Annotated in this window: 58 protein-coding genes, 1 pseudogene and 2 other annotated features (2 of these 61 only partly in view); of the genes and pseudogenes, 53 read left to right on the top strand and 6 right to left on the bottom strand. The window is 55.3% G+C overall.

Annotated features, from left to right (window positions below; all coding sequences use genetic code 11):
- The 18 genes from pdxR to aroQ all read left to right on the top strand — a co-directional run.
- Window positions 1–715: the 3' end of a MocR-like pyridoxine biosynthesis transcription factor PdxR gene (pdxR, locus tag G5B42_RS00275; RefSeq protein WP_181338440.1), read on the top strand. The gene continues 749 nt to the left of window position 1, outside the view; the window shows 715 of its 1,464 coding nt (coding positions 750–1,464); its start codon lies off the left edge, out of view; it ends in the stop codon at window positions 713–715.
- Complete coding sequence (locus tag G5B42_RS00280; protein ID WP_181338441.1) at window positions 702–1,943, top strand: pyridoxal phosphate-dependent aminotransferase; 1,242 nt, start codon at window positions 702–704, stop codon at window positions 1,941–1,943. Before pdxR ends, G5B42_RS00280 begins: the two co-directional genes overlap by 14 nt.
- Window positions 1,944–2,149: 206 nt before the next feature.
- Window positions 2,150–2,767, top strand: coding sequence for a TetR/AcrR family transcriptional regulator (locus tag G5B42_RS00285; protein WP_181338442.1), 618 nt, complete (start codon window positions 2,150–2,152; stop codon window positions 2,765–2,767).
- 77 nt (window positions 2,768–2,844) lie between these two features.
- Window positions 2,845–4,221, top strand: coding sequence for a TolC family protein (locus G5B42_RS00290; RefSeq protein WP_181338443.1), 1,377 nt, complete (start codon window positions 2,845–2,847; stop codon window positions 4,219–4,221).
- The gene (locus tag G5B42_RS00295; protein ID WP_181338444.1) at window positions 4,214–5,464 is read left to right on the top strand and encodes an efflux RND transporter periplasmic adaptor subunit; all 1,251 of its coding nucleotides are present in this window, start codon (window positions 4,214–4,216) and stop codon (window positions 5,462–5,464) included. The genes G5B42_RS00290 and G5B42_RS00295 overlap by 8 nt, the downstream gene beginning before the upstream one ends.
- Window positions 5,465–8,575 (top strand): efflux RND transporter permease subunit, encoded by a 3,111-nt coding sequence (locus G5B42_RS00300; RefSeq protein ID WP_181338445.1) that lies wholly within the window; start codon window positions 5,465–5,467, stop codon window positions 8,573–8,575.
- 154 nt (window positions 8,576–8,729) lie between these two features.
- Window positions 8,730–9,395 carry a hypothetical protein gene (locus tag G5B42_RS00305; protein ID WP_181338446.1) on the top strand — a complete coding sequence of 222 codons (666 nt, stop codon included), beginning with the start codon at window positions 8,730–8,732 and terminating at the stop codon, window positions 9,393–9,395.
- 65 nt (window positions 9,396–9,460) lie between these two features.
- On the top strand, window positions 9,461–10,510 hold the full coding sequence (locus G5B42_RS00310; protein ID WP_181338447.1) for a Gfo/Idh/MocA family protein: 1,050 nt from the start codon (window positions 9,461–9,463) through the stop codon (window positions 10,508–10,510).
- A gap of 97 nt (window positions 10,511–10,607) precedes the next feature.
- Window positions 10,608–12,407 (top strand): oligoendopeptidase F, encoded by a 1,800-nt coding sequence (gene pepF / locus G5B42_RS00315; protein WP_181338448.1) that lies wholly within the window; start codon window positions 10,608–10,610, stop codon window positions 12,405–12,407.
- A 324-nt stretch (window positions 12,408–12,731) separates the two neighbouring features.
- Window positions 12,732–14,333: a ribonuclease J gene (locus G5B42_RS00320; RefSeq protein ID WP_181338449.1), complete on the top strand. Its 1,602-nt coding sequence runs from the start codon at window positions 12,732–12,734 to the stop codon at window positions 14,331–14,333.
- Window positions 14,334–14,413: 80 nt separating this feature from the next.
- Window positions 14,414–15,235, top strand: a complete 822-nt coding sequence (locus tag G5B42_RS00325) for a shikimate dehydrogenase family protein (protein ID WP_181338450.1) — start codon at window positions 14,414–14,416, stop codon at window positions 15,233–15,235.
- Window positions 15,195–15,293, top strand: coding sequence for a hypothetical protein (locus G5B42_RS12310; RefSeq protein WP_407926891.1), 99 nt, complete (start codon window positions 15,195–15,197; stop codon window positions 15,291–15,293). Before G5B42_RS00325 ends, G5B42_RS12310 begins: the two co-directional genes overlap by 41 nt.
- Window positions 15,294–15,430: 137 nt before the next feature.
- Window positions 15,431–17,158 (top strand): LysM peptidoglycan-binding domain-containing protein, encoded by a 1,728-nt coding sequence (locus G5B42_RS00330; protein WP_181338451.1) that lies wholly within the window; start codon window positions 15,431–15,433, stop codon window positions 17,156–17,158.
- 17 nt (window positions 17,159–17,175) lie between these two features.
- Complete coding sequence (locus G5B42_RS00335) at window positions 17,176–17,460, top strand: late competence development ComFB family protein (RefSeq protein ID WP_181338452.1); 285 nt, start codon at window positions 17,176–17,178, stop codon at window positions 17,458–17,460.
- Window positions 17,461–17,489: 29 nt separating this feature from the next.
- Window positions 17,490–18,698 carry a chorismate synthase gene (gene aroC, locus G5B42_RS00340; protein ID WP_181338453.1) on the top strand — a complete coding sequence of 403 codons (1,209 nt, stop codon included), beginning with the start codon at window positions 17,490–17,492 and terminating at the stop codon, window positions 18,696–18,698.
- Window positions 18,676–19,218, top strand: a complete 543-nt coding sequence (locus G5B42_RS00345) for a shikimate kinase (RefSeq protein ID WP_181338454.1) — start codon at window positions 18,676–18,678, stop codon at window positions 19,216–19,218. The genes aroC and G5B42_RS00345 overlap by 23 nt, the downstream gene beginning before the upstream one ends.
- 34 nt (window positions 19,219–19,252) lie before the next feature.
- Window positions 19,253–20,344 carry a 3-dehydroquinate synthase gene (gene aroB, locus G5B42_RS00350; RefSeq protein ID WP_231133093.1) on the top strand — a complete coding sequence of 364 codons (1,092 nt, stop codon included), beginning with the start codon at window positions 19,253–19,255 and terminating at the stop codon, window positions 20,342–20,344.
- A 13-nt stretch (window positions 20,345–20,357) separates the two neighbouring features.
- Complete coding sequence (gene aroQ, locus G5B42_RS00355; protein ID WP_181338455.1) at window positions 20,358–20,810, top strand: type II 3-dehydroquinate dehydratase; 453 nt, start codon at window positions 20,358–20,360, stop codon at window positions 20,808–20,810.
- Between the two features lie 60 nt (window positions 20,811–20,870).
- Here aroQ and G5B42_RS00360 read toward each other — a convergent pair whose 3' ends face one another.
- From G5B42_RS00360 to G5B42_RS00370, 4 genes are all read right to left on the bottom strand, one after another.
- Entirely contained in the window at window positions 20,871–21,299 is a 429-nt protein-coding gene (locus G5B42_RS00360; RefSeq protein WP_331273991.1) for a GNAT family N-acetyltransferase, read from the bottom strand.
- Window positions 21,300–21,704: 405 nt separating this feature from the next.
- Complete coding sequence (locus G5B42_RS12035) at window positions 21,705–21,839, bottom strand: hypothetical protein (protein WP_269206117.1); 135 nt, start codon at window positions 21,837–21,839, stop codon at window positions 21,705–21,707.
- Between the two features lie 19 nt (window positions 21,840–21,858).
- Window positions 21,859–22,920 (bottom strand): sodium ion-translocating decarboxylase subunit beta, encoded by a 1,062-nt coding sequence (locus G5B42_RS00365; RefSeq protein ID WP_181338547.1) that lies wholly within the window; start codon window positions 22,918–22,920, stop codon window positions 21,859–21,861.
- 376 nt (window positions 22,921–23,296) lie between these two features.
- Window positions 23,297–23,620: a phasin family protein gene (locus tag G5B42_RS00370; protein WP_181338456.1), complete on the bottom strand. Its 324-nt coding sequence runs from the start codon at window positions 23,618–23,620 to the stop codon at window positions 23,297–23,299.
- A 144-nt stretch (window positions 23,621–23,764) separates the two neighbouring features.
- Between G5B42_RS00370 and G5B42_RS00375 the strand changes: the two genes are divergently transcribed.
- The 6 genes from G5B42_RS00375 to rsmI all read left to right on the top strand — a co-directional run bounded on the left by G5B42_RS00375 (window position 23,765) and on the right by rsmI (window position 30,752).
- Entirely contained in the window at window positions 23,765–24,253 is a 489-nt protein-coding gene (locus G5B42_RS00375) for a hypothetical protein (protein WP_181338457.1), read from the top strand.
- A gap of 193 nt (window positions 24,254–24,446) precedes the next feature.
- On the top strand, window positions 24,447–25,463 hold the full coding sequence (locus G5B42_RS00380) for a GGDEF domain-containing protein (protein WP_181338458.1): 1,017 nt from the start codon (window positions 24,447–24,449) through the stop codon (window positions 25,461–25,463).
- A 94-nt stretch (window positions 25,464–25,557) separates the two neighbouring features.
- Window positions 25,558–25,783: a binding site (T-box leader), on the top strand.
- Window positions 25,784–25,819: 36 nt separating this feature from the next.
- On the top strand, window positions 25,820–27,052 hold the full coding sequence (tyrS, locus tag G5B42_RS00385; protein WP_407926890.1) for a tyrosine--tRNA ligase: 1,233 nt from the start codon (window positions 25,820–25,822) through the stop codon (window positions 27,050–27,052).
- Between the two features lie 85 nt (window positions 27,053–27,137).
- Complete coding sequence (locus G5B42_RS00390) at window positions 27,138–29,249, top strand: hypothetical protein (RefSeq protein WP_181338460.1); 2,112 nt, start codon at window positions 27,138–27,140, stop codon at window positions 29,247–29,249.
- 85 nt (window positions 29,250–29,334) lie between these two features.
- A complete protein-coding gene (locus G5B42_RS00395) occupies window positions 29,335–29,823 on the top strand; it encodes a CBO0543 family protein (protein ID WP_181338461.1) in 489 nt (162 codons plus the stop codon).
- Between the two features lie 35 nt (window positions 29,824–29,858).
- The gene (gene rsmI / locus G5B42_RS00400; protein ID WP_181338462.1) at window positions 29,859–30,752 is read left to right on the top strand and encodes a 16S rRNA (cytidine(1402)-2'-O)-methyltransferase; all 894 of its coding nucleotides are present in this window, start codon (window positions 29,859–29,861) and stop codon (window positions 30,750–30,752) included.
- 66 nt (window positions 30,753–30,818) lie between these two features.
- Here rsmI and G5B42_RS00405 read toward each other — a convergent pair whose 3' ends face one another.
- A complete protein-coding gene (locus tag G5B42_RS00405) occupies window positions 30,819–31,070 on the bottom strand; it encodes an AbrB/MazE/SpoVT family DNA-binding domain-containing protein (protein WP_331273999.1) in 252 nt (83 codons plus the stop codon).
- 175 nt (window positions 31,071–31,245) lie between these two features.
- Window positions 31,246–31,490, top strand: a binding site (T-box leader).
- A 58-nt stretch (window positions 31,491–31,548) separates the two neighbouring features.
- On the opposite strand from G5B42_RS00405, the gene metG reads away from it, so the two are divergent.
- The 29 genes and pseudogenes from metG (at window position 31,549) to G5B42_RS12320 (ending at window position 57,165) form a co-directional block, all read left to right on the top strand.
- Window positions 31,549–33,489: a methionine--tRNA ligase gene (gene metG / locus G5B42_RS00410; RefSeq protein ID WP_181338463.1), complete on the top strand. Its 1,941-nt coding sequence runs from the start codon at window positions 31,549–31,551 to the stop codon at window positions 33,487–33,489.
- On the top strand, window positions 33,486–34,256 hold the full coding sequence (locus tag G5B42_RS00415) for a TatD family hydrolase (protein ID WP_181338464.1): 771 nt from the start codon (window positions 33,486–33,488) through the stop codon (window positions 34,254–34,256). Before metG ends, G5B42_RS00415 begins: the two co-directional genes overlap by 4 nt.
- A gap of 102 nt (window positions 34,257–34,358) precedes the next feature.
- Window positions 34,359–34,952, top strand: a complete 594-nt coding sequence (locus tag G5B42_RS00420) for a TatD family nuclease-associated radical SAM protein (RefSeq protein WP_181338465.1) — start codon at window positions 34,359–34,361, stop codon at window positions 34,950–34,952.
- A gap of 127 nt (window positions 34,953–35,079) precedes the next feature.
- The gene (locus G5B42_RS12040; RefSeq protein WP_331273992.1) at window positions 35,080–36,120 is read left to right on the top strand and encodes a ubiquitin-like domain-containing protein; all 1,041 of its coding nucleotides are present in this window, start codon (window positions 35,080–35,082) and stop codon (window positions 36,118–36,120) included.
- A 122-nt stretch (window positions 36,121–36,242) separates the two neighbouring features.
- Complete coding sequence (locus G5B42_RS00430; protein WP_181338467.1) at window positions 36,243–37,181, top strand: response regulator; 939 nt, start codon at window positions 36,243–36,245, stop codon at window positions 37,179–37,181.
- Window positions 37,182–37,411: 230 nt separating this feature from the next.
- Complete coding sequence (gene rsmA / locus G5B42_RS00435) at window positions 37,412–38,248, top strand: 16S rRNA (adenine(1518)-N(6)/adenine(1519)-N(6))-dimethyltransferase RsmA (protein WP_181338468.1); 837 nt, start codon at window positions 37,412–37,414, stop codon at window positions 38,246–38,248.
- Between the two features lie 25 nt (window positions 38,249–38,273).
- Window positions 38,274–38,744 (top strand): ribonuclease H-like YkuK family protein, encoded by a 471-nt coding sequence (locus G5B42_RS00440; protein WP_181338549.1) that lies wholly within the window; start codon window positions 38,274–38,276, stop codon window positions 38,742–38,744.
- A gap of 68 nt (window positions 38,745–38,812) precedes the next feature.
- Window positions 38,813–39,886, top strand: coding sequence for a recombinase RecA (recA, locus tag G5B42_RS00445; RefSeq protein ID WP_181338469.1), 1,074 nt, complete (start codon window positions 38,813–38,815; stop codon window positions 39,884–39,886).
- The gene (locus G5B42_RS00450) at window positions 39,883–40,347 is read left to right on the top strand and encodes a regulatory protein RecX (protein WP_181338470.1); all 465 of its coding nucleotides are present in this window, start codon (window positions 39,883–39,885) and stop codon (window positions 40,345–40,347) included. The genes recA and G5B42_RS00450 overlap by 4 nt, the downstream gene beginning before the upstream one ends.
- A gap of 110 nt (window positions 40,348–40,457) precedes the next feature.
- The gene (gene rny, locus G5B42_RS00455; protein WP_181338550.1) at window positions 40,458–41,987 is read left to right on the top strand and encodes a ribonuclease Y; all 1,530 of its coding nucleotides are present in this window, start codon (window positions 40,458–40,460) and stop codon (window positions 41,985–41,987) included.
- Window positions 41,988–42,050: 63 nt separating this feature from the next.
- On the top strand, window positions 42,051–42,584 hold the full coding sequence (locus G5B42_RS00460; protein WP_181338471.1) for a hypothetical protein: 534 nt from the start codon (window positions 42,051–42,053) through the stop codon (window positions 42,582–42,584).
- 37 nt (window positions 42,585–42,621) lie between these two features.
- Complete coding sequence (locus G5B42_RS00465) at window positions 42,622–43,410, top strand: TIGR00282 family metallophosphoesterase (RefSeq protein WP_181338472.1); 789 nt, start codon at window positions 42,622–42,624, stop codon at window positions 43,408–43,410.
- Window positions 43,411–43,500: 90 nt separating this feature from the next.
- Window positions 43,501–43,761 (top strand): stage V sporulation protein S, encoded by a 261-nt coding sequence (locus G5B42_RS00470; RefSeq protein WP_181338473.1) that lies wholly within the window; start codon window positions 43,501–43,503, stop codon window positions 43,759–43,761.
- A gap of 87 nt (window positions 43,762–43,848) precedes the next feature.
- A complete protein-coding gene (locus G5B42_RS00475) occupies window positions 43,849–44,799 on the top strand; it encodes a dipeptidase (RefSeq protein ID WP_181338474.1) in 951 nt (316 codons plus the stop codon).
- Window positions 44,800–45,006: 207 nt separating this feature from the next.
- On the top strand, window positions 45,007–45,576 hold the full coding sequence (locus G5B42_RS00480; RefSeq protein ID WP_181338475.1) for a GNAT family N-acetyltransferase: 570 nt from the start codon (window positions 45,007–45,009) through the stop codon (window positions 45,574–45,576).
- A 22-nt stretch (window positions 45,577–45,598) separates the two neighbouring features.
- Window positions 45,599–46,414, top strand: a complete 816-nt coding sequence (spo0A, locus tag G5B42_RS00485; RefSeq protein WP_331273993.1) for a sporulation transcription factor Spo0A — start codon at window positions 45,599–45,601, stop codon at window positions 46,412–46,414.
- A gap of 155 nt (window positions 46,415–46,569) precedes the next feature.
- Window positions 46,570–47,613, top strand: a complete 1,044-nt coding sequence (gene rlmN, locus G5B42_RS00490) for a 23S rRNA (adenine(2503)-C(2))-methyltransferase RlmN (RefSeq protein ID WP_231133095.1) — start codon at window positions 46,570–46,572, stop codon at window positions 47,611–47,613.
- A 213-nt stretch (window positions 47,614–47,826) separates the two neighbouring features.
- Window positions 47,827–48,103: pseudogene (locus G5B42_RS12315) on the top strand (FHA domain-containing protein).
- A gap of 21 nt (window positions 48,104–48,124) precedes the next feature.
- Window positions 48,125–48,829: a Stp1/IreP family PP2C-type Ser/Thr phosphatase gene (locus tag G5B42_RS00505; protein WP_331273994.1), complete on the top strand. Its 705-nt coding sequence runs from the start codon at window positions 48,125–48,127 to the stop codon at window positions 48,827–48,829.
- Between the two features lie 201 nt (window positions 48,830–49,030).
- Window positions 49,031–50,731: a Stk1 family PASTA domain-containing Ser/Thr kinase gene (gene pknB, locus G5B42_RS00510; RefSeq protein ID WP_181338480.1), complete on the top strand. Its 1,701-nt coding sequence runs from the start codon at window positions 49,031–49,033 to the stop codon at window positions 50,729–50,731.
- Between the two features lie 36 nt (window positions 50,732–50,767).
- A complete protein-coding gene (gene rsgA / locus G5B42_RS00515) occupies window positions 50,768–51,700 on the top strand; it encodes a ribosome small subunit-dependent GTPase A (protein WP_181338481.1) in 933 nt (310 codons plus the stop codon).
- Window positions 51,684–52,358: a ribulose-phosphate 3-epimerase gene (gene rpe / locus G5B42_RS00520; RefSeq protein ID WP_181338482.1), complete on the top strand. Its 675-nt coding sequence runs from the start codon at window positions 51,684–51,686 to the stop codon at window positions 52,356–52,358. Before rsgA ends, rpe begins: the two co-directional genes overlap by 17 nt.
- An 18-nt stretch (window positions 52,359–52,376) precedes the next feature.
- Window positions 52,377–52,853 (top strand): chemotaxis protein CheX, encoded by a 477-nt coding sequence (locus G5B42_RS00525; RefSeq protein ID WP_181338483.1) that lies wholly within the window; start codon window positions 52,377–52,379, stop codon window positions 52,851–52,853.
- Between the two features lie 104 nt (window positions 52,854–52,957).
- The gene (locus tag G5B42_RS00530) at window positions 52,958–53,212 is read left to right on the top strand and encodes an IreB family regulatory phosphoprotein (protein ID WP_181338484.1); all 255 of its coding nucleotides are present in this window, start codon (window positions 52,958–52,960) and stop codon (window positions 53,210–53,212) included.
- Window positions 53,213–54,493, top strand: coding sequence for a UDP-N-acetylglucosamine 1-carboxyvinyltransferase (murA, locus tag G5B42_RS00535; protein ID WP_181338485.1), 1,281 nt, complete (start codon window positions 53,213–53,215; stop codon window positions 54,491–54,493).
- Between the two features lie 127 nt (window positions 54,494–54,620).
- Window positions 54,621–55,079, top strand: coding sequence for a DUF441 domain-containing protein (locus tag G5B42_RS00540; RefSeq protein ID WP_181338486.1), 459 nt, complete (start codon window positions 54,621–54,623; stop codon window positions 55,077–55,079).
- On the top strand, window positions 55,076–55,354 hold the full coding sequence (locus G5B42_RS00545; protein ID WP_181338487.1) for a DUF2619 domain-containing protein: 279 nt from the start codon (window positions 55,076–55,078) through the stop codon (window positions 55,352–55,354). The genes G5B42_RS00540 and G5B42_RS00545 overlap by 4 nt, the downstream gene beginning before the upstream one ends.
- 29 nt (window positions 55,355–55,383) lie before the next feature.
- Window positions 55,384–56,673, top strand: coding sequence for a sporulation integral membrane protein YlbJ (gene ylbJ, locus G5B42_RS00550; RefSeq protein ID WP_181338488.1), 1,290 nt, complete (start codon window positions 55,384–55,386; stop codon window positions 56,671–56,673).
- A 141-nt stretch (window positions 56,674–56,814) separates the two neighbouring features.
- Window positions 56,815–57,165 (top strand): small, acid-soluble spore protein, alpha/beta type, encoded by a 351-nt coding sequence (locus G5B42_RS12320; protein WP_181338489.1) that lies wholly within the window; start codon window positions 56,815–56,817, stop codon window positions 57,163–57,165.
- A 26-nt stretch (window positions 57,166–57,191) separates the two neighbouring features.
- On the opposite strand, the gene G5B42_RS00560 is transcribed toward G5B42_RS12320, so the two are convergent.
- On the bottom strand, window positions 57,192–57,292 hold the final stretch of the coding sequence (locus G5B42_RS00560; protein WP_181338490.1) for a hypothetical protein. 2,140 nt of this gene lie beyond the right edge of the window; the window shows 101 of its 2,241 coding nt (coding positions 2,141–2,241); the start codon falls outside the window, past its right edge — the gene reads right to left on this strand; the stop codon is at window positions 57,192–57,194.

Raw genomic sequence — 57,292 nt, forward strand, 5'->3', positions numbered from 1 at the left:
ACCGGTGAAAGCGGGTTTTCTGATTCCTTCCTACCACAACCCGACCGGGTTGGTGATGCCCCCGGCCAAACGCCAGGCGGTACTGGAGGTCTTTGCCCGCCACCGGGTCCCGATTATCGAGGATGGTTTTAATGAAGAACTCCGCTACTCCGGGGCCCACGTGGCGCCCCTGCTGGCGCTGGCCGGGAAGGGGAACAATGTGGTTTACATCGGCAGTTTTTCGAAGATTCTTTTTCCCGGGTTGCGCTTGGGGTGGGTGGTGGCCGACCGGGCACTCATCGCTACCCTGGAGAGCATTAAAAGGAGTATGAATATCCACACCAGTTTTTTAGACCAAGCGCTGCTCTATGAGTACCTGCAAAACGGTTCTTTCGAAAAATACTTGCGCCGGGCCCGGAAGGTTTACCGCCAGCGGCATGAAGCGGCGATCCGGCTGGCTTCGGCTTTGATTCCCCACCGGCGGATCTGGGGGGAGGGCGGACTGCATATCTTTGTCGAATTGGCGCCCCAGATCAACGCCCGTGCGGTTTTGGCCGCCTGTTACCGGCGGGGGGTCCTGTTTATGCCGGGGGATCTTTTTTATACCGACGGTGGCGGGGCCAACACCCTGCGGTTGGGGATCGGCCGGGTGACCGAAGAAGAAATGGCGCAAGGATTCAAAATTATTGGAGAGGTAGTTTCCATGTTGGAGGGGGAGAAAAGTGCGTCAATTTAAGAAATCGAGCAAACTTGATCATGTCTGTTATGATATCCGTGGTCCGGTGATGGATGAAGCGAAGCGTTTGGAAGCGGCCGGTTATGATATTTTGAAGTTGAACATCGGCAACCCGGCGCCCTTCGGGTTCGACGCTCCGGAAGCGGTAATCCGGGAGGTCCGGGCGAACTTGCACCGGGCCCAGGGGTATACGGATTCCAAGGGGATTCTCCCGGCGCGCCTGGCCATCCAGGCCTATTGCCGGCAGAAAGGGATCAGGGGCGTAGAGCCGGACGATATTTATATCGGCAATGGGGTCAGCGAGCTGATCGTCAGCGCAATGCAGGGCTTGCTGGATGATGGCGATGAGATTTTGATCCCGGCCCCCGACTATCCGCTCTGGACCGCGGCGGTCAACCTGGCGGGCGGAGTTGCCGTCCACTATCTCTGCGACGAGCAGTCCAATTGGTATCCGGATCTGAAGGATATCAAACGGAAGATCACGCCCCGGACCAAAGGGATCGTGGTGATTAACCCCAACAACCCGACGGGGGCGGTGTATCCCCGGGCGATCCTGGAGCAGATCGTGGAGATGGCGGCGGCCCATGAACTGATCGTCTTTGCCGACGAGATCTACGACCGCATTCTTTACGACGGGGCGGAACATATCGCCCTGGCTTCCCTCTCCGATGACGTGGTTTTTGTGACGATGAACGGCCTTTCCAAGTCGCAACGGATCGCGGGTTACCGGGTGGGGTGGATGGTGGTGAGCGGCAAAAAAGCGGCCGCCAAGGGCTATATCGAAGGCCTCAATATGCTGGCTTCGATGCGGTTGTGCAGTAATGTTCCGGCCCAGTATGCGATCCCTGCCGCTTTAAGCGGGGAGAACAGTATTGCGGACCTGACGAAGCCGGGTGGGCGTCTTTACAACCAGATGGAATTTGCCTGGCGGCGGATCAACGAGATTCCCGGTCTTTCTTGTGTGCGGCCGACGGGGGCCTTTTACCTCTTCCCCAAAGTCGATGTGGCCCGTTTTGGGATCAGCGATGACCAGCAGTTTGTGAAGGACTTTTTGACCGCGGAAAAGGTGCTGCTGGTCCAAGGGACCGGTTTTAACTGGCCCAAGCCCGACCATTTCCGGGTGGTCCTGCTCCCGGAGATTGCCACTTTGAGTTCGGCCCTGGACCGCTTGGAAAAATTCCTAAGCACCTACCGCCAGCAAGGGCAGGTAATGAAAAAGGTGGTCTGACGGCGGAAAGCGGAAAAAGAAAAAGAAGGCGATAAAATTGTACCCCGGAGTAATCCGGGGTTTTTTTTGTGTTGGTGGTCAAAACGGTAACGACTTGCCAAAGATTTTGTGCATTAATACCGGCCGACGGGTATACATATTGACTAAAGTCCGGGAGAGGAGTAAAATTATTCTTGACTGACCGTTCGGTCGAGAGGGGGAAAAAGATGGTAAGGATTGATGAACGTTCCCGGGAGATGGTTCCGGAGACGAAAGACCGGATTCTCGAGGCGGCGCTGGCCGTTTTTGGCGAGAAAGGTTACCATAATGCAACGATGGCGGAGATCGCGGAGGCGGCGGCGGTCGGCAAAGGAACGCTTTACTGGTATTTCCCCAGTAAAGAAAAGCTCTTTTCCGGGATGATCGACCACGGGCTCGGTCTGCTCGAGCGAAACTTGATGGCGATTATCACCGACCGGACGCTGTCCTTTCCCAGTTTGTTCAAGCGGATTGTCGGCTACTATTTGGAGTTTGCGTATACCCACCGCCACTTGGCGCGGATCTTTTTAAACAGCATGCACAGTCTGGATGGTAACGGGGAGATCCAGGACCAGTTTCTTCAGCTCCACAACCGGTTTAACAAGTTGAACAGCGAGTTAATCCAGCGGGGCCGGCAAGAAGGATTTTTACGCCCGGATCTCGAGTTGGAAAGGGTGGAGACGGTGCTGGCCGGGCTGCTTTCGGGCTTTATCGGCCGGTGTATTCTCATCGAGGGTGACCACCAGCTGGCGGAGGAGACCGATTTTATGTACGACTGTTTCCTTAACGGGCTGGGCGCCAGGTAAAAAGGGAACGCCACCGCAAGCGGCCGGTTCGGATGGAAAGCGGCCGGAGTTGGCTGAATTTAAGGAGGTTAATTGGGATGCGCAAGATGCGGAAAACAGGCGGTTTTTATCTCCTTCTTGTTTTACTTTTGGTGATGACATGGCCGGGAGGGACGGCGGCCGCAGTGGAGGGCATTACGCTCCGGGAAGCAATCGAACTGGCTTTGGCCAATCCCAACAATTTAGGGGCGGCCCAACGGGCGGTCGACGAGGCCGCGGCCAAGAAGGCCCAAGCGGCCGCCGGCCGCTGGCCGACCATCTCCTTTAATACGCAGTACACCAAGATAGGGCCGTATACCGTGGAAATGCCCGGGATGTCATTTCCGGTTGGCATGGGCACGGTGGAAACGTCCACCGTGGAAAAAGTGGAGGCTTCGGGCAGTTACTCTACAAGTTTAAGTCTGCAGTTGCCTTTATACATGGGCGGCAAGCTCAACTCTGCGGTTAAACTGGCGGGTTACGGGGTGGAGAGTGCCGGGCTCAGCTATGCCTTGGAGACCGAAAACCTGATTCAACAAGTGATCCAGGCCTACATCGGGTTTTTGAAGGTGGACCGGATGTGGGCGTTGAGCCTGGAACAGATCAAGATCCTCAAAGAACACTTGCGTTTGGTCGAGACCAATCTCCGGCTGGGTTATGCGGCCAAAACCGATCTGCTGGCGACCCAGATCCAGTTGACCCAGGCAGAGCTGGCGGCGGTCAAAGCGGAACACGGGCGGAAGATGGCCGCCGAGCATCTGGGTAATCTTTTGGGGGTTGACCCGGCGGCCTTGGTCTTGAGTTCTGAACCCCGGATCAAAGCCGGTTTTACCCTTCCCGCGTTGGAGCTGGCCCTCCAGCAGGCAGAGGCGGAGCGGCCCGAGCTGCAAAGCTTGGCGGTGGCGATCCGGATGGCGGAAGAGAACCTGAAACTGAGTAAGGGTTACTGGAAGCCCAGTCTGGCGCTGATCGGAACCTATGGGACGCAAAACCAGTCCAGCCCGACGCTGGAGGATGCGGTTTGGACTTACACCTTAAACCTCGACTGGCGGCTATGGTCGGGGGGAGCGGGCCGGGCGGAAGTGGAAGCCGCGGCGGCCAATTTACATAAATTACAACATACTTGGGCGCAGAGCAAGGAACTGATCGCCCTGGAGGTAAGGCAGAACTTCCTGGCCGTCGCCGAAGCCGGCCGGGTGCGGGAGCTGACCGCGCTCATCCGGCGGCAGGCCGAAGAGAATTATGAGTTGATCAAAGCCAAGTATGAGCTGGGGGCCGCCACCAATCTGGAGTTGTTGACTGCCCAGACGACGTTGAACAGTGCCTTAAATGACCAAGTGACGGCGGAATATGATTATTATTTAGCGGTTGCTGCTTTCTACAAAACGCTGGGCCAGACCGCCCAATTTTTACAGGAGGTAAGCGAGGATGCGTAAATTTTTGGTGGGGTTAATGATCGTCGTAGCCGTCACCGTGGTTGGCTTGCTGCTGACCCGCGGTCCGGCGCACGAAACGGGGGTCACGGTTGAGCCGGCCACGCAGGGGCCGCGTTTGGCGGTGGAAGTAGTGGAAGTGACCCGGGGCGATCTCCGGGAAACCGTGGCCATTAACGTGACCTTTGCGCCGGAGAGTACGGTTCCGGTGATCCCCAAGACCGGCGGGACGGTGACCCAAGTGTTGGCGGCCACCGGGGACCGGGTGCGCAAGGGTCAGACGCTGTTTTTAATTGACGATACCCCTCTGCAGCTTCAGGTGAAACAGGCGGAGGCGGCCTACGAGATGGCTTGTGCCAATTTGGCCCAAGCCCAGAAGGGCGCGTCGGCGGAAGAATTGAAACAGATTGAATCGGCGGTGGCCCAAGCACGCGCTTCATATAACAACGTGGCGGCCGAATACGCACGCATGGCCGAACTCTACCAAAGGGAGATGATCTCGCGGCAGCAATTGGACGCCATCGCCCTGCAAAAGGAGATTGCCGCTTCCAACCTGACGGCGGCCGAAGCACGCTTGACGGCCGTGCAAAAGGGAGCGACCAAAGAACAACTGGATATGCTTGAGGCCCAGGTCAAGCAGGCAAAAAGCGCTTTGGAGCTGGCGCGGTTACAGTTGAGTTATACCCGGGTGACTGCCCCGATTACGGGGGTCTTGGCCCAGTTCGCGGTGGAAGAAGGGAGCATGGTGGCTCCTTCCGCCCCCGCCGGGGTGATCATTGATGACCGGAAGATGAAGGCCCATGCCCTGGTGCCCGAGAGCTATGTCAATGCTGTAAAGCCGGGGGACCCGATTTTGCTGGAGGCCAAGGCCGTGCCGGGGACCAGCTTTACCGGAACGGTGACCGCCGTGGCACCCCTGGCCGACCAGACGACGCGCCAGTTTCCGGTGGAGATCGCGGTGGCGAATCCATCCAACTTGCTCAAAGCCGGGATGACGGGAACGGCTTATCTGACCATCAACGAGAACCGCAATCAACTGCTGATCCCGGTGGGGACCGTGTTGTACGACGGGGAACAGACTTATGTTTACGTGGTCGAGGGAGGCTATGCGGTGCGGCGTAACATTACCACCGGGCTTACTACTGGCGAAAGCGTGGTGGTGACCGCCGGTCTGGACGAGGGCATGCGGGTGATCAGCAGAGGCCAGCACCAGGTGAAAAACGGAATGGCAGTTGAGGTGAGATAGATGAATTTACCGAGTTTTGCCATTAAACGGCCGGTGACAACGTTCATGATCTTCTTGTTGGTATTGGTCATGGGTGTGGTCTCGATCACCCGGATCAACGTGGAGTTGTTACCGGAGATGACCTTCCCGGTGGCGACGGTATTGACCACTTACGAAGGGGTCGGCCCCCAGGAGATCGAAAACCTGGTGACCAGGCCATTGGAAGGGGTCTTGGCCACCGTGGCCAATATTGAAAAAATCACCACCTATTCTGCGGCCGGTCAATCGGTGGCCGTTCTTGAATTTGGTTGGGGCACGGATATGGATTTTGCCCTCTTGGAAGTCCGGGAAAAGATTGATCTGATCAAGGGTTATCTTCCCGACGGGGTGGAAGACCCCTTGGTTTTTAAGTTTGATTTGTCGTCGATGCTGCCCGTCATCAGTTTGGCGCTCAGCGGCAATACCGATCTGGTTACCCTGAAAAAGCTGGCCGACGAGGAGATTAAGCCGGCCTTGGAACGGTTGGCCGGCGTGGCGTCCGTTAACGTCTCCGGGGGTTTGATTCCGCTGATCAAGGTTGAGGTTGACCCGATTAAGTTGCACGCCTACGGTTTGACTTTACAAAACATCACCCAGCTCCTCCAGGCCGAGAACCTCAATCTGCCGGGAGGGACGGTCCAGGCGGGCAATATGGAACTGATCGTCCGGACGACCGGTGAGTTTCAACGGTTGGAACAGATTGAGAACCTGAATATTCCTTCGGCCCGCGGCGCACTGGTCAAACTGAAAGATGTAGCGACAATCTCCTTTACCTATGACGAGGTCAAAGGTTACGTGATGTTTAATGGTCAGCCGGCGGTAGGCATCGCCATCCAGAAGGAAACCGATGCGAATACGGTCAATATGGCCCGCCGGGTCCAGCGTGAGCTTACCCGGATTAAACACAATTTGCCCGCCGACGTTGACCTAAGTATCGTCATGAACCAGGCGGACTTTATTCAGTTCGCCATCGATACCTTGCAAAAGAACGCGGTGATTGGCGGTTTGCTTGCCATTGCGATTCTCTTTGTCTTCTTGCGGAACATACCCAGCACTTTGATTATCGGGGTGGCGATTCCGACTTCGATCATTGCCACCTTTCTTGTAATGTACCTTAGCAAGCTGGAGTTGAACATGATGACCCTGGGCGGGCTGGCGCTGGGGGTCGGGATGCTGGTCGACAACTCGATTGTTGTTCTGGAAAACATCTTCCGTTTTCGCGATGAAGGCTATGATCTGCGGGAGGCGGCGGTTGAAGGCAGTACCGAAGTGGGAATGGCCATTGCGGCTTCCACTTTGACGACGATTGTGGTCTTTTTGCCGGTGGTCTTTATGAGCGGTATGACGGCACAGTTCTTTAAGGAGTTTTCCTTGACGGTCACCTTCTCCTTGGTGGTTTCCCTCCTTGTGGCGCAGACGTTAGTACCGCTGCTCAGCTCCCGGTTTTTACTGATCAAGAAAAAGCCACCTGCGGAAGTAGCAGCCGGTCAGGCCAGCCAAAAAGAGCGGCTCGGTTGGTACAAAAAGTGGTTGGCTTGGTCTTTGACGCACCGGAAGACCGTGATCCTGGCCGTGGTCTTTATGACGGTGATCAGTCTGGTCATGGCGTTCCGGCTCGGGGCGGAATTTATTCCCAACATGGACCAGGGAATGATCATGGTCCAGATTACAATGCCCAAGGGAACATTGCTCCGGGAGACCGAGCGGGTGGTGCAACAGGTCGAAGGGGTTGTTTTTGCCCTGCCCGAGGTGGAGATGGTGGCGACGACGCTCGGCGGCGGGGGGATCAGTTTGTCCGGCAGCGGGATGAACTTCTCCTCGGCCAGCAGCGACCAGGCTGCGTTGACCATCCAGCTGGTCGATAAGAAACAGCGGAGCCGGAGCGCGGACCAGGTAGCCGAGGCGATCCGGAAACAGATCGACCAGATTCCGGGGGCCGAGATCCAAGTTCAATCCGCGTTCATGTCGTTTTCGGGCGGGAAGCCGGTCAGTATTAATCTGAAAGGGCCGGATTTTACCCGGTTGGGCGCGATCGCCGAGGATTTGGTCAAGATCATCCAAACGGTGGAAGGGACCAGGGAGGTCGAATCCAGCCTGGACGAGGGCCGGCCCGAACTGCAAGTCCGGATCGACCGGGAAAGGGCTTCGGCCGTCGGGCTGAACGCCTACACGATTGCTTCCTATCTCCGGACGGCGATTGCGGGTTCAACGGCGACCACCTTCAAAGTCGATGGCGAGGAATACGATGTGGTGGTGAGCCTGACCAAGAACGAGCGGGGGATCGCCGGTCTCAGCCAGCTGATGATCCCCACGCCCCTGGGGACGCAGGTGCCCCTGGGTGAACTTGCCGACCTGCACGTAGTGGAAGGGCCCATCGTTATCACCCGGGAAGACCAGGAACGGGTGGTGAACATTTCGGCGGCCTTGTCCGGACGGGATTTAAACAGTGCTGTCCTGGAGATCAATGAGAAAATACAGGCTTATCCCCTTCCGGCCGGGTACAGTATTGAGATGGGCGGGGAAGCGGAGGAGATGGTCAACGCCTTCCGGGATCTGGTGCTGGCTTTGCTGCTGGCGGTGGCCTTTGTCTATATGATTATGGCTTCCCAGTTTGAGTCTTTGCTCCAGCCGTTCATCATAATGTTCACCGTGCCGTTGGGCTTCATTGGTGCCGTTTGGGCCCTGGCCATTGCCGGCATCCATCTTTCGGTCCCGGCTTTATTGGGGCTGATTGTGCTGGCGGGGATCGTGGTGAATAACGGGATTGTGCTGGTGGACTACGTCAATACGCTGCGGAAGCGGGGCCATACGGCGGAAGAGGCGCTGATGCTGGCGGGACCGATCCGCTTCCGGCCGATTATGATGACGGCGTTGACCACGATTTTGGCCCTGGTGCCGACGGCGGTCAGTAACGGCGAAGGGGCCGAACTCCAAGCGCCGCTGGCCGTGGCGGTGATCGGCGGCTTGACCGTGGCCACGTTCCTGACGCTCATTGTGGTCCCCGTCTTTTACCTGAGTTTTGAACAACTCAGCCGGAAACGGAGAAACCGTCGGGCGCAGAAAGCGGCAAGGCGGGCGGTGAGTACCGGTTAGAGGGGGGTGTTCAAGGGCCTGTCCGAAACTTCGCCCAAAACATGGGGAATAAACAGGAATTTTCGGAAAGAAGTCGAAATAAATCCCGGAGAAGATTTCCGTCAAGGCCAAGGGGCCAAAAGGAAGGGACGGAAGCACGACCGGGAGGTAAATCATGAAGAAATTATGGTTATTCCCCATGATCTTTTTTCTCCTCATTTTACTGGCCGGGTACTTGCGCTGGGAGAAAGGCCCGCTCCAACAGGTTGGCGCTTACCAGGTTCAACATCTGAAGGACCAATGGACCGGCCAGCGCTGGGTCATTTTGTACGGTGGTTTGGCGGAGGAGAGTAGCGACCCTGATCACCGCCCGTACCCTTTATATAGCGGCGAATGGCTGCCCTATTTTAGCCGGGAGGAGCTGGATCTCCGTCTGGAAGAGGTCTTGAACCGGCCGGAGTATCAAGGAAAAAGGCAAATATTGCAGCAAAGGATTAAGGATTTGGAGATCGAGGCGGCCCGGGTGGCGGAAAGTACCGACAAGGCCCCGGCGGTGACGGAGACGGAACGGGAGACCGTCCGTCAGGCTCTGTATGATGCGACCTGGGAGTTGAATACCCTGTACGCCGGGGCGAAACAAGTGCTGCTCGCCGAGTATCGGGGGGAGGCCAAAAAGCGGGAGCTCCTGGCGACGGCCATTTGGGGTTTCCTCCTGGTGGTGACCTTCAGCTTTGCCCTCCACTATTTCCTGGCGGAGGTTAAACGGTGGAAGCAGGTGCATGAAACCTATGAGATTGTCGAGTATGTGACGAAAAACAACCGTTATCCGTTGGGGAAATAGGGCCGCCCGTCTTATAAACCTCCTTTTTGTTGGGGACATTAAAAAGAAAAAGGAGGTTTTTTCTTATGGGGAAGCTTAAAGTAGGGATCATCGGTTGCGGCCTGGCCTGGGAAAGGTTACATTACCCGGCCTTTCAGGAACTGGCCGATAAATATGAGGTGGCGGCGGTTTGCGATCGCAAACGGGAAGTGGCGGAGGATTGGGGGCGGCGGCTGGGCTTGGATCCGGCCCGGGATGTCTTTACCGATTACCGCCAGATGTTGGAACGCCCCGATCTACAGGTGATCGATATTTTAGTGCCGATTCCGCAAAACCATGCGGTGGCCGAAGAGGTGGCCCGGGCCGGGAAACACATTATCCTGGAAAAACCGCTGGGTGCCACCTATGAACAGGCGGTGGCCACCACTGAACTGCCCTACCGGTATGGGATTAAAATGATGATTGCGGAAAACTACCGGTACAGTGAAGAGTTCAACATCATCCGCCGGCTTGTCGCCGAAAAGAAGGTCGGCGCCCCGGTCTTCTTCATTTACCACAGCAGTAGCTGTTTTCCCTGTGCAATGAAGAAAAACACCTTTGCGGCCACCGAGTGGCGGCAGCATCCCCAGTACCCGGGGGGAGATCTCCTGGACGCGGCCATTCATGACCTGGCCGGTCTGCGCCACCTGTTTGGCGGGATCAAACACCTGTCCGCGTTTGGGGTCCCGCAGGATGATGACTTTAGCCCGTACGCCGTGGTTACGGTCAATATGGAATTTATGAGCGGAGTCGTGGGGAGCTTTTCCTATTTCCCGGCCGGACGTGAAGTGCAAAGACCCGCAGTCGGCCTGCGGATTTTCGGCACCCACGGCCAGATCTACCTCGAAGACACCGATTGCGGGGTGGTCAACATCTTTTACCACGATGGGGGCCATGAGATGATTGGATACCAACCGAACCGCGGCTATTATAACGAGCTCCTTAACTTCTATAATGCGCTTTACGGGACGGAAGAGATTGCGGTCACCCCGGAGGTGGAGCTCGGTGATTTCCGGACGGTTTATGCCATTTTGCAGTCGATCAAGGACCAGGATATTGTGAAGGTGGACCGGGCCCCCGCCTATGCCATGGCATAACGGGGGCGAAGGCCCTTGGCGACGGTGGCGGGCCGTTTGGCTTCCGGACCCTACGAGAAGTAGCCAATCATGTTCAGTTCGACAAGGAGGTTCCAAAATGGAGCAAGCCCGTGGCGCTCTTCCCAGCAGAGCAGAGATTCCGGCGGAGTACCGCTGGAAACTGGAGGACCTTTATCCTTCGGCCGAGGAGTGGGAGCAAGACCTGAAAACCGTGGAGACGTTGGCGGCCGAATTTGCCGGTTACCAAGGGCGGATCGGAGAGTCGGCGGCGACACTGCGGGCGGCATTGGCACTACGGGACCGCCTCGGCCGGTTGATGGATAAAACTTTCGTCTACGCCAAGATGCACCGCGATGAGGATAATACCAACCCCCATGGTCAGGCCATGGTTGAACGGGCCCAGGCCCTCCTGACCCGGGTGGGGGAGATGACCGCCTTTTTCCTGCCGGAGTTGATGGCGGTGCCCCAAACAGCCCTGGACGCCTATCTTCAGGCGGAACCGGTGCTGGCGCAGTACCGCCACTTTCTGGCGGACCTGATCCGGCGGAAGCAGCATATTCTTTCGCCGGAGGAAGAGCGCATTTTGGCCTTGAGCAGCGAGCTTGCCGGGAGCGGCGAAAACATCTTTACGATGCTGAACAACGCCGATCTGGAGTTCCCGGCGGTCCATGATGAAGAAGGACGGGAAGTTCCTTTAACCCACGGCCGTTACCTGCGTTTCCTGGAAAGCAAGGAACGGACGGTCCGGCAGGAAGCCTTTCTGGCGTTGCACCGTACTTACCACCGGTACCGGAACACGCTGGCGGCCGCGTTAAACGCCGGGGTGAAGAGCAACGTCTTTTACGCCCGCGCCCGCCGGTATCCTTCGGCCCTGGTTGCGTCCTTGGATGATGACAACATCAAAGAGGACGTCTATAACAGTTTGATTGACGGGGTCCATGCGGCGCTGCCCGCTTTCCAGCAGTATTTTCAACAGAAGCAGGCCATGCTTGGTTTGGCGGAGATGCATCCTTATGATCTTTACGTCTCGCCGGTGGCCGATTTTGAGCTGAAGATCAGTTATGAAGAAGCGAAGGCAGTCGTCAAAACCGGTCTGCGGCTGTTGGGCGGGGAGTATGCGGCGCTCCTGGATAAAGCCTTCACGGAAGGCTGGATCGACGTCTATGAAAATAAGGGGAAGACCAGCGGCGCTTACGCCTGGGGTTGTTACGACAGCCATCCTTATATCCTGATGAACTACCAAGGAACGGCCAATGACCTGTTCACTCTGGCGCATGAACTGGGGCATGCCCTCCACAGCTACCTGTCCAACCGGGCGCAACCGTACATCAATGCCCAGTATCCCATCTTTTTGGCGGAGATTGCCTCCACCGTCAATGAGGTCCTGCTGGTTTTGCACCTGATCGAAACGGCGCAAAACCAAAGGGAGAAAGTCTACTATCTCCACCATTTCCTGGAGCACTTCCGGGGGACGGTTTTCCGCCAGACGATGTTTGCCGAGTTTGAAAAACTCATCCACCAACAGGTGGAGCAGGGCGAAGCCTTAACGGCGGAGTGGCTGGAGGATGAATACTTTAGACTGGCCCAGTTCTACCATGGACCCGGCGTGGTCCTTGATCCGGAGCTGAAGGCCGAGTGGTCGCGGATTCCCCACTTCTTTTACAATTTCTATGTCTACAAGTATGCCACCGGCTTCTGTGCGGCGGTGGCCTTTGTCCAGCGTTTCCGGGCAGAAGGTCAAAAGGCGGTCGAAGCCTATCTGGAGCTTCTTCGCAGCGGAGGGTCGGATTACCCGTTGGCCCTGCTGGCCCGGGCAGGGGTGGACCTGTCGACCCCGCAGCCGATCAGCGAAGCGATGGCCATGTTCCGGCAATTATTGCCCGAGTTTACCCTTTAGGCTACAGGTCAGAATTTAAATTTTTGTAAACCAAAACGTTTTAACGCTATCCGGTCCTTATCTCGGAATTGATCCGGGCGGGGCGCCATGGCGGCAAAAAATGTGGTTGTGGGGATATTTTAGATTTGATATAATATAAAGAAGTTTACCGGATCAGTTTCCCTTTCGGACTTGAAGACCGTCAGGCGGAAGACGGTCTTTGGTTATTATAAAATATGCTGTATGATACACGGGAACAAGAGCAGGAGGTGTTTTTTTTATTGTCAAAAAAGAATAAGGTCGCTCTGATCCCCCTGGGGGGGGTTAGGAGAGATCGGCAAAAACATGTGGGCCGTCGAGTACCGGGATGAGATCCTGGTGATCGATGCTGGTCTCATGTTTCCTGACGAAGATATGCTCGGGATTGACGTGGTGATCCCGGACATCACTTATTTGATGGAACATCAGGAGAAGATCGTGGGGATTATCTTAACCCACGGACATGAGGATCATATCGGGGCCCTGCCTTATGTGATTAAACAGATTACCGCACCGGTGTATGGTTCCCGGTTGACGTTGGCCCTGGCCGAGGCCAAGCTGAAGGAGCATGGGGTGGAACGGAAGGTCCAGATGATTCCGGTTAGCCCCCGTGATGAGCTGAAGATCGGTTCGTTTAAAGTTGAATTCATTAATGTCAACCACAGTATTGCCGGGGTTCTCGCCCTTGCCATCCATACGCCGGCGGGGATCATCGTGCATACGGCCGACTTTAAAATTGACCACACGCCGGTTGATGGTGAACCGTTGGACTTCCATAAATTCGCCGAGCTCGGCGAGAAAGGCGTCCTGGTCCTTCTCTCCGACAGTACCAATGTGGAGCAGGAGGGTTACACCGTTTCCGAAAGGGTACTGGCCGAGAAGTTCGAAGAGTTCTTCCACGGTGCGGAAGGACGTTTGATCGTGACGACCTTTGCCTCCAATATCCACCGGATCCAACAGGTGGTGAACGCGGCGGTCCTCCACCGGCGGAAAGTGGCCTTTATTGGGCGGAGTATGGTGAATGTGGTTTCGATCGCGAAAGATCTGGGCTATCTAAAGATTCCGGATGGTCTGGAGATCGAATTGGATGAAGTCCAGCGTTTACCGGCCAATGAAGTGGTGTTGGTGACCACGGGGAGCCAGGGTGAGCCTTTGGCCGCGTTGAGCCGGATGGCCATGGGCGAACACCGCCGGATTACGATTATGCCCGGGGATACGGTGATTATCTCCGCTTCCGCGATCCCTGGGAACGAAAAGCTGATTGCTCGGACGATCAATCACCTCTATAAACAAGGGGCCCGGGTGATCTATGAAGCGGTGACCGGGGTCCATGTTTCGGGCCACGCCCGCCAGGAAGAATTAAAGCTTATGCTGCAACTGGTCAAACCCAAGTTCTTCGTCCCGATCCACGGCGAGTACCGGCATCTGGTGCAGCATGCCCGCTTGGCCCAAGAGATCGGTGTGCCCAGTAAAAATGTGTTTATAGCCGAGAACGGCGATGTCCTGGAGTTTACCGCCAATTCGGGCCGGATAGCGGGCCGGGTGTCGGCCGGCCGTATTTTCGTCGACGGGCTGGGTGTCGGCGATGTGGGCAACGTAGTCCTCCGGGACCGGAAACAGCTTTCGCAGGATGGCATTCTGATTGCCATCATTACCCTGGACCAGGAGAACGGGCAGGTTTTGGCCGGGCCGGATATTATCTCCCGCGGATTTGTCTACGTCCGTGAATCGGAAGCGCTGATGGAGGAGGTCCGGGCCAAGGTGATCGAAGCCTTGGACAAATGCCAGAACCAAGGGAATAACGACTGGTCCTTTATGAAAGGGCAGATCCGGGAGACGCTCAGCCGCTTCCTTTACGAGCGGACGAAGCGGCGGCCAATGATTCTGCCGATTATAACCGAAGTTTAAGGTGGTACAATTCTCCTGCCGGAAGGCAGGAGAGTTTTCTTTCCGTAAGTTTTAATTTGTGTTGGGGGGCATCGGTTCAGATGAAGCTTGGGGAGCGGCGTTTGTTTGGTTTGTTTGGCGATCCGGTCGGGCATTCCCTCTCGCCATACCTGCAGAACGAGGCCTTTCGCCTCCTGGGGATCAACGGGGTTTACTTAAGCTTTGCGGTGAAACCGGAGGAACTGGGGGCGGCGGTGGCGGCGGTGCGCTGTCTGAAGATGGGCGGGGTGAACATCACGATCCCCCACAAAGAAAGGATCGTTCCCTATTTGGATCGCTTGGCGGGGGATGCCCTGCTCACCGGATCGGTGAATACGGTGGTGCCGGAGGACGGCCAACTGGTCGGGTACAGCACTGATGGGGAAGGGTTTCTGTTATCCCTGCGGCACCAGGGAGAAATGGAGCCGGCGGGAAAGAAGGCGGTGCTGCTGGGGGTTGGCGGCGCAGCCAGGGCGGTGGCTTTCCGTTTGGTGCAAGAGGGAGTAGCCGCTCTTTATCTGGTCGGGCGTAATCCGGAGAAGACCGCCGGTCTGCAGGCGGCACTGCGCGAGCGGACCGGCTTTGCGGCGGTGGGGCTTTCTTTTGCTGATCCGGATCTGGCGGCCGTGGCGGCGGAGGCCGATTTGGTGATCAATGCGACCCCGCTGGGGATGTATCCCGTTACTGGCGACCACCCCCCCCTTCCCGCTCACGGCCTGCCGCCGAGATTGTCTCGTAGCCGATCTGGTCTACCATCCGCTGGAAACGGCCTTCTTGCGCGAAGCGCGGCGGCTCGGCTTGCCTACCCTGGAGGGGTTGGGGATGCTGGTCTACCAGGGGATTCTGGCCTGCCGCTTGTGGACCGGGCAGACCCCGCCTTTTGATCCGTTGTACCGGCTCTTAAACGGGTTGCTGACGCAAGGTTCGACGTCCATGGCGTAGCCGGGAAGGCAAAATCCCGGGTGCGGCAGGAAAAACTTAGCCGGTCGCGAAGTAGATCATGCAATTAAGCAATGAACTCCGGTAAGCTTTTTACGGCGCAAGGAAACGCAAAAAGCCAGACATAAGAGGGTGCATGCATGCGGTACAAAAGGAAGGATAGTCGCCGGTTCTTACCTCTCCTGCTTTTTTTCGTGATCCCGCTGGTGCTGTCAGGGGCGGAGCCGGAACCGAGCGCCAGGGTCTTGCCCGAGTTGCATCTGGACAACGCCGACCTTCGGATGGTCTTTCGCAGTCTGGCCGGGTTTGGCGAGTTTCCGGTCGTCTTGGCCCCTATCGTGCAGGGGAAGGTGACCCTTCCGCTCAAACCGGGCTTGACGGCGAAGGAAGCGGTTGAACTCTTGGCGGGGATGCACGGTTACCCCTGCTCCTGGGTGGAAGGGACCGCGCTGATTGGGGCGGAACCGGCCGCTTTGGCAGAGCGCTTCCTTGATCATTTCCAATGGTCACTGGCCAGTGAAGAAGCCGTGGTGGCCGCTTTAACCCGGGTTGTTCCCCGGGAACGCCTCCAGATGGAGGCGGGCCGGCAGGAGGTAACTGTTCCGGTCAGCCCATTGGAGGCCGAAAATATCCGTGAAGTTCTGAAGACCGTGGACCGGAGCGCCACTCCTTACTTGATGGTGGCGGAGTTGGTCGAAATTGAGCTGGATTATGCACAAGAACAGGGGTTGAACTGGGCGCTCCCCCGAACGGCCGTCCACACGCCTTTGCGGCTTGGGGCGTTTACCGCCACCGACCAACTGCGGCGGACGGTGGTGGGCAGGCGGCTGGCCGGTGAGCGCTTTTGGGTGGAGAGCAACCGGTCCGGAGTGGCTTTCCTCGGTGATCAGTACCCGGTCATTACAACCAACCCCGACGCCCGGGTAAATCTGATCCAGTACCAAAAGGTTGGGGTGGGTATCGAAGTGACTCCCCACCCCCGGAATGACGGCGCGCTTGGCCTCGAGCTGACCTTAACGGTGAGCGGGATTGGCGGCTGGCTCGAAACGGCCGACGGCCGCCGCGTGCCGCAGATCGAAAACAGCCAAATTATCGCCCAGCAGACCCTGGCGCCGGGGGAAACTTGTGTGCTTTCGGGTTTGACTTTTACGGAGCAGACGGCTTCCGCCCTGCTGCTGACCCCGGGCCAAGAGGGACCGTCGAAAGAAAAAACCGTCTGTTTGTTCCTGACTCCCCTTCCGGAAGGAACGGCTCCGACGAACACCGGTGCAACCGGCAAGGCCGCTTCGGCGGCGCCCGCGTCCGGGGCGGAGGTGATTCATATTGAGATCTTCAGCCCTGACCAACCCACGGCGGTGACGGCTACCCCGGTACCCCCACCGACACCTCAGGTGCTGGCGGAAGTAGTCGGTTTTGAGCCGCCTAAACCGTCCAGTGGGGAGGCCACGGGACCGGCCGGGCCACAGCCGGGGCCGGAACCGGCGCCGGGGCCGACGGCGGTGGTGGCCGAAAGCGGGGGTGAACAGCCGCCTGTTGCCTTGCGGGTGGCGTACCGGGTGGTTAGCGGCGATACGGTCTTTTCGATTGGACGCAAGTACGGAGTGGATCCGGCGGCCATTCTCGACGAAAACGACCTCCCCGCTTCGGGCCTGCTCCGGGTAGGACAAACTATCCGGATCCCGATTCCGGCCAATCACCTTTACCAACTGAAACCGAAAGAGACCCTTTGGCGGATCGCCCAGCGTTACGGGGTTACTGTTGAATTGCTGATGGAGATCAACAGTATTACCGATGTGACGGCGCTCCGCACGGACCAAATCATTATCTTACCGGTCCCCATTGACCAGGTAGTTAACGATAACTATTGAGGAGGAAGGGGAATGGGATGAAGAACTATATGGAAGATGTAGTTCTTGAGGTTTTGGAAGAAGTTCTGCAGGTCAATCCTGATTTTTGCCGTTGCCCAAAGTGCAAGCAGGATGTGGTTTTGATTGCCCTGAGTAAAATTAAGGGAAGGTACGCCTCCAGCCCGGTCGGGGAGATCTTTGCCCGGGTTGAACAGAGTGACCGCCAGGTCCGGACCGATGCCTTGCTGGCCGTGATGCAAGCACTCGAGCAGGTGGCGGCCTACCCGCGCCATGACGGGCCGACCAAATTGACGGAAAAATAATCCACAAGGGTGAGTAACGGAGGGGGAAGATGCGATTTTTAACGGCTGGTGAATCCCACGGGCCGGCCCTGGTGGCAATCATTGAAGGTTTTCCCGCCAAGGTTCCCGTGGTGCAGGAGGCAATCGACCGGGAATTGGCCCGGCGCCAACTGGGTTTTGGCCGCGGCGGGCGGATGAAAATCGAACGTGACCAGGTGGAGATCCTGTCGGGGGTCCGGTCCGGGGCGACCATCGGGAGTCCGATCTGTTTACGGATTAACAATCGGGATTGGCCTCGCTGGTCGGGGGTGATGGCTCCCTTTACCCCGCCGGAGACGGCTACGGTGAACTTGGCGGCCGATCCGCTCCTTGATAAAGTTTCGACTGTGGTGACAACGCCCCGTCCGGGTCATGCCGATCTGAGCGGGGCTTTCAAGTACGGCTATACCGATCTGCGCAATATTATTGAACGGGCCAGCGCCCGGGAGACGGCGGCCCGGGTGGCGGTGGGGGCCTTCGCCAAACTATTATTGGCCGAGTTTGGGATTTTTATCGGCAGTTATGTGACGCACATCGGTGGGGTTGGGGAGGATTACCGGGAACCCTTGACCCCGGCGGCGCAAGCCCGGGTTGACGAGTCGCCGGTCAGAGCCGTCAATCCGGAGCTGGCACAGGCGATGGTGGAAACGATCGAAGCCGCCCGGGAGCAGAAGGAGACCCTGGGGGGAATTTTTGTGGTCTACGCCACCGGTGTCCCGCCGGGGTTGGGTTCCCATGTTCACTGGGACCGCCGGATCGACGGACAGTTGGCCCAGGCGGTGATGGGGATCCCGGGGATCAAAGGAGTGGAGTTCGGGGTGGGCTTTAAAGGGGCCGATCTGGTCGGCTCCCAGATGCATGACGCCATCGGCTTCACGACGGAGACCGGCTGGCAGCGGGCGAGCAACCGGGCCGGGGGGATCGAGGGTGGCATCACCAATGGAGAACCGTTGATTCTGCGGGCGGCAATGAAACCCATCCCCACCTTGTACCGGGGGTTGCCGTCGGTTGACCTCAAGACCAGACAGCCCCGGGCTGCCGGGGCCGAACGTTCGGACTTGACTGCCGTACCGGCGGCCGGGGTGGTGGCCGAAGCGATGGTCGCTTGGGTACTGGCGGCGGCTTTGCAGGAGAAGTTTGGGGGAGATACCCTTCCCGAGCTTAAGCGGGCTTACCGTTCCTACCGGGAGGGATTGGATGCGGGACCGGCGGACAGTTAAACCGAACCTGATCTTGACCGGGCTGATGGGCTGCGGGAAAACGACGGTCGGCCGGCTACTCGCGGCCGAACTTGGTTGGGAGTTTGTCGATACCGACCAATTGATCGAGGAGGCCACCGGCCATTCGATTCCGGAGTTGTTCCGGGAGAAAGGTGAACCTTTCTTTCGCCTGGTCGAAAAGGAAGCCATTCGTGGCTTGGCCGGAAAAAACCATGCAGTGGTGGCAACCGGTGGCGGCGCGGTCCTGGATGGGGAGAACCGCCGCCTCCTGCAGTCGCTTGGTCTTGTTGTTTATTTAAAAACCGCTCCGGAGGTGTTGGGCGGCCGCGTCCAACGCAGTACCGACCGTCCCCTCCTGGCCGGGCAAGACGCCGTCGGGGTCCTGGCGAAACTCCTCCGCGAACGGGAAAAGTATTACTGCGAAGCGGATGAAGTGGTGAGGACCGACGGACGGACGCCCCGGCAGGTGGCGGCGGAGATTATAAACCTGGCGCGACAGTGGGGAGTCGGTACCGGATGACCCGGTGTCGGTCAGGAGGAGGATGAAGCGAACAATGGTGAGGCGGATGGAGATCAAGGCGGAAACGGAGACCTACCCCCTGTACCTGGGTTCCGGGTTGCTGGCCCGGGCCGGGGCCATCCTGCGGGAGGAGGGTTTGACCGGGAAGGTACTGGTGGTGACGAACCCGACCGTCGGTGCCTTTTATCTGGCGGTAGTGGTGAAAGCCTTGGCGGAGGCGGGTTTTGATGTCCAGACGGTGACGATTCCCGATGGTGAGGTCTATAAGCGGCTCGATCAGTTGACCAAGGTCTATGATGCCGCGGTCGTCGGTTGTTTGGAAAGGGATTCGACGATCCTGGCTTTGGGCGGTGGAGTGATCGGCGATCTGGCCGGTTTTGCCGCCGCCACTTACTTGCGAGGGGTGCGCCTGGTACAGGTGCCGACGAGCCTGTTGGCCCAGGTGGACAGCTCGATCGGCGGCAAGGTGGCCGTTAACCACCGGGAAGGAAAGAACCTGATCGGCTCCTTTTACCAACCGTCGGTCGTCCTTAGCGACCTGGAGGTCTTGACCACCCTGAACGAGCGGGAATTCAAAACGGGCCTGGCCGAGATCATCAAAGTGGGGCTGATTGGCGATTGCACCCTTGATGCCTTTCTTCGGCAGCACAGTACGGCGGTACGCCGGCGTGAGCCCGAGGCTTTGCTGGAGATCATCGCCCGGGCTTGTGCCTTTAAAGCCCAGGTGGTGACGGAGGATGTCCGGGAAAAGGGACGCCGGGCGATTCTCAACTATGGCCATACCATCGGTCACGCTTTGGAGGCGGAGACCGGTTATACGGTCTACCGGCACGGGGAAGCGGTGGCGATCGGGATGGCGGCGGCGGCGGCGATCAGTGTGGAGCTGGGGCTGGCGACACCGGAGCTAAGCCGGGCCACCCTTGAAGTCTTGACGCTTTATGAGTTGCCGACGACCATCGCGGGGATCCCGGCGGAGCAGCTTTTGGCCAGGATGGCTTGGGACAAAAAAGTCAAGAACGGCCGCCTCCGCCTGGTTTTAAGTCCGCGGGTTGGCGACGTGTTGGTGAAGGACGATGTGCCGCCGGAACTGATTTTAGCGGTCTTACGCCGGATGGGCGCGGCTTAGAGGGGGGATAGCCATGAAGATCCTGGTGTTACACGGCCCAAACCTGAACCTTTTGGGGGAACGGGAACCGCAGGTTTACGGCCGGGTTAGCCTGGAAACCATTAACGAAAAACTCCGGAAACTGGCGGACGAACTCCAGGTGGAGCTGGCGATCTTCCAGTCCAACCATGAGGGTGCGCTGATCGACCGGATCCACCAGGCCCGCGGCGTCGAACAGGGAATATTGATCAACCCGGCTGCGTATACCCATACCAGCGTTGCCCTGCGGGACGCGCTGGCGGCGGTTGCCCTGCCCGTGGTGGAAGTGCACCTGACCAATATCCACGCCCGGGAGTCTTTTCGCCACCAGTCATTGACGGCACCGGTCGCCGCCGGTTTAATCTGTGGTTTTGGTGCAGACAGCTATTTGTGGGGGTTGCGGGCTTTGGTTAAGCTGATTCGGGGCGAAAACAAAGACGAAAGTTAAGAGGCTACGAGGAGTAACTCGTAGCCTCTTTTTTTCCGATCTACGCTGGCGAGCGGGATCTTAAGGGACCACGCTGGTCTTGGCGCTTATATGTTTGTAGTTGGACAGGAAAACAAACTGCTCGGGTTGGGACGTTTCGACCAAGCCTAGCCGGTGGGCGGTTTTCCAGGAACCAATGTTGCCGATCTGGGTGCGCCAGCATGGGCGGCGGCCAAACTGCTCGAACTGGCTCCGGCTTAAAGCACGGGCACATTCCAGCGCCAACCCCCGGCCCCGGAATTCGGGGCGGGTGGCGACGCCCAATTCGCAGTAGTGGTCAGTGAAAGTCAGGGTGGACGCCACGGAGGCAAGTTCGCCGTCGATGAAGGCCGCCGCCACTTGTCCCTGGGTTAAGAGGTCTTCAACGGAAGGGAAGAATTCCCACAGCCAATCCTCGGCGGCAAAGACTTGCCGGAACAGCCCGGCATCTTGTTGTTGCAGAGACTTCACTGCGTTCCGAGTTGAGTAGGAAAAGCGCGGAACAATTTTCGGGGGTATCGTTCAGGAGCAACTGGACGGTATCCCGTTTGTGCGGAGGTAGCCTCCTCATCGTTTCATCTCCCAAATTTATTTAGTCCGACTGCCGTTGGGACGTGCGGAAGATCCGGTGGCTACCGTTAACTGCCAGGTCCTAAAATAAAAACACCCCCTTTGTTCAAGTCGCGAGAATTACCAGCGACCAACGGCTTGGAGGTGGCAATTCCTTGATTCAAGCATATGTTTCCCTTGCCAAAAAGCAATCCGGAAAAAACACTGTTTTTCCGGGAAAAAGACAGGGGGAGAAGCAAAACGCCCCTTCATAGTAAAAAGGGGCGTTCAGACTGATAATTTCCCGCACAGGGTTAGGTTTGGACCCTATTGTTCTTCTTTATCCTCCGGGAAATATTTAACCAGTAATTTGATGGCCGAATAGATAATGATCATGCCGAAAAAGGTCACGGCCAGGCTCTGCAGCAGGATGCGTAAAGTGGTGACTATATTATCGGACATTCACAGAACCTCCTTTTTACTATAATCCGAGGGAGCTGACAAGATAGATGAGGACTCCGGCGGCGAGAATGGAACCGACCTGCCCCGCGACGTTGGCCCCTACGGCCTGCATCAGAACGAAATTGCCGGGATTCTCCTTTTGCGCCATCTTCTGAATCACCCGGGCGGACATGGGGAATGCGGAGATTCCGGCCGCCCCTATCATCGGGTTGACCTTCCGGGGAAGGAAAAGGTTGAGGAGTTTGGCGAACAAAACCCCGCCTGCCGTATCAAAGATAAAGGCAAAGAGCCCCATCATGAGAATCATGATGGTTTTCCAGGTTAAAAACTTCTCGGCGATCATGGTGGAACCGATGGTAATCCCAAGGAGGAGCGTGACCAGGTTGGAGAGTTCGTTCTGGGCGGCTTTGGAGAGCCTGTCCAGGACGCCGCATTCCCGGATGAGGTTACCGAACATGAGCGAACCGACCAGCGCGACGCTCATCGGGGCAATCAACCCCGCGACCATCGTGACGACGATGGGAAAGAGAATCCGGGTGGTTTTCGAGACCTTGTGCAGATTAAGATCCATCGGAATCCTGCGCTCCTCCGGCGTAGTCAGGGCTTTAATCACCGGCGGTTGGATCAACGGGACCAGTGACATGTAGGAGTAGGCGGCGACGGTGATGGGTCCAATCAACTCGCCGGCGAAGAGATTGGCCACATAGATCGAGGTCGGACCGTCGGCGGCACCGATGATCCCGATGGAGACCGCTTCTTTCAGGGAAAAACCCAATCCGCGGGCCAGAAGGGCTGTCATAAAGATCCCAAACTGGGCGGCGGCACCAAAGAAGAGCATGAAAGGCTGTTGCAGAAGCGGACCGAAATCGATCATGGCGCCGATGGCAATAAAGATCAAAACCGGAAAAAGTTCCGTGTGGATTCCTGCGTTATAAAGGATAGTTAGAAAGCCGTTTTCGCCGATGGCCGAAGAAAAGGGAATGTTGGCCAGGATGGCACCGAAGCCGATTGGTAGTAACAACAGGGGTTCATAGTCTTTCTTGATGGCAAGGTAGATCAAGACTCCGCCGATAACAAACATCACCAAAGATTTCCACGTTATTGCCTGGATGGATGCGAGTAAAACTTCCAATACAAGATACCTCCTTGTTTAAATTCGATCGTGCGGTTGAGGTTGGGCGTACGCAATTACTATTTCATATTATAACAAGATACAGGGCGGAAAAAGAGATTTAACAAATATGCAATATTTTATTTCGCCCGTTCAAGGACGATTTCCGTTTAGGTGGGGAATGTTCAATAACAAAACGACCCGGGTTCGTCTGATCGTTTTGATACGGATCCCGGATCGACTGGGTGAACTTGGCACGCGCATCTGTTTCTTGACTGTGAAGGCGGGTGTCTTTCCTGGGTGGCGGAGGCAAGAAAAAGGTGCGGCCAATTTGGCGAACGAAGCTTTATTCGGTTGTTTCGCCCGCCGTCGGCGCACCGTATAAACGTGCTTCCAACTCTTTAACCCGTTCTTCTAAAGCAGTGTACTCTTCCTTCCTGATGTAGCCGAGGTTTTTCATGATTTCGCCAACCGTTTGCTGGATTGTCTCCTGGAGCGCTTTTTTTTCCTGTTCGCCCTTTTCCATCAGCTCATTGAGGATTCTTTTCCCTTCGGCCGCGGTGACTTCGCCCCGTTCTTCCAAGTCGCGGAGGAACTTCTCCGCCTTTTCGCGGGTTAGCGAGAAGGTGCCCAAGCCAAAAACCAATGATTTCTCAAGAAAACTTTTCATCGCGTCCCTCCTTTCTTTCCATATTATAAACGGTTCGGATCAAAATTATCATCCGGTGAAATCGTCCGGACTTCAACGGACGAAAGGAACCGGCGGGGAAAGAGCGAAATTAAACCATAACACGGCGGAAAGGAATGAGTGCTGATGCGGAAAGCAATAATCTTCGTCTGCGGTCTGTTGTTGCTGCTCTTTGGGGCAGGCGGGCTTTTCCTCCCGATTTTCGGTTATTTTTGGGCGCGGGACTGGGCATCTTTTGTTTTCACGTTCGGTTTTCCCTTTTTTCCGGTCTTTTATCTACCTTTTGCCGGTTGGCTACTGGTCACCGGCGTCGGCCTTTTGGCCTGCCGGTCGTGGGCCTGGTATTCGGTGCAGGCTTTTTGGGTCTTTCTTCTTTGTGTCGGCTTATTGGCGCTGGTCAGTTTTAATCTCCTGTCTCCCGTCCTTCAGTCGGTGGTTGATGTTGGGGTCCGGTTGCGCATGGTGATCAACGCCGTGCTTGGCTTGTTGCTCGTGCTCCTGCCCGTCGGTGGCCTGGTCTTCTTTGGCCACGTCCGCCCGCTCTTTACCGCAGCGGTGGAGGAGCCCCCTTGGGCAAGGTGGTCCGCGGCGACCGAAGAACGGTGGACCGAGTAAACATAAATTGTTTATTTCTCTTGACAATTTAGTAATAAATGGATATAATTTATACTATGTAAACTAACGAAAATTTAATATTCATTTTCGCGTTATAATCCAGGTAAAGGGGACGGTACCCATTCTTTTAAAACCAGGGTTTTATTGTGATCCGCAAACTGGTTTTCTCAACCTTTTTGGGTTAATGAAGGCGTTGAAAGAAAAGCGCCATGCCGACCAGGGTGCCATTGTCTTTCTACGGTTCTCCCAACAACCGGATTGGGCGGGAGAAATGTTCCCGAGACTAAAGGAAGCACTCACCGATTTGACGCTGGAATTAAAGGTGCAGAGAAAGAAGATAAAGATTATCCCGGTCCGGCTTGCCGACGATCGGTTATTACTGTTATATCCGGGGCTCACGCCAAGACGGGCGCTGATGATTACCGGTCGGTTGCAGGTCGTTTACAGCAGGCGGGTGGCGACGAGGGGCGGTCTTAGTCCCGATTTTCGGACTAATGTGATCGGATATGGTCCAGGCGAAAAGGAAATGACGGCCTTTTTGCGTCTGGTTTTTCATCATTTTTTACCGGAAACGGAAAGCACGGAGAAGGATTCGGGGGCGGTGGAAGAACTCCTGACTACTCTGGTGCCGCATATTGCCGAAAGTTATTTGCTGCTTGACCAAGCCCAAAACCTGGCCCTTTGCGATGATGTCTCCGGTTTGCCCAACCACCGGGCGGCCCAGACTGTCCTGGGGGAAAAGCTAAATAAATCCCTTAAGGAGCAGGCCCCGTTCAGCATCCTCTTTGTGGACGGGGACAACCTCCGGCAGTATAATGACGTCAGCTACCAGAAGGGTAACTGTATGATCCGGAAACTCGGTGAGATTCTGGCCAGCCAGTTGCGGCGGGGTGATTTTTTGGCCCGCTGGTTTTCGGGAGATGAGTTTTTAATTGTCCTCCCCGGTGCCGACCGCCGGAAAGCCGTGCGTGTTGGCGAACGCTTACGGCTTCTGGTGGAAGAGACCACGCGGGACTGGCTTTTTCCGATTACGATATCGGTGGGGGTGGCCAGCTTCCCCGAGGACGGGAAGAACTTGGAAGAGCTGCTCCGGAAGGCGGAAGAAGCCAATGCCCTGGCGAAAAAGAGCGGCAAAAATCAGGTCTGTGAGGCAAGGGCTTGTTACGGGGAGAGTGCCGCCGCGGTCTACCAGAAGAAAAAAACCTGTTGAACGGCGTGTGACGGAAGGAAAGTTTTGGCGGGAATGGAAAATCCCGCCGTTGACAAAGGATCAGCCGCGTGGTAAGATAAGGCCAAATTCCATAAGTGTTTCGAGGATCGGGTGAAGTAGGAACCGGTTTCGACAAAAGAGAGCCGGTGGTTGGTGCAAACCGGTGCGGCCGTTTCTGAAGTTACCCCCGGGAGAACGAAAACTTGAACCTGCCTCCGGCATTAGTAGAGTTTTCCGGCGTCAGCCGTTATCCAATGAGTGGCCATTCTTTACATGAATGGCAATTAGGGTGGTACCGCGAGCAACCTCTCGTCCCTACCGGGACGGGAGTTTTTATTTTTACGGGGAGGTAGTGAGTGTTGGCAAACGCATTGGATCTTTTAAAGGAAAGGGGATTCTTCAAGCAAGTTACCCATGAGGATGAGCTCCGTAATGCGCTGGCATCCGGGGAAGTCACCGGCTATGTGGGTTTTGATCCGACGGCCGACAGCCTCCATGTCGGCCACTTGATGGGAATTATGGGCCTGGCCCATCTCCAAAGGGCGGGCCACCGTCCGATCGCGTTGGTAGGAGGCGGGACGGTTATGATCGGCGATCCGAGCGGCCGGACTGAACTGCGCCAGATGCTCTCCGTCGAAGTGATCAACCGGAATGCGGAGCGGATCAAAAAACAACTCAGCCACTACTTGGATTTCGAAAGCGGCCGGGCTTTACTGGTCAATAACGCCGACTGGATCCTTCCATTAAACTATATTGAGTTTCTGCGTGAGATCGGGTCCCAATTTTCGGTGAACCGGATGTTAACTGCCGAGTGCTTCCGGGCCCGCATGGAACGGGGACTCTCCTTTATCGAGTTTAACTACATGCTGTTGCAAGCTTACGACTTTCTGGTTTTGCACCGGAAATATGGTTGCATTTTGCAGATGGGCGGCGATGACCAATGGTCAAATATCCTGGCGGGGACCGACCTGATCCGGCGCTTGGAAGGGAAAGAGGCCTATGGTCTGACCTGGCCATTGTTGACAACGGCCAGCGGAAAGAAGATGGGCAAGACCGAAGCCGGTGCGGTCTGGCTGGATCCGGCCAAGACCACGCCCTTTGACTTTTATCAATACTGGCGGAACACCCACGACGATGATGTGGAACGCTTTTTAGCCTGCTTTACCTTCCTGCCGATGGATGAGGTGAGAAGGCTGGGGGCTTTGCGCGACAAAGAGATCAACGAAGCCAAAAAGATCCTGGCCTTTGAAGTAACCAAGCTGGCCCACGGGGAGGAAGAGGCCCGCAAAGCCCAAGAAACGGCCGAGCGTCTGTTTGCGGAAGGAGGCCAAGGCGGTGCGGCGGTGCCCGTCACCAAAGTGCAAAGGGCCGCCTACCCCGCTGGGATTCCCCTGCTCGACCTTTTGGTCCTGACGGGTTTGGTCCCATCGAAAAAGGAAGGCCGCCGTTTGATCGACCAAGGAGGTTTACAGCTTAACCAAAAACCCGTCACTGAAGTGGGCATGATAATTCAACCCCAGGATTACCAGGAGTCCGGCTTGCTTTTGCAAAAGGGAAAGAAAGTCTTCCATAAAGTGGAGTTTAATTAAGGGCCGCCCGGCCTTATTTTTTTTGGTGAACAAAAGGATGTTCCGACAGGATGTGGAATTAAAAAAGAAAGGAGGGATTACGCTAATGAGAAAAAGCCGGGGTGTTTTCTTTTTTTGTTTCGCGCTACTATTAATGGTCCTTTCCCCCCTTGCGGCGCAAGCCAACAGCGATCTCCTGAATTATCTGCCCCTTGGTGCCAATATTATCCAGTGTTTCGCCCTGGCCGAGTTTGATCCGGATCCGGATGGCGAGTACCTGGTGCTTTATACGCTGAAGGATAACTTTGCCCTCACATTGCTCGATTTGATTGACGGGCGTTACCAAGAGGTCTACTACGTGAACCTCGGGAAGGGGAGCAGCAAAACCGGTGGTAAGATGAAATTCGGTGACACCGGCTATTCTTACCGCATTCTTCATGTGGATGACTTGGATGGCGACGGGATCTTGGAGTTCTGGACCATCTTTCAACCGGAAGGCTCCTCCCATGCCGAGTTAACGATGCATAAATACAAGAATAACTGTTATATTGCGGTGTTTACCGCCCGGGGTCAGTATGATCTCCAGTTTATGGACTATGAAGGCCAGTTTGTCGTCCATGAGGTGAATTATCTCGGTGGAAACCCCAACAGTAATGTGCTGACGGTAACCAGCCGGGTGTGGGACCTGCGGGATCACCAATTAAAAGGCGGAACGGACGCCTATCAGATGACCCGGGAGGACTACCGTCATTTTTCCCGCTCCCGGCAGCGCCCGGTCCTCTTCGGGCCGGAGGCCAAAAAGGAGCGGACCACCATGTGCTGGGGCAAGGCCTTAAACAAACTGGCGGAGATTCCTTCCGGGGTGCGGGCGATCCTGCCTTTACTGCCCGGGAACGCCAACCTGCTCGAGTGGGAGGTGGAGCAAGCCCTGGATGATGATATCGATGAAGAATATGTCTTTACATATCTGGTTCCGTCGGCCAGCAGTCCCAGCAAAATTATGATCCAGGCCGCCATGGCCGACTGGGATTTTGAACGTTGCCGTTACCGGTTGGTGCCGCTGCCCTTTCAAGCTTACGGCCGGGCGCGCGACCAGGAAGGGTACTTGTACAAATCGCTCTATATTTTACCGGGTAAGGGCCTGAACCATCTGGCGTTTTTAGGTAACGGCCTGGAACTGCCCTCCTTAAAACTGACCATCTTGAACAATAACGGCCTCTATATGGAGGAAGCCGCCGTTTTTAATGCCAATTGGCATCTGCAGTTACTCGAGAAATATGAGAACCGGACCCTTAGCTATCAGGTGATCACCGCCGATTTGGATAAGGGAACGGGACTACTGAAGACAAAGGTCTATTCGGCCTACCCGGAAGGGGCCTACCATGAATTCGGGGCTTTTGCGCCCGCCGGGGAAGAAGTACTGACGACCAGGGGTTATAAAGAACGTTATTACCATATTGAAGAACCGGTCTGGTCGGCCGGCGGCTATGAATACCTGCTCTTTCAGACCTTCCACGAGAAGGTTGATCCTTTTGCCAATCGTTTGCCCGACGCCAATTTTTCCGGACCACTGGTCGATTATATTTTTAAATACTTGACGCCTTTCCGGATCCACCACTGGGTGGTGCGGGATCTGGACCGCGACGGGAAAGAAGAGGCTTTACTGTTAATGCGGACCGATGACAACCTCTGGGGGTGGCCCGAATACCGGGTCGGCCTTTTGCGGCAAGAGAATGGGTGGTTACAACTGCAAGAGCTTGGTCCGGCCTTTTCCAACCTGGGGGACGGGGAACCGGCCAGTGGCGTTTACCTCGCCGATATTTTGGAGGGCCGGGAGACGGAGATCATCTTTCTCCACCGGGAGTACGATCTGAAAACGAGGAGCCGTAAATTGCGGCTGGAGATCTACGCCAAACAAGGGCCGGCTTGGAAACGTGCCCACGAGATGGATCTGGTCTATGACGACCTGCTGCTGAGTTCGATCAATGGTGAACTTTGGCTCTATGGATTTGCGCGGGAAGGACAGAATAATGAAGAAGGAACCGTTTACGGGTTTGAATGGCGGAACGGACGGTTTAATTACCAACAAAGAAGTAATGTTCCCCGTTTCAGTGCCTTTTTGAATACGCTTTCCGCGCGGCGGACCGACTTTTTGCGCCCCGAATACATGGTCTTTCCTCCGGTGGCGGAGCAGCCGGCAGGAACCGACCAACCATAACCGCCGGCAGTTTTCGGCAGGGGCGTTTCGGGGACTGGAGGACTGAAGCGGTGGAACCGGAGGGGGGATCCTTCTGGCTTACCGGTTGGTCGGAGTTGGTTTATGGTTTGTTTTTCTTCTCGTCGTCCCGCGGCGGGAGTGGCGTGACTTATACCCAACCATCGTTTTCACGGCTTTACTGGCGACCATTACCGACCTGCTGGGGGTCACTCTCGGCCAATGGGAATACATCGGGCCGACGACCGGCGGTTTAAGTCTCTGGTCTGATTTGGGTATTGCCCCCCCACAAGGGGGGTTTGCCGTTTATTTGTCGAGACGGTATCCCCGTTGGGCTTGGTTGAACTGGTTCGTTTGGATTGGGGCCAATGCCGTGGGCGAATGGCTCTTTGTGCAGTGGGGCCTCATCCGTTATCACCAGTGGAATACTTTAAAAGCCAGCCTTTTCTATATTCCCTTCTTTGCCCTGATCTTTCTTCAGGAGCGGTGGTGGCGTACGGAGCAGGCCGCCAGTAAGGCGGCCGAGTCGGCCGTTGGGTCCGGCCCAAAGAGGATTTTTACCGGCCGGCGTGATTAGCAGAAAGAAGACGGGTAGAATGGAGAAGAGGGTCGATGAACGAGGAATACAGGGCGAGCAATCAACCGCAAGGCGAACCGGTGGCCGGGTGTTTGTACTTGGTCACCACCCCCATCGGTAATCTGGAGGATTTAACCCCCCGGGCGGCCCGGATCTTGAAAGAAGTGGATTTAATCGCCGCCGAGGATACCCGGCAGACCAGGAAACTCCTGGCTCACCTTGGTATTCAGCAGCGGATCGTCAGTTATTACCGGGAGAAGGAACAGGAAAGGGCGGCGCTGCTGCTGGAGTACCTGAAAAACGGGGCGCAGATTGCAGTGGTCAGTGATGCGGGGACGCCGGGGCTCTCCGATCCCGGCGCTGTTTTGGTGGCAAAAGCAGTGGCGTCCGGCATTCAGGTCGTCCCGGTGCCCGGAGTTTCGGCTTGCCTGGCGGCGCTGGTGGCTTCCGGTCTGCCCACCCACCGGTTTGTCTTCGAAGGTTTTTTGCCCCGGAAGCCAAAGGAGAAAAAAGCCCGTCTGGCCGCCCTGGCCGGTGAAGAACGGACCATTGTCCTTTATGAAGCTCCCCATCGTTTAACCGAAACCCTCGAGCTTCTTGCCCGGCAGCTTGGCCCGGAGCGGCCGGTGGTGATTGCCCGGGAATTAACGAAGAAATTTGAAGAATTCTGGCGGGGAACGCTGGCGGAGGCGGTCCGGGTCTGGTCGGCCCGGGATGTAAGAGGCGAATTTACGCTGGTGTTGGCGGGCCGTTCGCCGGAAGCCGAGGAGGAGCCGGAGGCGGCCGACTATGAGTGTTTATACCAGGAAATACAACAACGCTGCCGCGCCGGGGAGAAAGCCTCCGCCGTGATTCGCGAGATTGCCCAGCGGGACAATCTGTCCCGAAGCGACCTTTATCAGTACTACCAAAAAAGAAAAGGGGATTAACTCCCCCTTGTTTTCCGAAACAGTGAAGCCAACATCTGAATCGAAAGGATTATGGAAAAGGACAGATTAAGAGACGACTTTCATGGCATCCAAACAATCCTGGCAGATGTTTTTTTCCTTGAAATTTCGGACATTATCGGCATTTCCGCAAAAGATACAGGCTGGTTCATATTTCTTGAGGATAATTCTTTCCCCGTCGACGTAAATCTCTAAAGCATCTTTCTCTTCGATGCGAAGGGTGCGACGTAATTCGATGGGAATAACAACCCGGCCCAACTCATCTACCTTACGGACAATTCCGGTGGATTTCATCATGATCTATTCCTCCTTTTCCGATAAGATTCGACAATCAACTACAAGCTAATTGTACCTTATTTTCCAAACTAAGTCAATGGTGGGAATAATTAATTTGGGAATTTTTATCATAACGGCTTAAAACTTGACAAACCGGTTGACAATGGGTATTAATATATTAATAAACACTGGATAGCCTTAAAAAGCAATGAAGGGTAGGAGTAGTCTTCCTGAAGCGTAGACAGCGAGCCGGGATGGTGGGAGCCGGCCGGGGACGGAGGGACGAAGATGGACCCGGAGCAGTACACTGAAAGGGGAGCAGTCCGCCAGTAGGTGTACCGGTGGCGCCCGTTAACGCGCAAGGCCAGGGCTGGACCCTGTCCGCCAAGTCTCTGTTTTACAGAGAGAATTGGGGTGGTACCGCGGGAAATCCTCGCCCCCAAAGCATTGTCCTTTGGGTGGAGAGGTTTTTTTATTACCAAATTTTAAGGAGGAGTTCGGTATGGGGAAATTCTATGTGACAACACCAATTTACTATCCCAGTGACAATTTACATATTGGTCATGCCTACACAACGGTGGTCGCCGATGCGTTGGCCCGTTACCACCGGCTGCTGGGGGAGGATGTTTATTTCCTTACCGGCACCGATGAGCACGGGCAAAAGATCCAGCGCCGGGCGGAGGCGGCGGGTAAAACGCCACAGGCGTTTGTTGACGAGATTGTCGACAATATTAAATCTTTATGGAAATTACTGAAAATTAGCAACGATGATTTTATCCGGACAACCGAGCCCCGCCACACCGAAAAAGTGCAGCGCATCTTCCAACGGTTGTACGATCAAGGGGATATTTACAAAAGTGAGTACGAAGGCCTCTACTGTACACCGTGCGAAGCCTTTTGGCTGGAACGCCAGCTGGTGGACGGGAAATGTCCGGATTGCGGGCGCGAAGTGGAAAAAGTCCGTGAGGAAAGCTACTTTTTCCGCTTGTCAAAATATGCGGACCGCCTGATGGCCCACATTGAAGCGAATCCCGATTTCATCCAGCCGGTTTCGCGGAAAAACGAGATGATCAACAATTTTTTGCGGCCGGGCCTGGAAGATCTTTGTGTTTCGCGGACGACTTTTTCGTGGGGGATTCCCGTCCCCTTTGACCAAAAGCATGTGATCTACGTTTGGCTTGACGCCTTGACCAATTATATTACGGCTTTAGGTTACCCTGACGAGGCGGGGAAAGGCGGCCTTTTTGACCGGTTCTGGCCGGCCGACCTGCACCTGGTCGGGAAAGAGATTGTCCGCTTCCACACGATCATCTGGCCGATCATCTTGATGGCGTTGGGCTTGCCTTTACCGAAGCAGGTTTTTGGCCACGGCTGGCTGGTTTTGGACGGCGGGAAAATGTCCAAATCCAAGGGGAATGTGATCGATCCGGTGGTTTTGGTGGAGAAATACGGATTGGATGCGGTCCGGTATTTTCTTCTGCGGGAGGTGCCCTTTGGGGCGGACGGCGTCTATTCGGAAGAGGCGCTGGTCCTCCGGATTAATACAGATTTGGCTAACGACCTGGGGAATCTTTTGCACCGTACCCTCTCGATGGTGGAGAAGTTCGCCGGCGGAGTGGTTCCCGCGCCCGGGGGGTACGGACCATTGGAAGAAGCCTTGATCGCGGAGGCCAACCTGACTTTGGAAAAAGTCCAAAAACACATGGACAAACTGGAGGTCTCCGACGCTCTGGCCGCCATCTTTGCGCTGATTGGCCGGGCGAACAAGTATATTGACGAGGCGGCACCCTGGAGCTTGAATAAACAGGGTAACCGGGAGCGGCTGGGTACGGTCCTTTATACGATGGTCGAAGTGATCCGGTTGAGTGCGGTCCTGCTGACACCTTTCCTGGTGGAGACCCCGGCCCGGATCTTTGCCCAGTTGGGCCTGGATACGGACCCGACCGCCCAGGGGTTGGTGGCCGGAGGGAAATGGGGTCAGTACCCGGCCGGGACCAAAGTACGTAAAGGCGACCCGCTTTTCCCGCGGATCGAATGGGAAAAGGAGACCGGTGCGGAGAAGGAAAAACCGGCTCCCGCGCAACCGCAGGAAAAGGCGGCCCCGCCGGCGGCGGAACCGGAGCAGATTACCTATGAAGAGTTTGCCAAAATCCAATTGCGGGTGGCCAAGGTTCTGGCGGCGGAGAGGCTGGAAGGCACCGATAAACTGCTGCGTTTGCAGGTCCGGCTGGGGAGCGAAGAGCGGCAGATTGTGGCCGGGATCGCCAAGTATTACCAACCGGAGGAGTTGGTCGGTAAGGAGATTGTGGTCGTGGCCAACCTGAAACCGGCCAAACTGCGGGGGGTCCTCTCCCAGGGCATGCTCCTGGCGGCGAGTAATGGCGATCAGTTGGCCCTGGTTGTTCCCGAAAAGACGGTGGGGGACGGGGCGGAAGTCCGATGAGACTCTTCGACACCCACTGTCACTTGAACGACGAAGCTTATCAAGGCGATTTGACCGCCGTTTTAGAGCGGGCGCGCCGCGCGGGGGTAGCCCGGATGCTGGTGGTTGGGTACGACCTGCCCTCTTCCCGCCGGGCCTTGGCTTTGGCCGAGGCCGAAGAGGGGATTTACGCTGCGGTCGGGATTCATCCGCATGAGGCGGCGGCCGTCACCGCCGCCGACCTTGACCGTTTGGAAGAGATGATGGCCCACCCGAAAGTCGTTGCCCTTGGGGAAATCGGCCTTGATTACCATTATGAGAATTCACCCCGCCGGGCGCAACAGGAAGCTCTCCGGGCCCAGCTGGCCTTGGCGCGGAAGGCCGGAAAACCGGTGGTGATTCACGGGCGGGAAGCCCACGCCGATTTGGTGGCGGCCCTGAAAGCGGAGGGCGGCTGTTACCAGGGTGTAATGCATTGTTATTCCGGGAGCAAAGAAGCAGCCCGCGATTATTTAGAGATGAATCTCCATATCTCGGTGGCCGGGCCGGTGACTTTTAAGAATGCCCGGAAACTGCTGGAAGTGGTGCCGGCTCTGCCTCCGGATCGTTTGTTGATCGAAACCGATGCGCCCTATTTGGCCCCCCACCCCTGGCGGGGACGGCGGAACGAGCCGGCCTACCTGTTGGCGGTAGCCGAACGCGTTGCCGAGCTCTTGGGGATGACGGCGGAGGCGGTGGCGGATCTGACCTGGAACAACGGCGCGGCCTGTTTCGGGCTGACACCCTAAACAATTCAACGGAGAAGGAAACACCGTTTGGTTCCGGCGGATAAATGCGGGCAAAGACAAAATAGTAATGAGGAACGAGCGACTGATTGGGGAGGCACAGGGATGGGTAATATTTTTGCGTATTCAATCGAAGACCGTCTTTATCTAAATATCACCAACCGGTGTCCGAACCGTTGTGTTTTTTGTATTCGCCATAATGAGCGGGGGGTCGGGTACGACCTGTGGCTGGACCGGGAACCGTCGGTGGAGGAGGTCCTGGCGGCGGCCGGTGATGTCTCGGCCTACCGGGAAGTTGTTTTCTGTGGGTACGGCGAGCCTCTACTCCGGTGGGAGGTGGTGGTCGGGGTCGCCCGCGCCTTGAAAGAACGTTTCGGGGTACCGATCCGGATTAACACCAATGGTTTGGCCGAGGCGGTGCTGGGACAGCCGATCCTGCCCCATCTGGCCGGCTTGGTGGATGTCATTTCGATTAGTTTAAATGCGGCCGATGCGGCCATGTACGATCGTTTATGCCATTCCGAACTGGGGCCGGAGGCCTATCCGGCTTTGCTCCGTTTTATCCGGGACAGTAAGTTGTATATCCCGCGGGTCATCGTGTCGGTGGTAGCGATCCCGAATTTTGATCCGGAACCCGCCAGGCGGCTCGCCCGCGAGCTCGGGGTGGAACTGCGGATTCGCCCCTACCAAACCGAATAGCTGATTAATCTTTCCGCATATTTCCAGCAGGAGACGGTTGAACGCAGAAGGAATTGTTTAGAAACAGAACCAGCTTTGGGTTCTCCTTGGGCTGGGCTTTTTGTGCGACAAAAAGCCTTTGGGAGGAGTGATCATTTTGCAAGTGCGGAAGGTGTGGGCGCCCGGGTGGCGGTTGCCCTTGCGGTCCGGAACTTATTGGGTAAACATCCTGGCGGGACTGGCCTTTTTCCTTTTGCTGTTTTATGCGTGGCGGCTGCAGACGATCGCGGTGACCGTGGACGGTGTGCAGGTTAAGCTGACGACGACGGCACCGACGGTCGAGGCGGCGCTGGCCAAAGCCGGTGTGGTTGTCCGTTCCGGTGATGAGGTCTCCCCCGGTTTAGGGACAAGGGTGCGGGAAGGGATGACCATTACGATTCGGCGCGGAGTGGATTTCGTGATTGAGGCTGATGGACAAGCAATCGAGGTCCGGATGCCCCCGGTAACGGTGGCCGAGGCCCTCCAGCGGACCGGGATCAGCCTGGGGACGGCGGACCGTCTTTCTTTGCCCGCCGACGCCCAGGTCTGGGCAGGCCTACGTTTAAAGGTGACGCGGGTGACCACGGAGCGTGTGACCATTGAATCAAAGTTCACGCCGAAGGTGACCTATGTTAACGATGCGAATCTGGATAAGGGGAAACAGCGGGTTGTTAACCCCGGCGAACCCGGGATTCTGGCACGGGAGTACACGGTGGTTTATGAGGACGGGCAAGAGGTCTCCCGGCAGCTGGTCGGGGAACGGGTGGAAAAACCGGCGGTGCAGAAAGTGATTGCCCGGGGAACCCGCCCGGTGATCCGGACGGCGAACGTCGCCGGGGGAAAGACGATCCGTTATACTGATGTGTTCATCATGGAAGCAACGGCCTATGAACCGGGGCCTCAATCGTGCGGGATCTATGCCGACGGTTATACATACACGGGGAAAAAGGCAACTTACGGGATTGCGGCGGTTGACCCGAAGGTGATTCCGCTTGGGACCAAACTCTATATCGAAGGGTACGGGTTTGCCGCGGCTGAAGATATCGGAAGCGACATTAAAGGGAACCGGATCGATGTTTGTTATGATACCGTCCGCGAGGCGTTGCTGTGGGGGCGCAAGCGCGTGAAAGTTTATATTCTGGCTCCGTAAAGTGCCCGGATGATGAAAGTTGGGGAAAAAACCGGTTTTTTCCGGTTAAGGAAGAGGAATAGGTTGCCTTTCGTCGAACCATTGAATACGGAGGGAAAGCGAGGGGAAGGAGCGGTCTTTTGATGAATCTGGACAGGGTGTTGATAGCCGAGAGCGATCCGCACCTGGCTGAATTAATGGTGATTCGGCTTTCGAATGCCGGTTATCAGCTGGCCACGTGTACCCAGGGGAATGAGGTATTGACGAAGGCCCTTGATTTTAAACCGGGCGTGGTGATTGTCGACCAGTATTTGACGGATAAGGACGGATTGGAAGTCTGTTATGAATTGAGATTACATTCGGCCACCCGCAACATCGGGATTATCCTTTTGACGCAAGAGGAGATTAACCTGGCCGACCTGGTCGGGCTGGGGGTACGGATTGACACGCAGTTAATCAAGCCATTTAAACCCAAGGATATTTTGACGGAAGTAAATACCCTGATGGCCGAGCGACGGGCCACCACGAAGAACTCGCTGACCGGCTTTCCCGGCTGGGATGCCATACGGCGGGAGATCGCGGAACGAATAACGGCGGGCGTTGATTGCGATCTGCTCTTTATTGATATCAATAATTTCCGGATCTACAATCAATGCTACGGCTTCAGCGCCGGCGATGAGGCCCTGCGTTTATTGTGCCGGCTGCTCCTGGAAGTAACCGATGAACTGGATTCACCGGATATTTTTATTTCCCATATTCATGGCGATGATTTTGCGGTGATGCTGCCGGTGGGGACCGGCGAGCAGGTCGGGCGCGCTTTGATTGACCGTTTTGACCAGGAGGTTCTCCAGCTTTACCTGGAGGACGACCGGGAACGGGGCGGGATGTATCTGCAAAGGCCTGACGGCCGTCTTGAACAGTGGCCTTTGATGTCGCTGTCGGTCGCGCTGATCAACGGCATCATTGATAAATACCGGCATCCTTTGGAAACCAAGACCGTTGGGGAAGAGTTGCTCAAACGGCTGAAGGTAAGGCCCGGCAGTAATTTGTTGCGGGATCGGTCAAGCAATTCTCCGGCTTAAGGGGACCTGGCGGCGTTTTCGTGCTTAATTCCACTACTCCTTGTTACCCCCGCCGGGGTCACTTCATATGCTTGATTGATAAAACAGGGAAGGATGGTCCTTCCCTGTAGAAATAATAAATGAGGCATAATAAAAAACGGAAAGGGATTCCTCTTTACCAGGTAAGGTGGTAGAAAATTACGGAAGAGAAGCGACTGAATTTAACTTCTCCCCGCCAAGTCCAGCAGTTGATGGCCAAGTACCAGGTGGTGCCGAAAAAAGGATTAGGCCAAAATTTCTTGGCGGATGCCAATATTCTCCGTAAAATTGTAGACGCGGCGGAACTTACTGTCGCGGATGTGGTTTTGGAGATTGGGACCGGGGTTGGTGCCCTGACGACCGCTTTAGCCCAGGCGGCCGGGCGGGTAATTACGGTGGAGACCGACCGCACGCTCGCGCCGCTCCTGGCGGAAGTCCTGGCCGGGCGGGACAATGTGCAGCTGGTTTTTGGTGATATATTAAAGTATGACCCCGCCGCTTTACTGCCGTCGCCGGTGACCGCCCCGAAAGTGGTGGCGAATTTGCCCTATTATATAACCACCCCGATCATCTTCCACCTCCTCGAAGCCGGCGTCCCGTGGCAACGCCTGGTTTTTCTGGTGCAAAAGGAAGTGGCCGACCGGATGGTTTCGCCGCCCGGCAACAAGGTATACGGTGCCCTTTCGGTGATGATCCAGTCGTATTGCCATGTTGAGTTGGCCGGGGTCGTGCCGCCGACGGTCTTTATCCCGAGGCCGAAGGTCCATTCGGCGATTGTTAAACTGACTCCGCGTCCGCGGGAGTTTTCCCCCGCCACCGCACGTTGTTTCTCCCTCCTGGTGCGGACGGTTTTTTCCTCGCGCCGTAAAAATCTTTATAATTCATTGCGCGGGATTTTTTCCCAGTTGGGAGGAGAAGCAAACGTGATGGAAGCCTTACGGGCCCTGGGGCTTGATCCCCAGCAAAGGGGAGAGACCCTTTCGCCGGCGGAGTTTTATGCATTAGCCGATCTTTGTGGGAAGAACTTGAAAGGTCTGCCCCAGACTTAGCCTTTTGAACGAAGAGAGGATGAAGATGAACTTTATCAGCCCGAGCAAAGGACGACTCAGTTTCAACCAGATGTTCCGGGATCTCCTCGCGTTCATTAACGAGCATCCCGATGATACCTACAAGATGATCGTCGGAACCGATTCCCAGGAGCGGCAGGACGTTTATTATGTGACGGCGGTCGTGATCTTGCGGGAAGGGAAAGGCGGACGTTTTTATTACGCCAAGGAGAAGCAGAAGGGTCAGCTCTCGATGAAGCAGCGGATCTTTTTGGAGGCTGCCCGCAGTTTGGAAGTGGCTTCCCGTCTGGCCGCGAAGTTTATGGCGGTGGGCAAAACCGATTTTAATATCGAGATCCACCTCGACGTGGGGCAACAAGGCCGAACCAAGGAGATCATCAGGGAAGTGGTGGGGATGGTGACCGGCAGCGGGTTTGACGCGCGAATTAAACCCGACTCCTACGGTGCGACCAAGGTGGCGGATAAGTTCACAAAATAATCGTGATTGACACTTTTGTGCACTTTTGTTATACTCAAGGCGAACAAATGTTTGGAGGAGGCAAAAAGATGGCCGTAGATGAGAAACAGAAAGCATTGGAGGTGGCGATCCTCCAGATCGAAAAACAGTTTGGGAAAGGTTCGATCATGAGGATGGGGGAAGCGGACACCAAGATGAACATAGATGTGATTCCAACCGGGGCGATTACTTTAGACTTGGCGCTGGGAGTGGGGGGGATTCCCCGCGGCCGGGTGATTGAGATTTACGGACCCGAATCCTCAGGAAAAACCACCGTGGCCTTGCATATGGTGGCCGAAGCACAAAAACTGGGCGGGATTGCCGCTTTCATCGATGCGGAGCACGCGCTGGATCCATTATACGCGCGGAAGCTGGGCGTGGATATTGACAACCTTCTGATTTCCCAACCGGATACGGGAGAGCAGGCGCTGGAGATCGCCGAGGCGCTGGTCCGGAGCGGCGCTATCGATGTGGTCGTGATCGACTCGGTGGCGGCGTTGACGCCCCGGGCCGAGATCGAGGGGGAAATGGGCGATTCCCATGTGGGTTTACAAGCGCGGCTGATGTCCCAGGCTTTGCGGAAATTAACCGGTGCGATCAGTAAGTCGCAGGCAGTGGCGATCTTTATCAACCAAATCCGGGAGAAGGTCGGGGTGATGTTCGGCAACCCGGAGGTGACCCCGGGGGGGCGGGCTTTAAAGTTTTACGCCACCATCCGGTTGGAAGTGCGACGCGTTGAGACCCTGAAACAAGGGAGCGATTTTATCGGGAACCGGACCCGGGTCAAGGTGGTCAAAAACAAGGTGGCGCCGCCGTTTAAAGAAGCGGAGTTTGATATCGTCTATGGGGAAGGGATCTCGAAGGTCGGTTGTATTCTTGATTTGGCCGTCGAAAAGGATATTGTTAACAAGAGTGGCGCGTGGTTCTCTTATGGGGAGACCCGTTTGGGGCAGGGACGGGAAAATGCCATTGCCTTTCTGAAGCAGAATCCGGAGCTTTTGGACCGGGTGGAGACCGAGATTTATGAAAAGTGTGGCTTGAAGCGGCCGGTGAAAAAAGGGGATGAAGCCCTAAAGGAAGGGGAGGCGAAGGCGAGCCGTCCGGCCAAGGCTGAGCAAAAATGAATGCGAAAGAACCGGCGCTCAGTTACGCCTTGACCCTGCTTGGAAGGCGTGATTATTCCACCTGGGAGATGGAGCGTAAACTGGAAGGTAAAGGTTACCGGCGGGAAGAGATCATGACGGCGGTGACGCGCTTACGCGAATGGAATTATCTTGATGATGGGATTTATCTTCGGCGACAGATCGACAAGTACCTGGCGGCGAAGAAAAGCCGGTCCTATATCCGTCAACGGCTGTGCCTGGCCGGACTGGACCCGCAGCTGGTCGAGGAGGGGCTTGATCTTTACTATCCCCCCGCCAAGGAACGGGAAAATGTCCGGTTCTGGTGGGAAAAGTGCTTTGGGGATGCGGATTTTTCCCCGCAGGACAAACGGGCGATCATCCGGTGGGCCCGGCGCATGTATGCCGCCGGTTTCCCGGCTGAAGAAATCCGCCCTTACTTTGACTATGATAAGGAGTCTTGACAGCTTTTTTCAAAAAAGATAGAATTAAAGCTGGAGGAGAACACCAAGAAGCCGAGTTCTTACTCGGCTTCATTTAGTATTGAGTTTGTTAAAAAAAGGAGGTGTTGGGGATCGAATTTTGGTTGATCGCATTACTGATTCTTCTGGGTATAGCCGGCGGTATTGTTGTGGAAAAGGTCAGAACCGCGATGAATTTAAGGTCGGCCGAAGAAACCGCCAATATGATATTGCAAGAAGCCGAACGGGAAGCGGAAGCAAAAAAACGGGAATCCATTCTGGAAGCGAAAGAAGAAGCCCTTCGGATTAAAAATGATTTAGACCGCGAGATCCGGGAACGACGTAATGAGATCCAGCGGTGGGAGAAACGGATCGAACAAAAAGAAGCCAATATCGACCGCAAGCTCGAAGCGCTGGAGAAAAAAGAGGACAATCTCAACAAGAAAGAAAGTGAGTTGGATAAGCTCAAGGCGGAACTGCATGAGTTGAAACAAAAGGAACGCGAAGAACTGGAGAAGATCTCCGGTTTAACCGTCGAGGAAGCAAAGGAGTTCCTCTTTTCTGAACTGAAAAAGGAACTGGCGCAGGAGATGGCGGTCCGAGTCCGGGAGTTTGAAGCGAAGATTAAGGAAGAGGCCGATCGGAAGGCCCGGGATATAATCGCCACGGCGATTCAGCGCTACGCCGCCGATCATGTGGCCGAAACCACGGTGTCGGTGGTGGTGTTGCCGAATGATGAGATGAAGGGCCGGATCATCGGCCGGGAAGGTCGGAATATCCGGGCGCTTGAGACCTTGACCGGGATTGATCTCATTATCGACGATACTCCCGAGGCGGTGATTCTTTCAGGTTTTGACCCCGTGCGGCGTGAGATCGCACGGCTTGCCTTAGAACGTTTAATTGCCGATGGCCGGATCCATCCGGCACGCATCGAAGAGATGGTGGAAAAAGCCCGGAAAGAAGTGGAGACGGTCATCAAAGAAGAAGGGGAACAAGCCGCGATTGAGGTTGGGATTCCCAATCTCCACCCAGAGTTGATTCGGTTGTTGGGACGGTTGAAATACCGGACCAGTTACGGGCAGAATGTCTTGAAACATTCGATTGAGGTTGCGCATTTAGCCGGCATGATTGCGGCAGAGCTGGGGGCCGATGTCAATGTAGCCAAACGGGCTGGACTCCTCCATGACATTGGAAAGGCCATAGATCATGAGGTGGAAGGGCCTCATGTTACGATTGGTGCTGATCTTGCGAAAAAGTTCCGCGAATCGGCGGCGGTCATCCACGCGATTGCCGCCCACCACGGTGATATAGAACCGAACACTGTCGAAGCCGTTTTGGTGCAGGCGGCGGATGCGATTTCCGCGGCCCGGCCAGGGGCCAGGCGCGAGACGCTGGAGAGCTACATCAAACGGTTGGAGCGCTTGGAGAAGATTGCCGACTCGTTTGATGGCGTGGAAAAAGCCTATGCCATCCAGGCCGGACGGGAAATCAGGATTATGGTCAAACCGGAAAAAGTGGATGATGCGGCGGCGGCCTTTATCTCGCGGGAAGTGGCCAAGAAAATTGAGTCCGAGTTGGAATATCCCGGACAGATTAAAGTCGTCGTGATTCGGGAGATTAGAGCAGTCGATTATGCAAAATAAAGGCAGTAAGCCACTTCAGTGGCTTACTTGCCTTTTGATTACCATGAGAGGAATAGTGGGAAAATGAAGGGTGTATTTAGTCGGGACGGCGAAACCTTCACCAGCTCGATGAGTTTGATCGTTTCTTTACTGATCCGTTACCCGGAGATTGCCACCTTGAAATTGAACCCCGCTGACTCTAGTCTGATTTTCAGTTTTATTCTTCGGCATAAGTTTTCGGCCGAAGAAAAACAGGCGTTTCGGGAAGAATTAAAGATGAGCCTGGAAACCCTGGCTCTTTTGGACCAAATCGAACCGGAGTTTATTGAGCTGACCTTCAAGCGGCAGGGTGCGCTGACTTTTTTGGAGATTAAACGGGATATCGCTTCCTTTTCCCCTGATGAACTCTCTTTAACCATTAAAATCATTAACGACCGCTATGGCAATAAAGTGGTTAAAGAAGACGAGGGCGAGGCCGGGGAGGAAGATCTGCTTTTCCAGGAAGAGATGATCGCGCACATGCTGGAAGAGTTGAAGGAAGTACCGCAGAAAAAAGAGCTGACGGGGATTCGTGAAGAAGGCCGCGTCTTGATTTTTAATCACTCGGACCCCCCCTAAATACGGGGGGGGGATTTATTCAAGGGGGATCTGAATTTTGAAGATTATCTTTTTGGGGGACATTGTCGGTCGGCCGGGGCGGGAGCTGGTGAAGACATTGCTTCCGGAGTTGATTCAGCAATACGCTCCGGATTTAACGGTGGCGAACGGGGAGAACGCCGCCGGGGGGTTTGGGCTGACGTTGGAGGTAGCCGACGAGCTTTTTCATAGCGGCGTGGACGTGATTACTCTGGGTAACCATACCTGGAAGCACCGGGAGATCGACCAAGTCCTCGACCGATATAAACAAGTGTTGCGTCCCGCCAATTACCCGCCGGAGACCCCGGGCGAAAGTGCCGGTTTGTTTGTGGCCAAAAACGGGTATCCGGTGGGGGTTCTTAGTCTAATGGGGCAGGTTTATTTGGAGCCAACGCTGGATTGCCCTTTCCGGGTGGCGAAGGAGCAGATCAGTCTGCTCAAAGAAAAAACCCCTTATGTGTTGGTGGATTTTCATGCCGAAGCCACTTCGGAAAAGATCGCCCTTGCGCACTACCTTGACGGGTTGGTTTCGGCCGTCGTCGGAACCCATACCCATGTGGCGACCGCCGATGAACGGATCCTGCCCGGTGGGACCGGCTACATTACCGATGTTGGGATGTGCGGGCCAACCGATTCAGTTTTGGGCGTCAAGAAGGAATTGGCGATTCAAAAGTTTATCACCAAACGACCGGTGAAGTTCGAAATTGCAAAAGGACCCGTCGAACTTAACGGGGTCTATCTTGAACTGGATGAACAAGGGCGGACCAAGCGAATTGACAGAATTAATTACCGGAAAAATTTAAAATAAGTGATAAAATTAAAAGGAATTTATTGGTCGGCATAAAATATAATAGATGTAGTTAAGAAAGTCGACATGGTTTAGGAGGGGAATAAAGCAATGGAAGTATTAAAGGTTTCGGCAAAATCGAACCCAAATTCGGTGGCCGGAGCATTGGCTGGAGTATTACGGGAGAAAGGTGCAGCGGAAATCCAGGCGATTGGGGCCGGTGCTCTAAATCAGGCCGTGAAAGCCGTCGCCATTGCCCGTGGTTTCGTGGCACCCAGTGGGATTGATTTGATTTGTATTCCCGCGTTTACGGACATAATGATTGAAGGACAAGAACGAACAGCCATTAAGCTAATCATTGAACCGCGTTAGTTCTTTTCCACGGCTCAGATCGGGACCTATAAATTATTATAGGTTCTTTTTTTTGTTTATATTGAGGAAAGGGAAGATCAAGGAAAGATGAGGAGTGAATTTGGACCGATCCTTGACGGGCATGCCGATACCCTGGTCCGGATTATGGAGGATGGTGGCAGCTTGGGGCATGCCCCCCACCTCCAGCTTGATATACCCCGTTTAAAAAAAGCCGGGGTTTGGTTGCAGGTGCTAGCGGTCTGTGCCGGCGAGCGGCCGGCGGCCTATGCTTGGGCCAAAACTGTCATTACCAGGTGGCGTCAGGAGTATCACCGTTGGCGGGAGGAGCTTATCTGGATCCGGTCGCGGGGCGATTTTGAGGCGTGGCACGGCGGAAAGAAGATCGGAGTGATCCTGGCCCTGGAAGGACTGGAGCCATTGGAAGGCGAGCTTTCCCGGCTGGAAGAGTTTTATGAAGCAGGGGTACGGATGTTCTCGCTGACCTGGAACGGGGCCAACCCTTTTGCCTGCGGGGTGGGAGTGCCGGAGGATAGAGGCCTGACCCCGTTAGGCAAGGCGGTGGTCAGGATGGCGGAGGAACGGGGGATGATTTTGGACCTTTCGCATCTGGGCCGGAAAAGCTTTATAGATCTGATTGATCTGGCCCGGCAGCCGGTCTGTGTTTCCCACGCGAATGTGGACCCGGTCCATGCCCACCGGCGGAACTTAACCGCGGAACAGATTCGCTTGGTGGCAGCGACCGGGGGAACCGTGGGGCTTACCTTTTACCCCCCTTTTATCGGTGCAGGCGCCGTCGGCAGTGCCGACCTCATCCCCCATCTGGAAGCCTTGCTTGAGATTGGAGGTATGGATTGCCCGGCCCTGGGCAGTGATTTTGACGGGATTGATTGCACGCCGACCGATCTGCCCGATGTGAGCAGTCTCCCCGTTTTTCTGCACGGGTTGGCGGCGGCCGGGTACGGACGGGAGATCATCAGAAAAGTGGCCGGGGGTAACTTCTACCGGTTTCTCAGGGATAAATTTGCGGTAACCAACTGAAAAAGGTGTTAAAAAGCCCAGAACACCTATCCTCTACCGGTTTTTACTTAGAGGAGTAACGGGAAAACAACCGAAGATCTAGGGTAATTGTCGCGGGCAAGCAACGTAAAATACCACCAAACCGGTGAAGCAACATCGTAGGACCATAGCATTGCAGTAAAGACCAAAGCACGAGATGTAGTTTATTTGCAGAAGGAGTGGCTGAACATGTCGAAGCAAGCAGTTGCCGTTCGTCTTCGTCCGTTGGAAAAGGAAGACCTTTCCCGGTTGGTCCGGTGGAACAGTGACCCGGAAGTGGAAAGCTTGGTCGGTCTGGGTTTACCATGTGATCTGGCCGGGTGTATCGCCTGGTGGGAGGAGAGCAGGCGAAGCACGAACACCCGGCTTTTTGCGCTTGAGGATGAAAAGGGGCAGTTGATCGGCGATCTGGAACTGGCCCATATTTGCTGGCGCGGGCGTGAGGCGGAGCTCCGGATCCGGATCGGGGAGAAAGCCTATTGGAATAAGGGTTACGGTACTCTGGCGCTCAAGCAGATTAAGCGCTACGCCTTTGACGAACTGGGCCTTGACCGGCTGTACCTCCGGGTTTATACCTTCAACTCCCGCGCGATTCACTGCTACCAAAAGCTGGGGTTTAAAAAGAAGGCGATTTTGAAGCGTCCGCAAGACCGGGACTGGAAAGATATCTATCTGATGACGATGGAAAACACGACCCGAAAGAAGGAAGGTAGACATAAAGTTTTGCCTATACAAGCAGGAAATGGTAAAAGTGTGTAGAAAAGAACTGGAGAGAGGAGGGGTGTGTTTGGCAGAAGAACGCATTCGGGTTGTGCTCGCTGACAACAACCGAGAGCTCTGCAAAGTGTTGGCCGAACATATTGGAATCCAAGACGATATGGAGCTGGTGGGGATCGCCTATGACGGTTTACAGGCTATTGAACTGATTCAAGCCCAAAAGCCCGATGTTTTGATTTTGGACATTACCATGCCTTATTTGGACGGGATTGGCGTCATGGAGCGTTTGGCGGAGATGAGCGATGCACCGCAAGTGATTGTGTTGACCGCTTTTGAGCAGGAGTCGATGGTCCAGCGGTTAATTGCAATGGGAGCGGTCTATTATATGGTTAAACCTTTTGACACCCTAACGCTCTTGGAACGGATCCGCCAATTCGGCCGTAACCAAGAGGACTTTGTGAAGGAAAACCGGAATTTTTATAGCCCGATGCCGACACCGGCGAAGAATATTTCCCGCCAGCAACTGGAGTTGGAAGTAACAAAGGTCTTTCACGAAATGGGGGTCCCGGCCCATTTCCGCGGTTATGCTTATCTGCGGGATGCCATCATCATGGCCATTCAGGAGGAGGATATTCTCGGTAATATCACCAAAAACCTCTACCCGCGGATTGCGGAGAAATACAACTCGACGGCCAGCGGGGTTGAGTCGGCAATTCGGCATACAATTGAGATCGGTTGGGAACGGGGAAATTGCGAGTCGTTCAAGAAAATGTTTGGAACCGATCACTACCAGTCGGATAAAGCACGCTTCCCGACGGCGGCCTCTTTCATTGCCAAAGTAGCGGACCGGATTCGGCTCCAATTACAGATAACCAGTTAAGACAATAGATTGCTATATACATAGATTATTCTACAAAGCGCCCGTAAGGGGTGGTTCACCCCCTACGGGCTTTTTAAATTCCGCCCGGCGCGGGTATAATTTAGGAGGAAAAGATTGCCGCAAAGCGGAAAAGGAAAGTGTTGTGTTTTGCACCAATGTGGAATGGGGGGACCGCGTTGCAGATTATCGGCTTAAACCTTGAAGAATTGGAAGATTTGGTGGTCAAGCTTGGTGAACCCCGTTACCGGGCTAAGCAAATATTGGATTGGGTATATAAAAAGGGGATTGATGATTTTGGGCAGATGAGTAATTTGCCCGCACTTTTTCGCCAACGCCTTCAAGACCGGGGTCTGGTCGTCAGTACCATCACCGTGGCGGGCGCGGTAGAAGCGGGCGATGGAACTAAAAAGTATTTATTTCGTTTAACAGATGGCTGCGGGGTGGAAGCGGTTTATATCCCGGAGGAAAAAAGAAAGACGGTCTGTTTTTCGACGCAAGTCGGGTGTCCGGTTGGTTGTACCTTTTGTGCCACCGGCCAGCAGGGGTTTAAACGGAACTTGACGGCGGGCGAGATCGTTGACCAGGTTAGGAAGATCGGGTTGGATAAAAAAACCCGGATCTCCAATGCCGTGGCGATGGGCCAGGGGGAGCCTTTGGCCAACTACGCGGCGACTTTAAAGGCCCTCCGTCTCTTAAATGCAGAGTACGGTCTCCAGATGGCGGCCCGGCATCTGACCGTCTCCACCAGCGGGGTGGTCCCGGCGATTTACCGGTTGGCTGACGAGCAGCTCCAGATTAATCTGGCCTTATCTCTCCATGCAACCACCGATCAGTTGCGTTCAGCACTGATCCCCTTGAACCGGACCTATCCTTTGGCTCAAGTTATCCAGGCTTGCCGGGATTATGCCGCCAAGACCAAACGCCGGGTTACCCTGGAGTATATTATGCTGGACGGGGTGAACGACGGAGAGGCCGACCTGGTGCGGCTGGCGGAGCTGGCGGCGGGGTGGCTTTGCCACGTGAATCTCATTCCGTATAACCCGGTACCGGGCGCTTCTTACCGGCCATCGCCGCCGTGGGTCTGCCAACGCTTTCTCGGTTATTTGCAGGAGCACGGGGTGGCCGCCAGTATCCGGCAGGAGCGTGGGGCAGAGGTTAACGCGGCCTGTGGCCAATTGCGTCAACATCTAAAAATGTAACTTATTTTTAATAGGAGATGTGTTATAATGAAGTTTAATAAATGGGTTTTACCTTGGGCGAAACGAACAGGGAAAGCTGAACAAAATATGGAAACCAAGGAAGATGACACCAAAGTCTTCGCCCGGATCAAGCGAGCGAATGCCGCCCAACCCGCCATGGCTTTAGTGGTGGTCGCCGGGCCCGACTGTGGACGGGAGTTTCTTCTTGCGCCCATGAACGTGAAGATTGGACGTCAGGCCCAGAATCATATCCGCTTAAAAGACGCCAAGGTCTCGCGTGAACATGCTGTTTTACAATACCAGGCCAAAAAAAAAGACTTTTCTGCTTAAGGATTTGGGAAGTACCAACGGGACATTTTATAATGACTGCCGCATTAGTAGTACCTTGATTGCGCCCGGCGGGGAGATCAGGATGGGGGAGACCGTCCTGAAAGTGGTGGCGCTTGGACAAAAGGATTTTCCGGAGTCAGTTGGAGCAGGATCAGGCTAAGCGCGGAAGGGAAGTAGCGAGGTGGGTAAAGTGAAGGTCGGAATGGCTTCCCATGTTGGTAAGGTCAGAGCAAATAATGAGGACAGCATTGGCTGGAAGGGAACGCTTCTGGTCTTGGCCGATGGCATGGGTGGCCATCGGGCGGGTGAAGTGGCCAGTGCGCTGGTGGTGGAAAAAGTATTGGCTTTGGACACGACCACACCGGATTTTAAAACGGCGCTCACGACCACGTTGAACCTGGCGAATCAGGCTTTATTGAATTACGCCGATGAACACCAGGAATGCAAGGGGATGGGGACGACGGTGGTTGTGGTTCAGGTGGGAGCGGACCAGATTAAGGTGGCACACATCGGCGATAGCCGGGCTTACCTTTGGCGGGCCGGTCAGTGCACCCAACTGACCAGTGACCATTCCCTGGTGGCGGAGCTTGTCCGCAATGGTGGGATCACGGAGGAAGAAGCCAAAAACCATCCGCAACGGAATATCTTGACCCGCGCCCTGGGAACCGCCGGGCCCGTTGAGCCCGAATACCGGGAGTTCGCGGTGCAGGCCGGAGACCGCCTGCTCTTGTGTTCCGACGGGCTTACGGTGATGCTCTCCAACGCTGAAATCTGTGAATATCTCGGCGGGGACGCTTCGCCCCAGGAGGTGGCCGACCGCCTGGTGGCCGCGGCCAATGAGCGGGGCGGGATCGATAACATCTCGGCCATTGTTGCTTTTCTCTAAAGGTCTTGGTTGGAGGGCAGGAATTTGGTTTGTGCATGGAGAAAAACCTAGAGGGGAAAATCTGAGTCGCTACTCAATTTACCCAGCATCGTAGTGATGCACTTTGTTACATCGTTCACATAATCAGAGCTGGTACGGGACTGCTTCGGATGTTGACAACTACTTATTACTGGGGTTTTTCGGCCCATTGAGGTGAATTGATTGATCGGACGTCTTCTGGGCAATCGATATAGAATTATGGAATTGATCGGCGAAGGGGGAATGGCCTTAGTTTATAAGGCCGAATGTACCCTGCTGCAACGGGTGGTGGCCATCAAAATTCTACGGGAACAGTTCTCGGCGGACCGGGAGTTTGTCGAGCGGTTTCGCCGGGAAGCGCAGGCGGCGGCCAGTCTATCCCATTCCAATGTGGTTAATATTTTCGATGTGGGCCAGGATGGCGACATCCATTATATTGTAATGGAATATATTGCCGGTCGCAATTTGAAGGAGTTAATCCGCGAGGAAGCACCTTTTTCTTTAAACCGGGCCTTAAGAATTGCTTTGCAGATCAGTGAAGCTTTGCGCCACGCCCATGAGCACAACATAGTCCACCGGGACATTAAACCCCATAATATTTTGATCACGGAGGATGGTTTGGTTAAGGTCACCGACTTCGGGATTGCGCGGGCCGTGACGGCGAGCGGGTTCACGCAAACGGGAGTCGTCATGGGGTCGGTGCAGTATTTCTCGCCCGAACAGGCAAAAGGGCTTCCGGTTGGCCCCCAGTCGGACCTGTACTCATTGGGCTGTGTCCTTTACGAGATGCTCACCGGGGAAGTGCCGTTTACGGGGGAAAGCCCGATCGCGATCGCCCTTAAACATCTGCAGGAGGAGCCACCCTTGCTCGACCGGCTGGCGGCAAAGTACCCGAAAAGTGTGGTTGATTTACTAAAACGCGCTCTGGCGAAAGATTTGGACCGGCGCTACCCTTCTGCTCTGGTCTTGAGTAAGGACATCCAGGAAATTCTCGGTTTGAAGCCCGACGAAATGGATTTCGAAGATTATCCGACCCAGATCCTTGATTTTACGCTCGAGCACGAAGTGGTGGCTGAAGAGAACGAAGCTCCGAAAGGGAGAAGGAGTTTTAAACAGTCTTTGCAGACCTTTGGTGTTGTTCTTGTCTCGCTCATGATTGCGCTGGGCCTGGCTGGAGTGGGTTATCTGTACCTGATTCCGCCCCGGGCGGAAGTGGCGGTCCCCAATTTCGTCGGTTTTGAGTTCAGCGTGGCCGAGCGTCTTGCCCATGAGAATGGGTTAAAGTTAAATGTGGTCAAACGAGAACCGGATGATACGGTACAACCGGACGGCGTCCTTTCGCAGGTGCCCAAGGCGGGGATGATTGTCCGGCGCGGGCGCGTGATTGATGTGGTCTTGAGTTCCGGGATCGAGACGGTATTGGTTCCGGATTTGACCGGGAAAACTTTGACGGAGGCCGAAATCCTGCTGGACCAAGCGGGGCTGAAGAGAGGCGATGTTTACGCCGAGAGTAACCGGAATGTGCCGAAAGACCGGATTGTCAGGCAGAAACCGGCCCCCAACACCAAGATCCAAAAAGGGGCGTCCGTTGACATTTACCGGAGTTTGGGGCCGGAATACGTGGAGGTGCCGAATTTTATCGGGTCTTCACTGGTTAAAGTCCAGTCCGAACTGGCCAGTTTAGGTTTGGTCTTTAATGATGCCGTGGTCTACAAGACCAGTCCCTACCCGCGCGGGAATATTTTGGACCAAAGCCCCTTACCGGGCGAGGTTGTGCCGTTGAATACAGAGATGCGATTTACGGTCAGTTCCGGTCCGGCCGGGTTTAATTCGGAGCCGGCCGAAGCGGAGCCCATCAATGAGGAGCCCATCAATCACGAGTAGTTATTTGCACCAAGCTAGGTTACAGGAGGAGTTTGTTTGCCGGTTGGGCGGATCAATAGAATAGTCGGGGGTTTTTATTATATCAGCACCGAAGATGGACGAACGATTACCGCAGTACCCCGGGGCAAACTGCGGCGAAGCGACGGGATCGTCGTCGGGGATGTGGTCGATTATGAGTTAACCGCTCCGGATCAAGGTGTGATCGAGGGTGTGCATCCCCGCCGTAACCTCTTGAAACGCCCCGTAGTGGCGAACATTACCCAAGTAGCGGTGGTTTTTGCGCATAAAAATCCCGATTTCAACTATTTATTAATCGACCGGCTGCTCGTGATGCTGGCGGCTTTACACCTTCCAGCCTTACTCCTCTTTAACAAGACCGATCTGGTTGACGAGAAGACCGCTTCAGAAAATGCTCAGCCTTACCGAAGAATAGGGTATACCACCCTTTGTACAAGCACCAAAAGCGGGCAGGGTAGAGAAGAACTCCTGGCCGCCTTGCAGAAGGAGACCACCACTTTGGCGGGGCCTTCCGGTGTCGGCAAGTCGGCGTTGATTAATATGATCGTGCCCGGCGTCAAACAACCGACGGGGGCAGTCAGCGCCAAAATTGGGCGCGGGCGGCATACCACCCGGGAGGTAAGACTCCTAGCCCTGCCGGAAGGGGAGGGTTTTCTGGTCGACACGCCCGGCTTTAGCCAGCTGGATCTGGATTTTATCTCCCCTGCGGAGCTGGCCGGTTGCTTTCCGGAGTTTGGCGCTGCCGAACAGGAATGCCGGTTTCAGGGTTGCTTCCATGACCAGGAACCGGATTGTGGCGTGAAGGCGGCAGTCGCGGCGGGTAAGATCTACCCTTGGCGTTATGAAAATTACCTTACCTTCCTGGCGGAAGTGAGAAGCTGGGAGGAGCAGAAACGTCAACGGCCCCGGCGGACGCGGGATAAAGGAGTTGGTCATGATCGCCGGTATTGAAGTTGCGCCCTCAATTTTAAATGCCGATTTTGCGGACCTCCGTGCGGAAGTGGCCAAAGTGGCGACGGCTGATTGGCTTCACCTCGATATCATGGATGGGCATTTTGTTCCCAACCTTTCTTTCGGGCCGGCGGTGGCCAAAGCCCTCCGTCCCTATTCCAAACTTCCCTTTGAAGCCCATCTCATGGTGACCAACCCGGAGGTTTATATCCAACCCTTCAAAGAGGCGGGCGTTGCCCGTGTGCTTGTCCATCCCGAGGGAACGCTTCATCTTCACCGTTTGGTCCAGCAGATTAAGGCGTCCGGTTTGGAAGCCGGGGTGGCTTTGAATCCGGCGACACCGCTTAGTATGATCGATCTGGTCTTGCCTGAACTGTCCATCGTCCTGATCATGACGGTAAACCCCGGGTTTGGTGGGCAAAGTTTGATCCGGGGTGTTTTGCCCAAGATCCAACAGCTTCGACAAAGGGTGAACGCGGACGGTATCAACTGCCGGATCGGCGTGGATGGCGGGATCAACCAGACGACGGCCGCGGAAGTTGTCGCGGCCGGTGCTGATTTTATTGTGGCGGGGACCTATATTTTCCGGAACCAGGAAGCTCCCGCCCAGGTGATTGCTACTTTGAAACAATTGGGTGCCGCGAAGATTGCGGACTAAGAAGAGGGGGTAAAACACATGACTTTTCAACATATTGATTCTTTTGTCCGTGCTGTGCATACCGTAATCGCCATGATGCTGGATCCAGACGTTAAAACCGGTAAACCCTTTTTTAACGACCATCCCCTGACCAAATACGATCTGGCTGTCTTGGTAGGAGTCCTAGGCGATCTGCAGGGGCAAGTCATCTGTGGCATGGATGTCGAGACCGGGAAGAATATTATCGGCCGGATGTTGGGGGTCGAGAACCCGGTGATTGATGCCATGGGTAAAAGTGCCCTTTGCGAGTTGAAGAATATTATCGTCGGGACCGCCAGTACCAACCTGTCGGAAGTTGGATACCGCTGTAACATTACTCCCCCTTTGCTGTTGAGCGATGGTAAGGTGCCCGATTTTCTTAAACATATCGACACCGCACTAACGATTCCGATTACCACTGGTTCCGGTAAGATCGAACTGAATCTTTTTCTAAAGAAAGATGAACTTGCTTCTTAAGGTGTTATTTTTGGAATAAGACAAATAATAGTGGTGAACCACAAAAATTTCCACTGAGATATGGGGGGAGCTTTTTGTATCTCGGTGTTAAGGAGGGAAAGCCTATGCATGACCAGACCATCCGCTTTGCGCCGAAAGATGAGGACCCGTTAGACGTCAGGAAGGTTCTTAAAGAGGTATGCGCCGCCTTAACCGAAAAGGGCTATGACCCGCTCGATCAGATTGTCGGCTACTTGCTTTCCGGAGATCCGGCCTACATCACCAGTCATAAAAACGCCCGCATTCTTATTCGAAAACTGGACCGCGATCAAATTCTTGAGGAATTGGTTCGGTATTATCTGGAAAGCGAGGGGGTTTAGATGTCTTTTTTTCGGATTGAAGGTGGTCGTCGTTTAAAGGGTACGATTCGGATTAGCGGTTCGAAAAACAGTAGTCTTGCTTTGATGGTTGGTGCCGCATTAGGCGATGAAGATGTAATTCTCACCAATTTCCCCCAGGATTTGGACGCCGTGATCCTGGCGGATATTCTCCGGGAAATCGGGGTGAAAGTTGAAGAACAAGCTCCCGGCAAGGTGTTGATCAACGGTTCTGGGCTCAGGCGTAGACCGATCCCCTATGAACTGGCGCGGAAAATCAGGGGGTCTTTTTATGTGGCCGGGTTGATGTTGGCCCGTTTGAAAGAGGCGGAGGTCCCGCTGCCGGGAGGATGTTTTCTGGGGCCGCGTCCGGTTGATTTTCACATTAAGGGTTTTCAGTCTTTGGGTGCAGAGGTCAGTATCGAACACGGTCTGATGAAAGCCAAGATGGGCAAACCGGTAGAGAACGGTTTCTTTATCAACCGGAGTAGTGTCGGGACGACGGTTAATCTGATGTATTTGGCCAGTTTGACGCCGGGGACTTTTGTTCTGGAGAATGCGGCCAAGGAACCGGAGATTGTTGATTTGGCGGTCCTCCTTAATGCGATGGGAGCGCGTATCCGGGGGGCCGGGACGGAAGTAATCCGGATCCAAGGGGTCGATCGGCTGAGAGGGGCGGAACATACGATTATCCCCGACCGGATTGAGGCCGGCACCTATATGGTGGCGGTGGCTGCGACCCGGGGCGAAGCCGTTTTGGAGAACGTGATGCCCGATCACCTGCGGACGCCGATCATGAAGTTGCGGGAGGCCGGAGCCCTGGTGGAAGAAGGGGAGACCTCGATCCGGGTGGCGGCACCGGAACCTATGGTCAGCACCGATGTGGAGACCGCTCCTTATCCGGGCTTTCCCACCGATCTGCAGCAGCCCTTCGGGGTTTTGATGTCCGTTGCCCGTGGGACCAGTATTATCCGGGAGACCATCTTTGACAACCGTTTTCGCTATTTGGATGAACTGACCCGGATGGGTGCCGATGTGCGCGTTGACCGGGACCGGGCGATCATCAAAGGGGTACCGTCTCTGAGTGGGGCCCCGGTCGAAACCACCGACCTGCGGGCCGGGGCGGCCCTGGTGATTGCCGGTTTGATGGCAGATGGGGTGACCCTGGTTTCGGGGGCGGAAAACATCGACCGGGGTTACGAAAAAATGGTGGAGAAGTTACGGGGGGTTGGAGCCAAAATCGAACGCCTCCATTCCGTTGAAGAGTGTAAAGAGGTAATTTAAAAAGACGAAAAAACAACTGTCGACGGCGACGGTTGTTTTTTTTATTATTTCCCGGCCTGGTGATGGGGATGGGAAAAGTCATAATTGGCCGAATAAGAACATAAAAATGGTGGGCGGGGTGAAATAGATGCTCAAGGCGAACCTGGTCCTTTTTTTATTCTTATGCATCGGCCTTTTCTTTGGAAATAGCCTGGTTGCCGCCGGTGCCGGCACCTTGTTGGTTTTGAAGCTACTCAACAGCCCGGTATTGCTGGCGGTTTTGGAGAGACACGCCCTCCAATGGGGGTTGCTTTTTCTTTTGATTGCGGTCATGGTACCGTTGACCAAAGACCAGTGCGGAGGGAAAGAGCTGCTGGCCGTCCTCCTGACTCCCGCCGGATTGGTGGCGGTGGTCGGGGGAATTACCGCCGCCTATCTTTCCGGACAAGGACTGGATTTACTCTATTATAAGCCGGAGATCATGATTGGACTGGTGATCGGAACGGTCTTGGGGGTCTTCTTTTTCAAAGGAATGCCGGTCGGTCCACTGGCGGCGGCCGGACTGGCGGCCGTTCTTCTAAAGTTGATGGGTTTAGCCCAGAAGTGAGGTGTCAGGGGATCGAAAGCCGTAATCTGGTGGGGATGGCTGTCCTCAGGATTATCTCCGGTTGTTTGGAGATTGGTACTGCTTTGCTTTTCTTGCGTTTAAAAAAAGTCGAGATCGCCCTGCAGCTCAATGCGGTCCTTGGTTTAGTGGGGCCGATCGTCTTTTTACTCGTTAGCGGCCTGGGTTTGATTACGGTGGCGACGAAGGTCTCCCCGTATAAAGTGGCGTTGGTGGCCTTGGGCGTGGCCTTCATCGTGCTGGGGAGTAGAAATTAACAGTCTGGAATTGAGGAGGCAAAGGAGGAGTGGCTGTGGTGACCGGGATGGGATTTTCAGGACGAAAAGGCCTTTTTTATTTCACCGCGCTCTGTTTCGCGCTGATTACCTTATCATTGGCAATCTTCCCCAAAGCTGGGCTGGCCGCTGCCCGGGACGGGCTGGCCATCTTCGCGGAGGTAGTTCTCCCTTCCCTTTTGCCCTTTTTTATTCTCTCCGAGATCCTGCTCGGTTTGGGGGTCGTACATTTTATCGGGGTCTTCCTGGAACCACTGATGCGACCGGTCTTCAATGTTCCCGGGGTCGGGGCCTTTGCCCTGTCCATGGGTTTGGCGGCCGGTTATCCAATGGATGCGGTGATTACCGCCAAATTCCGGCGGTTAAAACTCTGTACCCGGATTGAAGGCGAGCGGTTATTGGCCTTTACCAACACGGCGGACCCGCTTTTCATGTTTGGCGCGGTTGCGGTCGGCATGTTTGGCTACCCGGAGCTTGGGGTAATCATTGCCGTCACCCATTACCTGGCAGCCTTTACGGTCGGAATTGTCTTCCGCTTTTACGGGAGAAAAGAGGAACGGTCGGCGGTGCAGGAAGAAACGGCTCCTGTTAACCTGTGGGAACGGGCGTTGGCGGAGATGCACAAAGCCTACCGGGAGGATGGGCGGCCCTTGGGCCAACTCCTGGCCGATGCGGTCAAAGACTCCGTCTCCACCTTATTGATGATCGGTGGATTTATCGTTCTTTTTGCCGTTTTGTACCAGGTGATGTCGGAAGTGGGAGTGCTCCGGTATATCCTGCCGGTAGTGGAAGCCGGGCTGAAAATCTTTGGTTTAAATCCGGAATTAGGGGCGGCGGTCGTCAAAGGCTTCTTTGAGATTGATATCGGGACGATGGCGGCGGCCAAGACGGCCGGGGCCCTGGCGGACCGGCTGATTATCGCTTCGGCCATCATTGCCTGGAGCGGGCTTTCGGTTTTGGGGCAGGTGATGAGTGTCGTTCATGGGACGGACTTGCGGGTTAAACCGTTTATCATTGCCCGGGTGCTCCACGCCGTGGTCGCCGGTTTCTACACCTATCTGGCGCTGGGAATGGTGAAAGTACCCGAAGCACTCCCGGCCGCCCGGACGTTTACCGGCGGGGTAATCAGCCGCTGGATGCTTTCGGGCAAGCAGCTTTTGATCATTACCGGCCTTCTAATCGTTGCCGGCCTCTTCATGCGTTTTTTATCCGGGTATCGTTTGGTCTGCCGGACTGATCAGCCGGAACGGCAAACGGAAGAAGCGGCCGGTAAAATTGTTGGTAAAAAAAATCGGCTTTAATCCCGGCCGCTGGCCGGAGAGCAACGTCTTGTCTCTACAGTGTCGGGCGGTTTCCTGTTTATAATCACCAAAACCTCCAGAGGAAAACTAGTTTTACGGCTCTGAGCTTGGGAAAGCTAAGGGCGAAGGGAGGTGCTACATATGGGTGCCGGTCAAAGAAGTAATACCTTAGTCGTGAAAGAAGCTGCCCAGGCAATGGAGAAATTCAAGTACGAAGTAGCCAACGAACTAAACATCAACATGCAGCCGATTCAGGGGGATTACTGGGGGTATATGACCGCGCGTGATTGCGGTTCCGTCGGTGGCCAAATGGTAAAGAGAATGATCGAAGCCGCCGAGCGGTCTTTGGCGGAACAAGCGGCTTACCAGGCCTCTTCGGCTTTCCGGCAAACGGTCAATACCCCGCAAGCGGGACAAAATCTCAGCTCCGGACCGGGTGGTCCGTCGGTTTTAAGTTCGATCCCCGGCTTTACTCAGCCAACCCAACAGTAACATAAAACGGAGGCGTTTGCCTCCGTTTATTTTTTATTTTTTATGTTCGCGCCGGTTTTGGCCAGCATGAGGAGGAGACCGGTGGTGGCCAAGGGGTAAAAGAACAGGGCGGCAAAGACAAGGCCCG

The organism is Capillibacterium thermochitinicola (assembly GCF_013664685.1).
Lineage (GTDB): Bacteria > Bacillota > UBA4882 > UBA10575 > UBA10575 > Capillibacterium > Capillibacterium thermochitinicola.

What these genes read in the sequence shown, in the direction of transcription:
- G5B42_RS00320 (WP_181338449.1), top strand. Translation starts at nt 12,732, where the DNA reads ATGTGGGCCGTCGAGTACCGGGATGAGATCCTGGTGATCGATGCTGGT.
- G5B42_RS12320 (WP_181338489.1), top strand. Translation starts at nt 56,815, where the DNA reads ATGGGTGCCGGTCAAAGAAGTAATACCTTAGTCGTGAAAGAAGCTGCC.
- pepF (WP_181338448.1), top strand. Translation starts at nt 10,608, where the DNA reads ATGGAGCAAGCCCGTGGCGCTCTTCCCAGCAGAGCAGAGATTCCGGCG.
- G5B42_RS00475 (WP_181338474.1), top strand. Translation starts at nt 43,849, where the DNA reads ATGAGGAGTGAATTTGGACCGATCCTTGACGGGCATGCCGATACCCTG.
- G5B42_RS00460 (WP_181338471.1), top strand. Translation starts at nt 42,051, where the DNA reads ATGAAGGGTGTATTTAGTCGGGACGGCGAAACCTTCACCAGCTCGATG.
- G5B42_RS00470 (WP_181338473.1), top strand. Translation starts at nt 43,501, where the DNA reads ATGGAAGTATTAAAGGTTTCGGCAAAATCGAACCCAAATTCGGTGGCC.
- aroC (WP_181338453.1), top strand. Translation starts at nt 17,490, where the DNA reads ATGCGATTTTTAACGGCTGGTGAATCCCACGGGCCGGCCCTGGTGGCA.
- G5B42_RS00430 (WP_181338467.1), top strand. Translation starts at nt 36,243, where the DNA reads ATGAATCTGGACAGGGTGTTGATAGCCGAGAGCGATCCGCACCTGGCT.
- rsmA (WP_181338468.1), top strand. Translation starts at nt 37,412, where the DNA reads ATGGCCAAGTACCAGGTGGTGCCGAAAAAAGGATTAGGCCAAAATTTC.
- rpe (WP_181338482.1), top strand. Translation starts at nt 51,684, where the DNA reads ATGATCGCCGGTATTGAAGTTGCGCCCTCAATTTTAAATGCCGATTTT.
- G5B42_RS00365 (WP_181338547.1), bottom strand. Translation starts at nt 22,920, where the DNA reads ATGTTTGTTATCGGCGGAGTCTTGATCTACCTTGCCATCAAGAAAGAC.
- G5B42_RS00450 (WP_181338470.1), top strand. Translation starts at nt 39,883, where the DNA reads ATGAATGCGAAAGAACCGGCGCTCAGTTACGCCTTGACCCTGCTTGGA.
- G5B42_RS00525 (WP_181338483.1), top strand. Translation starts at nt 52,377, where the DNA reads ATGACTTTTCAACATATTGATTCTTTTGTCCGTGCTGTGCATACCGTA.
- G5B42_RS00310 (WP_181338447.1), top strand. Translation starts at nt 9,461, where the DNA reads ATGGGGAAGCTTAAAGTAGGGATCATCGGTTGCGGCCTGGCCTGGGAA.
- rsmI (WP_181338462.1), top strand. Translation starts at nt 29,859, where the DNA reads ATGAACGAGGAATACAGGGCGAGCAATCAACCGCAAGGCGAACCGGTG.
- G5B42_RS12035 (WP_269206117.1), bottom strand. Translation starts at nt 21,839, where the DNA reads ATGTCCGATAATATAGTCACCACTTTACGCATCCTGCTGCAGAGCCTG.
- G5B42_RS00295 (WP_181338444.1), top strand. Translation starts at nt 4,214, where the DNA reads ATGCGTAAATTTTTGGTGGGGTTAATGATCGTCGTAGCCGTCACCGTG.
- aroB (WP_231133093.1), top strand. Translation starts at nt 19,253, where the DNA reads ATGGTGAGGCGGATGGAGATCAAGGCGGAAACGGAGACCTACCCCCTG.
- aroQ (WP_181338455.1), top strand. Translation starts at nt 20,358, where the DNA reads ATGAAGATCCTGGTGTTACACGGCCCAAACCTGAACCTTTTGGGGGAA.
- metG (WP_181338463.1), top strand. Translation starts at nt 31,549, where the DNA reads ATGGGGAAATTCTATGTGACAACACCAATTTACTATCCCAGTGACAAT.
- G5B42_RS00345 (WP_181338454.1), top strand. Translation starts at nt 18,676, where the DNA reads ATGCGGGACCGGCGGACAGTTAAACCGAACCTGATCTTGACCGGGCTG.
- G5B42_RS00530 (WP_181338484.1), top strand. Translation starts at nt 52,958, where the DNA reads ATGCATGACCAGACCATCCGCTTTGCGCCGAAAGATGAGGACCCGTTA.
- G5B42_RS00300 (WP_181338445.1), top strand. Translation starts at nt 5,465, where the DNA reads ATGAATTTACCGAGTTTTGCCATTAAACGGCCGGTGACAACGTTCATG.
- G5B42_RS00335 (WP_181338452.1), top strand. Translation starts at nt 17,176, where the DNA reads ATGAAGAACTATATGGAAGATGTAGTTCTTGAGGTTTTGGAAGAAGTT.
- G5B42_RS00290 (WP_181338443.1), top strand. Translation starts at nt 2,845, where the DNA reads ATGCGCAAGATGCGGAAAACAGGCGGTTTTTATCTCCTTCTTGTTTTA.
- G5B42_RS00415 (WP_181338464.1), top strand. Translation starts at nt 33,486, where the DNA reads ATGAGACTCTTCGACACCCACTGTCACTTGAACGACGAAGCTTATCAA.
- G5B42_RS00480 (WP_181338475.1), top strand. Translation starts at nt 45,007, where the DNA reads ATGTCGAAGCAAGCAGTTGCCGTTCGTCTTCGTCCGTTGGAAAAGGAA.
- G5B42_RS00420 (WP_181338465.1), top strand. Translation starts at nt 34,359, where the DNA reads ATGGGTAATATTTTTGCGTATTCAATCGAAGACCGTCTTTATCTAAAT.
- G5B42_RS00305 (WP_181338446.1), top strand. Translation starts at nt 8,730, where the DNA reads ATGAAGAAATTATGGTTATTCCCCATGATCTTTTTTCTCCTCATTTTA.
- rlmN (WP_231133095.1), top strand. Translation starts at nt 46,570, where the DNA reads ATGTGGAATGGGGGGACCGCGTTGCAGATTATCGGCTTAAACCTTGAA.
- G5B42_RS00325 (WP_181338450.1), top strand. Translation starts at nt 14,414, where the DNA reads ATGAAGCTTGGGGAGCGGCGTTTGTTTGGTTTGTTTGGCGATCCGGTC.
- recA (WP_181338469.1), top strand. Translation starts at nt 38,813, where the DNA reads ATGGCCGTAGATGAGAAACAGAAAGCATTGGAGGTGGCGATCCTCCAG.
- G5B42_RS00440 (WP_181338549.1), top strand. Translation starts at nt 38,274, where the DNA reads ATGAACTTTATCAGCCCGAGCAAAGGACGACTCAGTTTCAACCAGATG.
- G5B42_RS00370 (WP_181338456.1), bottom strand. Translation starts at nt 23,620, where the DNA reads ATGAAAAGTTTTCTTGAGAAATCATTGGTTTTTGGCTTGGGCACCTTC.
- G5B42_RS00330 (WP_181338451.1), top strand. Translation starts at nt 15,431, where the DNA reads ATGCGGTACAAAAGGAAGGATAGTCGCCGGTTCTTACCTCTCCTGCTT.
- murA (WP_181338485.1), top strand. Translation starts at nt 53,213, where the DNA reads ATGTCTTTTTTTCGGATTGAAGGTGGTCGTCGTTTAAAGGGTACGATT.
- G5B42_RS00540 (WP_181338486.1), top strand. Translation starts at nt 54,621, where the DNA reads ATGCTCAAGGCGAACCTGGTCCTTTTTTTATTCTTATGCATCGGCCTT.
- G5B42_RS00375 (WP_181338457.1), top strand. Translation starts at nt 23,765, where the DNA reads ATGCGGAAAGCAATAATCTTCGTCTGCGGTCTGTTGTTGCTGCTCTTT.
- G5B42_RS00285 (WP_181338442.1), top strand. Translation starts at nt 2,150, where the DNA reads ATGGTAAGGATTGATGAACGTTCCCGGGAGATGGTTCCGGAGACGAAA.
- G5B42_RS00390 (WP_181338460.1), top strand. Translation starts at nt 27,138, where the DNA reads ATGAGAAAAAGCCGGGGTGTTTTCTTTTTTTGTTTCGCGCTACTATTA.